Origin of the sequence: Vibrio sp. MMG023 (assembly GCF_021654215.1) — a bacterium.
Lineage (GTDB): Bacteria > Pseudomonadota > Gammaproteobacteria > Enterobacterales > Vibrionaceae > Vibrio > Vibrio jasicida.
Window position 1 is genome coordinate 1 of record NZ_JAKFZP010000002.1, and the last position, 57,671, is coordinate 57,671.

Sequence of the window (57,671 nt, forward strand, 5' to 3'; positions counted from 1 at the left end):
AGTTGAAACGATGCCAATTTTGGATTTTCACCACGCTAGTTAACACTAAAATTGAAAGCCTGTACGCCAACTTAAACTTTGAGCTTTTACCACTAGATCTTGCGATATAGCTGAGTTTTTCCTCTTGCAAACTAACGCCCTGCTAAGGGGTGAGCAACGCAAAACCGAAGCCGCTGCATACCACCTTAATCACTAAATTCAACGCATAGTAAAAATGCCACGCGTTGCGAATCCCTCTTGAGCAGTTTGTTAGTCGCGAGGCACCGAGCGACAATTTTAAGCCAAACTAAACTTTGCGAACAACAAACTTTATGTGCTTTGATGCATTCAAGTCAGGCGTGGTCTCAAAGCGGCTATTCAATGAAACCACTTGGAACAAACAACGCCGCAGAAAGCGGACTGACAACGCCCAAAAGCACTTTTGGAAAACGAATCTCACAGTGCGGACTTTCAACAAAGTCACTGAAACCACGTGGAATTTGCAACACCAGAGAAAAAGTCACTTCAGCGAGTAAATCGGCTTTTGTACCAACAAACTCACCGAGCGGAGTTGCAAGCAAAAATAGACTCTCGATTGCCCTGTTCTGTCAGCACCAAAGAACAAAACAACCGCTAGGACACTTGCCAAACTTTAGGCTTAAAACAGCAGAAACTGAGTTTTGACCATCGACGATGAACTTGTGCGCTAAACAAGCAACTGCCAGATTTTGAGCTTAGAAACATGATTTTGATTACTAGCTTTTTCTGGCGACTAACGCCTTGCTAAGGTGTGAGTAACGCAATACAAAAGCTACCGCACAGCGCCTTAATCACCATAAGCCACCGCAAAGTGAAAATGCCACGCGTTACGAATCACTCTTAAGCAATTTGTTAGTACATGCGCTATTTCTATTTGTGTGCTCCAAGATATTGAAAAGTGGCATAATATGAAAGGCTTTGAACACTGAAGTGAGACGGGCAGCTACAAAACTTTACCCCGATTGAAAGACGAAAGTTGGCTAGAAGAAAAACGCACTGAACTGCCCTACTTTCACTGGCTTCAAATTAGAAAAGGATTCTTTCCTCGTACTTCAATAGCCACACCAAAAGTAATAAAGGTTCTCTCAAAAACCACGACGAAAATGAAGAAGCGCCAAAGAAATAGGCTAAGAGTTAGAATCCGTAAACGATGAAATCAAAGCGGACACTCCACATATAGTGCCACTGGAAAGAACGTGAAAGGTACAAACTGAAAGGTGTAAAGACGAACGCCAAAGCAGATAAACACCGAAGCTTATGACCTTTGATGCTAAACCCGTACTAACGCCGCATTAAGGTGTGAGTAACGCAACCACGAAACCCAACCATACCACCGTAAACATTGAACTCAACGATGGAATGAAAAATGCCAAGCGTTAGGAATCACTCTTAAATGCTTTGTTAGCTGTGTTGTCAATACTTCTTTCGAACCCACTCAACAACTCGTATTACGCCTGCATTCATTTTGATCGAACCAATCGCAAGCAGTTTATTAATAGCATCAGCATAGTCTGACTCACTAATAGCTAGCTCCCCTGTTGATTCAATATACTTATTACTAGCAATAAACCCATCTTCTTCGGATATTTTTTTAGATGGGTAAGATTCATCCCATAAAGCAGTGAAGACCATTGCAGTTATAGGGTCAATTTCAATTTGTATTCCTTTCCATACTTTACCCCATATATAAAGACCAATCATAGTCGTTAGGTACTTATTAGAGACGCTAGCCCCAGAAGCAGCAATGAAAATATCAGGCACTATTTCAAACAAATTTTTCCAACTTAAAAAGATATTCCCAAGCTTTCTTGATGAACCTCCACGTCTACCACCAGAATATACAGTTATGCACTCCATAATTTCTGGCTCATTCTTAGGTTCACTAATTTTAACAAATCTAGTTAATATTAGGTTTGCCACTATATTCGCGGATTTCTGATCACCTTTAAATAAAGTGGTAGAACGATCATTTACAATCTCTATAATTTCACTTTTCATACAGTACTAATTGATTCCTATAAACAGCTAACGCCCTGTTAAGGGGTGAGCAACGCAATACCGATGCCGCCGCATACCACCTTAAACACTAAAACCAACGCATAGTGAAAATGCCACGCGTTGCGAATCCCTCTTGAACAGTTTGTTAAATTCGTTCTAACGTATACATGCCCAACTTTCTAATTTCATGGAGTAGAGGCTTTACAGACTCTCGACACTCAAAGTAAAGAGAACATGTATCGTCATAACCTTGTACGAAAACAGCCCGATATTCTGGAATTACGAGCTGCAAAGCATCAGCATCCGCAACTGAAAACCTAGATAAACGACGGACAAACAAAGAGCTGTTTCTTGGCTCCTTAAATATCAACCGACTAACAGATCTATATTTGTACTGGTAACACGAAACATCCTCCGCTAGAAGACGATGAAACAAATGCCAACGTAGGTCGATATCGGCTTGTTGGTCTAACGAACGATTAGTAAAATATTGCTCAAACTCTTCTCGTGTTAACCAATGATCGAACACAGTGATTGCAACACATTGCCAATCCTCAATGCTCTCGTTCGTTTTATTGTCTAGAACGGAATAAAGTGACTTGAGGCTACCCTGCACCCCTTTTGATACATTTCGAAATGCTCTCATAAACCCTCAAGAATTTAACGCCCTGTTAAGGTGTGAGCAACGCATTACCGAAGCCGCCGCATACCACCTTAAACACTAAAACCAACGCATAGTAGAAATGCCACGCGTTGCGAATCACTCTTAAACAGTTTGTTAGTTTTATTGCTGGCGACTCAGTAACAAACTTGCTCCAGACATAGCCAAAAAAGTTGCACAGCCTCTATTGAAGCGCTTTGCCATTTTCGGCTTCGTAAACCACTGCCTTAAGTACATTCCAAATATCGCATAAATCGATATTGCACACATTTCTAAAACTAGGAAAGTAGCTCCTAGAGCGAAGAACTGTTCATTTACACTCGCTGAAACATCGACGAACTGTGGTAGAAAGGCGGTAAAGATTAAGATCGCCTTTGGGTTACCAGCGGCGAGCAAAAATTCTTGTTTAGCTAAACCTAATCGGTTGCGAGTATTTTCTAGTTCAGAAACAGGGCTCGCTTCCGAATGCCAAAGATTAAAGGCAATCCACAACAAATAAGCTGCGCCCACAATTTTAATCGTTAGAAATAGAGTCTCAGAAGCATAGAGAACGACGGCTAAACCAGAAGCAGCCAAGGCAATCATTACAGCGAATGCAACAATACGACCAAGTCCAGCAATAAAAGCGGATTTGAAACCGTAACAACGAGCATTGTTCATGGACAATAGATTGTTTGGACCAGGAGTCATATTGAGTGCAAAACACGCAGGTATAAAGAACAATAACTTCCAGATTTCCACAATATTTCCTCCATAAAACTAACGCCCTGTTAAGGTGTGAGCAACGCAATACTGAAGCCCCTGCATACCACCTTAAACACCAAACGCAACGCATAGTGAAAATGCCAAGGGTTGCGAATCACTCTCAAACAGATTGTTAGGGCTCACTTACTGCATAGTAAGGGCCAACCTGAATGTAACCTCCACAAACCTTCCATAGCCGTAGAAAATGGAAGGTAGTCAAACTGTTTACTAAAGTGAATTTCTGACCACAGCACATAGGAAACTCTCCAACGAGAAAGATCAGACAGCGAACTATCTCTAATAGCTAGAGAACCTGTACCACTACCACCACGGTATTCCTCCAGAATACGCTCTCGTAAACCGCCAAAACCCTTTTTACCAATTCCCCCGATACCGCTGTATACAAGACGAAAACCATCAACTTCCATACCACATAACTGAGTAAGGCCCATATTTTCTGTAGCTATATCCGCGAAATTGATAGACCCCTTCTTTGAGCAAGGTTCCGAGTCAAGAATTTCCTCGACGCTATAATTGGTATAGATCCAATACAAGCCATTCTGTCGAGTATCTGGACCGTTTTGATAGCGGAGTTTTCCATTTTCCAACAAGACTTCAGATAGCCTATTTCGCTGTATATCGTTTATTTCATCTACCAGAGAGTCGAACATATAGAAGTACCTATTGATGAGAGCCCTAACGCCCAATTAAGGTGTGAGGCACGCAATACCGAAGCTCCCGCATACCACCTTAATCACTGAAACAGACGCATAGTAAAAATGCCACGCGTGCCGAATCACTCTTAAATTGTTTGTTAGCTGAATTTAACGTCTTCAACCAACTTATACTCTATAGTGTCCTCTTCAACACTACGAATAGAGATGAGACGTTGTACTGCCACATCTAGATCTGATTGAGTGCATTGCACTTTGCCAACAGACATTAAATAGCCGCTCATTGTGTGGTAGAAACTTTGCTTAGAGTGAGATTTACCATTAGCCCAGAGCATTGTGACAATACATGCTTCCAACTCATTTAAGTGCTCCAAAACTTCATTATACAAGCCACTAGCTAACTCATAGACAGAGCATACTAGTCGCTCTTCGGAGCCAAACAACCCAATAAAACGATCGCCCTTAGACATAAGAAAAGTAATAAACTTATGTATATCGAGGTTACCCGCTTTTCGTGAAACCCCTCCAGTAACTTGTGTATACACAGTAATGAGTTCCATTGAATCTTCAGGCGCATCGTCAACGGTGCTATTTTCAAAACTTTTTTTGAGCAATTCGACAAACGCTGCTTTATCTTCATTCGTCCATTCTTGTCCAGAAAGAAAAGCTTCAAGAATCTGTGATTTTTCTATCATTGGTCATTCCTATTGGAAAATTTTCAATTATATCAAGCTACAAAAGAGGTGAGGACTCCCCTTTTAGTGGTTCAGCTAACGCCCTGTTAAGGGGTGAGCAACGCAATACCGAAGTTGCCGCATACCACCTTAACCACTAAAACCAACGCATAGTGAAAATGCCACGCGTTGCGAATCCCTCTTAAACAGATTGTTAGCACTTTAACTTGCGGCGAGCAAATATAACAAACTGCTGGTGTAAATCATGACACTCTGTTGCCTTTTCGTTGAGCTCTTGCAGTTGTTCATGAACATGTGGCGGATAATCCCATGCCCCTCTATAAGCATCCGGTACACATGAAAACACTGGTCCACTGTGCAAGTTGTATGAACGCGAAGCGAGTAGATAAACAAATGAGTGGCACTTTTGCCATAGTTCTGAACGCTTTGCTTCAATTTCTTCATTCAAAAAGTGATGCTCTACATTGTCCCAATGGTTAACAAACTTGTTAATATCTTTCAGGCTATTATCATGATAAGAGTTACCTAAATCATGGTCTTTCAAAAATGGGACTGAGTACCCATCCGAAGGAAAATCAATTAAAAAACGATTGAATAAATCAATATCGACTTGCCTAAGTTGCTTATTGTCCTCAAGGGCAAATTCTGATGATTTGTATGTGAAATACTTATTTGCCAAATTATGGATAAGTGCGAATGCAATCAGAGCAAATCCAACAAGCGGTTCGACAGAGCTTGACTGTAAATCTGCAAGAGTAAAATACTCCCCACCATTTAAATTAAATGTGTCTACTAAAAAGTTGTAGAAAATCTCTTTAAACGCTGTTGGTGTTACCAATATAGTACCGCCAAGTGATGCAACGAACCACGTTAATTTATTAGTAAAATCTGGAAACAACCAATGATTTGTAGCTTTTTCAACAAAGCTTTTTATATCTTTTTTTGTGAACACTTAACTTATATCTCCTCTTGAGTGCTAACGCCCAATTAAGGGGTGAACAACGCATCCACCCAAACCTACAGCATTGTGCCATAGCCACTAAATTTGAAGTAGAAGCAAAAGTGCCAAGCGTTGAGAATCCCTCTTAAATTGCTTGTTATGCCTGTAGTTGCAAGAAGTAATGATACGTCCCTGACTCCCTTTCATAACCTAAAGACTCATACAGTTTCTGGGCATTCACATTACTCTCAGCAGTCTCTAGAGCTAGACCTTTAACATTATCCTTTTTCCCCATATCTTTCGCTGCATCCATTAGCTTCTTTGCCACCCCTCGCCTCCTTGCTGTGTCTAGAACGAATAAGTCGTTTAGAACCCAAGTTCTAGCAGCCGAAACAGAAGAGAAGCTTGGATACAATTGAATAAAACCTAAACCATTACCTTTATCATCAAGTGCTAGATATATAATGGACTCATCATTATTTAAGCGCGACTCAATAAACTCACGAGCAACAGTGAGGTCGCTTTCTTGACCATAAAACACTCGATACGCATCAAAAAGAGGAGAAACCAAGTCTAATTGTTCAATTGTCGCTTTTACTATTTCCATGTACAAAATCCATTTTATTGTAGAAAGGCATAACGCCGCGTTAAGTAGTGAGCAACGCCACCACGAAACTTAACCATACCACCGTAAACACAAAACCCAACGATAGAATGAAAAATGCCATGCGTTGGGAATCTGTCTTAAACGCTTTGTTAAGCAGCAATTTTGCTACGACTCATCATCTGGCGCATTTTCACGTAACTCTTCTTCAAGCTTTTCTAGTTTAGACTTGTCGATAAGTCCTTTATGGGACTCGACAAGAGACGAGAAAAACTCATACACATCTGGGTCACCAATAATCCAGTTGATTTGACGATTAGACAGTGCAGCTTCACACAGCTCATCAACTTGCGACTTATTAAATTCTGAGAATTTCGATAGACGTTCAATGCGCGTATGAGTTGATGAAAAACTACCACTGGCTACAAAGTCTCGGATTGCCAACTCCTTTTCCAACTCACTAGCCAACTTGATATCTGGATAATGCGACTTAAAGAACTGCGAAAGACGACGATAAAACACAATTTCGCTTTTCTTACTGTCAGTCCATTCATCAGCTAAAAAATCTTTCAACTTATTCTCGTCAAGAACAGAGTAATAATCCTTATCGTCAGCAACAAGATATAAAGTTTCATCTTCAGGAACCTTAGATAGTAAACCTTCCCAGTTAATCGCATCACCCAAAGAGTTATCCTTACCTGGTGGGTTCCCAACAGCCATACGAAACCTAGCTTTCTCTACTAATTCTTGGCTTGTCTGGATTAGCTTAGCTTTTCCAAAAAGTTCAGCGATCTGTTGGTCTGCTTTTAACTTTCTTTCGTCAATATCGTCAGTGACCTTTTTGATAAGCTGAGACAATGACTTATCATAACTTTTAAGCAACTCACTAATTTCGGGATACTCAGGGTAATCCTTACAAATCTGAGGAAACTGGCGTTTTTGCTTTTGTTCCTTGAGTTTCTTTATTGCATCGGAAATTTTGTTTTCACGATTACGATAGAACTCATCTTTGATTTGCTGAGGCAACCATAATGTAATCTCGCCTTTTTCCAATAACACAGTTAATTTATGTAGTTCTTCAAGATCATCATTCGATAGATGATAGAAAGACAAAAACACATTTGTATCTATAAATAAATTCATTTACCACCTGACTATATACACTTCTTGCTGCTTAACGCCCTGTTAAGGTGTGAGCAACGCAATACCGATGTTGCCGCATACCACCTTAACCACTAAACACAACGCATAGTAAAAATGCCACGCGTTGCGAATCACTCTTAAACAGATTGTTATGTTCAAAACGGTATGTCGAAATCCAGATCTAAATCGGACTGTTGTTCTAAGGTTTTTAGCTCTTCTTCGATAAAGACGATAAAGCCCCAACTCTTATCAACTAGCTCACGAATAGATTCAGCACCGATAACTAAGGGGTTCCCATCCTTATCATAACCAGCACGATGAACACAGTGATGCCTTGTACTAACAGCTTGGAATAACCACTTAATTTCACCAAAATCTACGCTCAACACGTCCTTGTACATGGGCTTAACTTTTTTAAGGTCATGGAATATCAGGTCTTTTAAGTACTTTGCTACTGTTTGCTTTAATTGGTTTTGCTTTTGAAATATTTCTTTAAGAGTGAATTTTTGCTGTGAAAACGTAGGATCAGTTTCTACTAGCTTTTGTATAAAGTCACTGTTGTTAGTAACCTTATGTATAAACGTAGACGCAAGATATGCCTCTACTGCAGCAACAACATGACCATGTAGCATTACATGCAAGCTAAAAGCTTGCTCTTCGGAAACTTCCGCTTCAAGAAGACCTTTTACGTTCTCTATTTGGCGTTCGAATACAGAAAACTGTTTTGAGCTTTCAATAAACCAATCGAGATCATCTTCACCTAAATCAGGGTAATAAGGGACTGAATAATTCACATCTATTTCACCATTATCGATGCTACATTCAGCATATGAGAATGAGTTGATTATGTAAGCCTCATACATATCTCCACACTTCTCACACTCAATTTCTTCCCAATGTTCACTGGTACTATCACGAGATTTCTCTGCCATGAAATCGGGATCAGGAACATATACAGTCGCTTCGATATGATGAGAGCATCTACACACAAAGCTAATATCCATCAATAGACTCAAATTCTTCTCCTTTGAACATAACGCCCTGTTAAGGTGTGAGCAACGCAATACCTAAGCTTCCGCATACCACCTTAAACACTAAACGCAACGCATAGCAAAAATGCCAAGCGTTGCGAATCACTCTTAAACAGATTGTTATGTTTTACCACAAGTGACTGACTTACTTGAGGAAGAACTGATATTTTGGACTACTTTTCTGAATCAGCCCACACGGTAAGGACCAACTTGGCCACCAAAGGCGACCAACTCAAAACAAGTATGAACACTTCCCTGCCCAATGAGGCAACACGACAAGCATCCAGCAAGTACCCTAGTCTCTTCTCACAACAGCGCCAAACAATGGTTAGTTGCCGAGACTACTGCCAAGGTAGGATGTTGCTTGGAAAAGAACCTCAAAGCGACTTTAAGCCAGAGAAACTTAAACCTAGCCTGCTCGACCTGACAATGAAGCAACCCACGAACATTGGCATGTTTTACGGCCTATGAGATTCAAGAACTTAGGCAGATAATACTGATTTGCTGAGTCTACTAGGGACGAACTGCCTGAGGGGCAAAGAACTAAAGCCTAATGTATTTAAGCCTTTGAAATACAAGTAAACATAACGCCGCATTAAGGTGTGAGCAACGCTACCACGAAACTTAACCATACCACCGTAAACACAAAACCCAACGATGGAATGAGAAATGCCAAGCGTTGGGAATCACTCTTAAATGCTTTGTTATGTTTAAACTAGCTCTTTTTGTGCAGACAATAAATATGCATAGTTTTTCAAAGAGTCCGGCAACTTATTACAAGTTGGAGTCTCTTTAATTGCTAGCTTTACTGATGCGGCAACCCCTGCCCCTAGTGTCAACATGCTTGGTATGGATGCCGGAATCCCTGTAAACATTGTTGATAAAGCGCCAAGTAACCCTGATAATGCAACAAAATCATCAGTGGCTACCTTTGTGATAGACTTAAATACCACATTCTGATCAAGCTCTTGCACTACTTTACTATAGTTTTCAAGCTCCCTTTCTAAGGTGCTTTTTACTTTTTCAGCCTCTTTGAAAGAGTTCTCAGCTGAGCAAATTCTTGCAGTGAAGCTATCAATAACATCTCTTAAGGCAAGGAGCTCTGGTTGGCGCTTTTCTCTAAAACGTAACACATCATCAAGGGGCACATTTGAAGCAGGGATTGGAAGCAAATTAAATAAACTAAACTCTGTAGTCGCTCTAACAATAGATGCTTCTTTGGGAATATAAACTTCTGGTTGCGTTTGAAAAAGACTCCATTCACAATCATCGGACTTGTTTAGATGGACCAAAGATGCTAGCTGTGAATACAGCGGAATCTCCTGAATATATAGACCTCTACCAGCCAACTCAACATCCAATCCAGCAGGTGGTTTTTCATTAACAGCAAGTCCTTCTAGTTTTAATAAGTCGAGCTCTGGATTAGAGGGACCTAGAAAACTATCACGCATCATAAAATTTTCGAGTGCACTATAATCTATGATGTCCCAAAATAGTAAAGCAAAACGCAAGCTATCTAATTCTAGTTTGTATTTCAAATCGCCATGATAACCTTTCTGAGAACCATCAGAAGGAATAAAAGTTGGACCAACTACTACACCACGTTTCATAAACTTTCCTTTAAACATAACGCCGCATTAAGGTGTGAGCGACGCTTGGCTATACTTGAGCGAAGCGAAAGCGCCAGGCGTTGCGAATCACTCTTAAATGCTTTGTTAAGTTTATTTTATGGTAACCGTTCTTGTACACTTTGTACTGAAATCGCAAGGGTAGAACATCAGTTGATATGGTAGCGCAAACGAATTTTTCTCAAATGAATAAATAAAGACTCCCCGTTCCGCTTCCATTGCTGCATAACCTGCAAAACGCTTTTCGTTATCCATAACAACCAATCCAACAGCAACTGTATCCAAACTATACGGCGAATCTATTAGATCGATTATCTCACTATAATCAAATTCTATTTGATGATTTTTACCTATCTGAGGATTTAGAGTAAACAATACATTTTCGGCAATATCGACTGAGAATTCCTCCGTTACGGTATCTCTGGCTATGCCGGGATTTTTTGCTGATATTTTGTCAATTTGACTACTCAGACTCAACTTAATGGTTACGAACGTAGTATTTTGTTTTTCATAATACTTAGCGCTTTCCAGACAGAATTCTTGTTCGGAGGCATTACAAAGCATATACATCTCTGCAAACTTAGCCGTCAGATCAGTTGATATCTCATGATATTTTTTAGCCGAGCAAATAGTTTCGAAATGCCCATCATCATAGGCAATTACTTTCGTTTCTTCATAGCCTTTACACTCTAGCCATGCTTCTTCCATCGACGAGTATCTAGCTTCATTTTCTGCATACGCCGAAAATGAAGCTACCCATACAAAAAAATACAAGATACTTAACTTGTTCAAACCGATTCCTTTAAACTTAACGCCCTGTTAAGGTGTGAGCAACGCAACACCGAAGCCGCAGCACAACACCTTAAACACTAAACGCAACGCATAGTAAAAATGCCACGCGTTGCGAATCACTCTTAAACAGTTTGTTAGTGCGCTTTTTCAGCGATCCCCTAACCCTTGAGCGCGTTACGCCAATACTCGACAGTTTTATCTGAAACCATGCCGGTTTCTCTAGCTGCAGCCACGAGAAAGTCACACAAGTTAGCTGCTATCTGCTCATTACCAAGTAAATACAAACTACGAATTGCTCGGGTCAGGCGGAGTTGGTTGTGGTCATGACTTTTAAGCCAGACGTGGTTAGCAGGACTTAGTTCCAGTAATGAAGAAACTTCATACCCATCTCGCTGTAATCCCCAAAACTCAAGTAAAAGGTCGAGAGCTTTTAAGTGAGCAACACGCAATTCTTCTGAATTAGCAAAAGCCTCTCGATCTGCTTGAGTTACCAAAGGAGCATGTTGATTGAACTTAGTACCCTCATCAATCGGAAAAAGAACTTGAATATACTTATGATCATGCTCTAGCCAGAAGTGGTTGTAAGCTAACAACTGCTCTACATTACGACCAAATTTATCTGGAGCTTTACCAGATATGAAACGAGCAATTTCACTCATTTTAAATCCTGCTAATTGTAATTTTTATCTTTGCGCACTAACGCCGCATTAAGTGGTGAGCAACGCAGACCACTGAACTAAAAGTATTGTGCCGTAAACACTGAAATTGATGCAAACCAAAAATGCCGAGCGTTGGGAATCCGTCTTAAATGCTTTGTTAGCCCTGTGGTTGACTAGTACATATAACCTAGCCAATCAAAATGTCCAACACCCCACTGCTTATCTCTGAGTGGTTTCACATACAGTTCATCAATATGCTCTACAGCAACTCCAAAGTTGGTGTGCTCGTGAAGCCTTAACCAAGACTGCATACACTGAACCTTGTTAAAGCCATTTGATGAGTAGAAATCATGTAGCTCAGATATGAGGATTATGAAATCAACGTCTTTAGTTTCGGCAAATGCCGATACTTCTGACAACATGAAAGAGCCAATACCTTGCCCTCGATAACGTTCATCAACACAGAAGTCGATTACGCCCAGAACCTTATGTATTTCTCCACCGACGCTAACGACGCGATAGTCCAGCCCAAGATAGCCAACCAACTGTTCACCTTGAAAATGAAGGGCACGCATATGAGGTAACTGCTTAAAGTAAGAACGACTTACTTGGCTGTCTGGAAAAGCTTGATTTCTTAATGCTTCGATTGCCTTATGATGCAATTCTGAAACATCTATTTCTTGTACGATTTCCATATCGTTTCCTCGAAAAGGGCTAACGCCCTGTTAAGGTGTGAGCAACGCAATACCGATGCTTCCGCATACCACCTTAATCACTAAAACCAACGCATAGTAAAAATGCCACGCGTTGCGAATCACTCTTAAACAGTTTGTTAGGTTTGTGCCTGCTCCATTTTCGCTGGGAATTCATAAATAAATTTCATCAGCATTTCCGAAAAAGTGATGAGATCTGTTGCATCTTGATGTGTCATCAGAGCAATTTCATGCGTTGCTTCGTTGCCTTTTTTACGAATTTGATCAACCCATAACCGACCATTTGGTGGAAAATATCCCTTATCCGCAAGATAGTTTACATAAGAAATAAAACGATCTCCCTCAGAAGCACCAACAGATACAGCAATATTCATTAGCAACTTACGGCTTGCTAACACTGAAGATGTATATGCTCCGACAGATACACAATTTCGTGCTTCTGTGTATAGTGCTTCAACCAACTCAGGAAGATGTTCAACCTTATTACCAACAGGAGCTTGTGGAAGTTGCCCTTCATTACTTAAGTATGTTGGTTTTGTACAATGAGGACATATTGCGATTACCTCATATGAGTCCGACGAATAAGACTCATGACTAGCTACTTTATTCTCACAATAAGCGCACAAGTACTCCGCTGAGCCGTCACCCTTATCTGTGTTGTACCAACGTATTTTATTTCTCATTATTTACAAACATCCCAATAAAAACCTAACGCCCAATTAAGGTGTGAAGCACGCGACCACGACACTTAATTTGACCACCGTAAACACTAAACTTAATCCAAACCAAAAATGCCAAGCGTGCTGAATCACTCTTAAATTGATTGTTATGTTTCAATTTTCGGCAATTCGATAAGCTCAAGATCTGACCACCATTCCATGAGACTATTATACTCATTTTTTAACCAGACATACTTGGGATAAACACTTTCATTACCCTCGTATTTCTTAAGATTTTCGATGATTTTGTTTTTGACGATAGTAAGGTAATTTTCATATTGTCCAGCGTATGGAGGATACAAATACCAAGTCCAATACCGTTGGTAATAGTACCCATCGTTATCCAGACCGTAAAAAATAGGAGCCAAAGGCATTTTCCCATCCGACAAGTCAAAGAAGTCTAATATGTCGGGATCAATGATGATTCTTGGAAATTTTGCATGCTTCTCTTCAAGTTTAAATGCTTTTATATATGCAGAGCCAAAAAGCACTTTATCATGATGAAACAACAAACCTTTAGATATAGCACCTCTACAAAATATCCCATCAAAAGCAAGATCAGCTGTAATTTTATGGATTTTTCTCGATAACCCTTTAAAGCCGTCAAGAGTTGGTTCAGCTGAAATTATGATGCAATCGGACACATACGTTAGTTTAGGGTCTCCTAGCTCTTTTTCTACTATCCCATCTTCAGTTTCAACATAGATAGGTAAATCGGCTGAATAGTTTGGCTCATCTGTCTCTTCGCTCATAAAATTCAGAATCGACTTTATACGCATTAAATCTGGATTATCACCATGATTATCTTGTTCAATTTTCTTTATAATATCCGTGAACCCGAGGATGTCGATGAAAGCCACAAAGCGCTCTTCCATCACGTTTTCTTTGCTAAGCATAAGACTCATTATTTGATATTTACCTCTGAAACATAACGCCTTGTTAAGGGGTGAGCAACGCAATACCGAAGTTGCCGCATACCACCCTAATCACTTACACCAACGCATAGTAAAAATGCCACGCGTTGCGAATCCCTCTTGAACAATTTGTTATGTGAACATGCAAACTCAGTATCCAATATCTAGGATCAAAAGCAACGTTAATAAAAAAGGAGACCAGTACCATATGCTCCCTTTCCATTGACGGACTACTAAAGTTTGGTACAGCAAAGCGACAATTAATACTAGCTCTAGGAAAAGCTGGAAAGGAAAGAGCAACAATGAGTAAACCATCCCATACCCAGGAGCTTGACCTGCTTCGCTAGGGTTACTCATTACACCGTCGATAAAGTGCTCGAAATATAAGTAAATGAAATGGTTCAGTGTTAGTACAACTAAAACAAACCTCACAATGCTGACGCTCCAAGTTTATGATTTGAAATAGTATTTGTTCCAGTTCAGAAACTGTCGAGCATCATATTTTCATAAACTCGACATCAATCTCAGTTTTGTTCACATAACGCCCTGTTAAGGGGTGAGCAACGCAATACCAAAGCCGCTGCATACCACCTTAAACACTAAAAACAACGCATAGTAAAAATGCCACGCGTTGCGAATCCCTCTTGAACAGTTTGTTAGTATTCAGACCCAACCTGTTACACCGAACTTAAAAAGAAGTCTTATTTGTCAGTTCTCTATCGTCTTGAAACCACAGTTTTCACAGATCGTATGTCGAGAAAACTCATCCATAGAAGCTAAAAATGGACCAACTGCCCAGCCTTTGATTAACCCAGCAATAAACTCTTTACGCTTTTGATGTTTTACACCAGCAAAAGGACTTGGGTTCCTAATCAATACGGTAATATGTTTGGATTTAATGTTGCAAGCAGAACACTGATATTTGTCTATCTGATGAAGCACTAATTTTCCTCCTGAATACTAACGCCTTGCTAAGGTGTGAGTAACGCAATACAAAAGCTACCGCACAGCGCCTTAATCACATAAGCCACCGCAAAGTAAAAATGCCACGCGTTACGAATCACTCTTAAGCAATTTGTTAGTACATGCACTACTTCTATTTATGCGCTCCAAGATATTGAAAACTGGCATGATATGAAAGGCTTTGAACACTGAAGTGAGACGGGCAGCTACAAAACTTAAACTCGATTAAGAGACGAGAGTTGGCTAGATGAAAAATGCTCTGAACTGCCCTACTTTCACAGGCTTCAAATTAGAAAAGGATTCAATCCTCGTACTCCGACAGCAGCTCTAAAGGAAAACAAGATTCGCTTGGAAAGCCCAGCGAAAGTGAAGAAGCGCCAAAGGAATAGACTAAGAGTTAGAAACCGTAAACGGTGAAATCAAAGCGAACACTCCGCATATAGTGCCACCGGAAAGAACGTGAAAGGCATTAACTGAAAGGTGTAAATACGAGTGCCAAAACAGATAAACACCAAAACTTATGATCTTTGATGCCAAACCCGTACTAACGCCCAATTAAGGTGTGAAGCACGCTACCACGACACTTAATGTAACCGCCATAATCACTAAGCTCGACCTAAACCAAAAATGCCAAGCGTGCTGAATCACTCTTAAATTGTTTGTTATGTACGTCTTAAACTGTTCTCTCTATTATGCTCTTTTCCTTGAGCTGGAAACCAAATCATTTCATTTCGTACCAATCTATGACCAGAAATGACTGATAATAAATTATGGATAAAGTACCCAAAAGCCATGTCTTCGAGTCTATACAAGTGCCAATGATCATAGCCAATTGCCCTATCAAGCGGGCATTGTTCCCAAAACTTAATAAATTTATGTTGCCCAAGACAAACATGATCAATTGTTTTGTGTATATGCTCGTCAGTTAGCTCTTTCAATAGCTCGAGATCTATTCTTGGTTGCCTAGTTCGCATTTCATATATAAAAACACCAACAAAGATATCTAAATCTGGTTCAGAATCCCGAACTAACTTTGCAGCATCAGAAATGCTTTCACAAGCATTACGATAAACAGGAGAGCTATATGTCGATTTTACTTCGATAATCCCACGACATGACGATGGCTGAATAAATACCAAATCACCATCACTATAAATTACAGGCTGTGTATTATCATAGAGTAATATATCTATTTGACTTGAGTTTCCTGCCTCTGTGATTATAAACCCTCGGCCTACGGATATATTCTTAGGGCAACTTCTCTGAATTACTTGCCTTAATATAGATTCTTTCCATTCACCGTCTGTAGGCCAATGTGTATCGTTAATCAAATATCGGATACGATTTTCTAAAGCTTTTAGCTCCATTGATATTGATTTAAAATATTGTTCTGTATCCATTTATCCACCTAAGTACATAACGCCCTGTTAAGGGGTGAGCAACGCAATACCAAAGCCTCCGCATACCACCTTAAACACAAAAACCAACGCATAGTGAAAATGCCACGCGTTGCGAATCCCTCTTGAACAGTTTGTTATGCTTGTTCTATCAGTAGGCACAGTGACGTTCCAACGCTTCATCCAGTTAGACTATGCCTATAAAGAGGTCTTATTTATTATGTTCTTTGCCACTTGAATGCTCGGCATACTTTTTGGAAATGAGTTGATGGATATGAAGTCCTGTTTTACGAACAAGATACCAATCTAACGCAGCTAAAATGACCAAGCCTATTATAGTTCCCATCTAAATCCCTCCTTGCATATCGAATCATAACTCTATCAAAACACTGACAAGTTAGATAAGACAGAACGCAATTTTTTGGTGAGCTGCAATGGTTTTCAGAGAAGTTAGAGTCTATTAAGAGATAAGAACCTAATTTTTCTGGAATAGATGCTAGGGCAGATACCGGTGATATTTGTTAAATACGTAAAGTGTTTATACTTACAAGTTTAAGAAAAAGCATAACGCCGCATTAAGGTGTGAACAACGCGACCACGAAACTCGACCATACCACCGTAAACACTAAACCCGACGATAGAATGAAAAATGCCAAGCGTTGCGAATCACTCTTAAATGCTTTGTTATAAGCCAATCACCTCTAGTGTAGCTTGCCAAAGATTTTTACCAATCTCCACTATGTACTCTGGAATTGACTGATAAAAATCTAGAAATTGAGTGTGAAAAGTTAATAAAAGAATTGCAATAATAATCAGTAAAACCCCTTCTATCATGTCACCCACTTTCCCTAAAAAATACTTGCCTATTATAAATCTCTCGCTCACAACCTGCCTGCTTAAGTAGATAGTAAATGAAAAAAGGTAAGGTATTATGCAGAACATGGAAAATGCAACGGCATATTTCATACTACCGTTAAGAAATATTGCCTCGAAAGTGGCAACAAGCGCAAAACCAGCAAACAGCCCGAGCAGTGCTCCATTCAAACTTAAAAGAAAATCTGCCAAAGGGTGTAATATCGTTCGATACATTGTTGTATTATTGTTACAACCTGCAATAGCTCTATGCAAAGAACTCAATATCATTAGGAAAACGACAATGTAAGAAATACTCCCGACCGCCACGTGCTCATTGGTTATTGAACTTGCCTGCTCAGATAGATCAATAGTAATTTGAGCATATTTCAAGTAGGAATATACGATACCATCACTGGATAAATACGGGTCAATAACAATCGCAATCCCGCAAATAATTCCAATCACTAAAAAAGGAAGTGATTTTCCATGTAACTCAGGTATAAATTTTAGTTCCACTATTCATTCCTTGTCGTGGCTTATAACGCCCTGTTAAGGTGTGAGCAACGCAATAGCGAAGCCACCGCATACCACCTTAACCACTAAACCTAACGCATAGTAAAAATGCCACGCGTTGCGAATCACTCTTAAACAGTTTGTTATGCCGTTTGATTGTCATTGATGGCTCGTTGCAGTGCTCCTGTAAACTCTTTGATATCGCTAATTGCTTGGGTAAAATCTTGGGCACCTACACTAATCGTACTGCCATCAACATTTCTGCCATTTCGATGAACAATATCGTGTCTTAACTTTGTAATTTTAACTACTTTAGATATATCAATTTCAAGTTTAACACCTAAGAGTTGCTCATACATTTCTACGACATTTGGGATATTGTGGTATAAGACGTCACTGACATATCTTAAAACTAGGGATTTAACGTCTAAATCTGTTTCAACTACATCAGTTAGTTTAACGCTTTTAAGCACTTTGAATTTGCGTAAGGCATTTTTTAAAAACTGTTCATCTTGAGAAATGAGAGCTCGTAAGGTGTCACCTAAGTATGACTCAAGCAGTGTAACCGCATATGCATATGACATTTTTACAGCAATGTTTGTATGGAGTATAAAAGCCATCTTTTGAGGGTTATTGACGTTACTATCAAACATGATTCTCAAAGCATCAAGTTCGCTAACAAATATGTTGTGAATGTTTGATGACCCATTATCTTTCAACCATCGCAACTCCGCCTGCCATTCAGCTTCTTCACGTAAATGTTCTTGGTAATTCGAATACTCTTCTGCTAACTCCTGATATTCCTCTGAGTCTTCTTCAAGCGAGTCATCGCTCAATCTTTCTCTGATCCACTCATCAGCGTGTAGCTCTTGCATCTCGAATAAGTAATCTTTTGTCGAACTCAATTCACTTACCTCTATCACAATATCTCTAACGGCATAACGCCCTGTTAAGGGGTGAGCAACGCAATACCGAAGCCACCGCACACCACCTTAATCACTAAAATCAACGCATGGTAAAAATGCCACGCGTTGCGAATCCCTCTTGAACAGTTTGTTAGTTGCGTTTAACAGCTTTCCACTTTTGATAATTCGTCAACCACGAAAAGCTATGTAGATTAGCCCTAAAACGAGGCATTTTAGAGAAGCTAACTACTCCGTCAGAGCTAATATCAGTTACTAGAAAAGTATCTTTAACCACAAGCTTAGATGTGTCTGGCATATAAAGATCAAAGCTCATCTCGTAGCATTCATCTTTCTGAAAATAAACAGAGACAATATCAACACTGACCAAACAGGTTGTTCGACACGGTATGTAAGTTTTAACAGGAAAGTACTTTGCCGAGTCAACCCTATCTGTACTTTTTCGAACAAAGAGCGCATCAATGTAAACCGCTTGGTTACCTAAACTCGATGCGACTAACTCGACTATACGTTCACGTTTTATTGAACCTGAAGTAACAGTTTTCCTATGGTGTATATTTGCCAACCTAGCCGCAAACTTAAACGATCGCCAATAGCTTGTTACGTACAATGAAAATAATGAAAACATAAATGCAGCAAGTGCAATAACTTCTGCGAGCCCCAACTTCAACTCATTCTCTCCTTTAACTCCAAAGCAACTAACGCCCTGTTAAGGTGTGAGCAACGCAATACCGATGCCACCGCATACCACCTTAAACACTAAACGCAACGCATAGTAAAAATGCCACGCGTTGCGAATCACTCTTAAACAGTTTGTTATATACCGCTATCGATTAAAATTTTAGTCAGTGTTTCTTGGATATTGTTATCAAGACTATCTTTTACATGTGCTTGTTCATCTTGAGATAAAAGTGAGAACTGCGCGGGAAGCTCTTCGATGTCGAGAACCTTAACCCCTTTTAAGTAACACGTACTGCATTTGCTGTCGCCATCAATATATGGAACAACATTTAACGATACATATGTTATTGCACCCATTCGTTTACCAAAGATTGATTGTTGATGGACACCATAGCCGAAAGTATTCGATACACCATAAATATCTCTAGGTACAAGCTTTATAGCCATATCAACATCACCGATTTCTGACTCCGAGATAAGCTTAACCGCCATCCCTTTTGCCTCGACATAGTCTTTGACCGTTTTAACAAGTAAATCAGAGAAAGAACCATCTTTAACTGCATCATAATCGTTGTTAAATATCGTTGTACCAGTCGTTACAAAGTTAGGATATTCAGGAAACTCGTTAACTACCCCTACGGTTTCAACTTCCTTAAGATCTTGCGGTTTCAACGTAGATGCACAGCCTGTAAGAACTACTAACAATAACAATGAGTAAACTAACTTTATTTTATTTTTCACCTTTATTCTCCCTAGGTATATAACGCCCAATTAAGTTGTGAGCAACGCTGCCACGACACTCAAGCACTTCGCCGTAATCACTAAACCAGTTGAAACCGAAAGCGCCGAGCGTTGCGAATCAACTTGAATTGTTTGTTATGAGTTTTTCACAGCACCTACATGCTTAACTATCTGATAGTAAAGTACACCTTGCCAAACGATAAAAGGTAAAGTGTCTAATGCTGTACTTTCCAGTGCAGGATTTTCAGGAATAACCAACATATAGTAAGCGAACAACAAAGCAGACATCGGTATTAATAGAACGAAGAACCTGACTGCAACCACAAAGCTAATACTAAAATATCTCCCTAGGAAGTCAGTTCCATTGTCAGCCCCATTTGCTTTATAAGCTAAAAATGTACCTAGCATAGGGATTAAGACAGAAGATACAGAACTGATTGTGTCCCACACGTTTCCAGACTCGATTGGGAATCTTAGCGCAAGCTCAATGCCTAATGCAGTAAAGATGAGAGTTAAGAAAATATATATAAATCTATCTTTTTCAGTCAGTCGTCCAGACCTAATCTGTTCTTTTAAGCTTTTGATATTCCAGATATACATTTTTCCTCCTAAACTCATAACGCCCAATTAAGTTGTGAGCAACGCTGCCACCTAACTAAAACACTGCACCATAACCACCAAACAAGTTGAAACCGAAAGCGCCGAGCGTTGCGAATCAGCTTGAATTGCTTGTTATGTGCGTGCTAAACGATAGCGCCTTACTGTGCCTTCATTGTCATCTGTATAGTTACCCAGATATTCGCCACCGCAGTTTTCTATAACCTTTTGAGATGCGGGATTATCAATTGAACAGGTAACAATAACCGTGTCATTTACAACATTGTCGCGCACCCAAGCGAGAAGAAACGAAGCAACACCTTTGCCACGAGCTGATGGCTTAGTCTCGTAACCAACATGCCCTATTACATTCTCTACGTTCGCATTAGTCCCAGTACGAACTCGGATGGCGCCTAAGATTTCAGAGTTCGAAACACAGTAGTACGTTGTACTTGGCAAATACCCGTTTGGTAATTCGGAGGTTACCTTAGACCGCTCAACCAAACCAGACAAATAGACTTCAGGGTTTAGCTCAACATTTTCGTATTTGGGTATCCCCGAATCGAAGCATTCTTTCGCATAGCTACCTAGAATTGGAGCCAAATCAGGACTAGCTTCTACTACTTCCATGTCTATTTTCCTCTAAAGCACATAACGCCCTGTTAAGGGGTGAGCAACGCAATACCGAAGTCGCCGCATACCGCCTTAAACACTAAAACCAACGCATGTTGAAAATGCCACGCGTTGCGAATCCCTCTTGAACAGTTTGTTATACGTTTTGGTAGATGTCATGCAGGCACTCTGATTCAGTGTCATTTATCAGTGAGTCTCCGATGGTCAACTGGATATTCATCGAGCTATCTTCGCTACTAGCTATTGGTCTAACACCATCAAGCACACAAAGCATACCGAAAACCGACTCTTTGACAGCATCCTCGATAAGACCCTGAACCAACGCCTGCTCACTTGGGGGTAATGACTTAAACCAATTCGATTGTTCGAGTAAACGCTTATCGGGAGATTTACCAGGTGGTTCCGATAAGTTTTCAATCGTATTTTCTACCGAAGAAGACTCAACAACTTCTTTGATGGCTTTAACAAATTCAACTTTATCCATAATTCCTCAGAAACGTATAACGCCCTGTTAAGGTGTGAGCAACGCAATACCAAAGCCGCCGCATACCACCTTAAATACTAAAACCAACGCATAGTAAAAATGCCACGCGTTGCGAATCACTCTTAAACAGTTTGTTAACTGCCTACTCCAAGCTTAAGCGATGTTGATATTGATAGATCTGTTCTCGTTCTACTCCTAGTTTTGATAACAGATGAGAAATAACAACAAGCCTTAAGATATAACCGATGTCAGCATAGTCATTAACACTCAACTTTTTCATCATAACTTTTGGACGACCAACATGAGCTAGTTCGTTACGAACAGTAGATATGGCTTTCCCAAGATTATCTTCGCCGACTTTTTCAAATAACTTTCTTAACTGGGAGACTAGTTCAGGTGAAGCATATGTTTCAATTGGGTTTATATATTTCATTGCAGACTGCCCACCTAGATCAATGTTGATAGCCTCTAACTGCGTAGAATACAAAAGGATATCACTGTGAGCGTGATGAAGTGTTACAAATCCAGTATCATACTGATGAGCAACAGATAAAACATGAAAGTCATCGTATACTTTAAACCAATTTGAAAGCACTATACTCATATCAAGTTGTTTCCAATTAAGCGGCATAAAATTATGACTAATATCTGCCTGCGCTAGTTCAACTGTGCGTGCTTCCAGAACCATACTATTCAGTATTTTGACCGTTTCGTCTTTACCATTAATTGTCAGTTCGATTTCCTCAGGAAATACAGGTCGAGACATCAGTATTGAAAATAAAGATGCAATTCTGGTTATACTACCAATAATGTCACTAGCACCTTTAAATTCTTTGGCAGAATAACGCACATAATATTTAAGAGATTTTCTTAAATTAAAAAATGCCTTAGGGTGAGATTCCAAAATTTCATCGAATGCAATATCAAACTTTTCTTTCGCTTCTTTATCTCTGGAACCTATTAGGTTCTTCAAGCGCTTACCTACCATAGAATAAGTCGCTACATTAATGACTTCAATATCCCAATCATCACCACTAACTTTAACAATAGGGCTATCTTGATATTTTAACTGTGTTAGCCATCCTTGAGGATGGATAAACTCTTGCATCCCATTGAACGTAAAGTGCGTACATTCAAACAGCTGCTCTTCACATACAAAATCACCGATAATCAAGTAATAAAAACCATGCACACCTGATCTAACGTGGACTTGCCCCATAAAGTGTGTACCACTATCAAAGTCAAAATCCCCAACTAATGTACATTTTTTACCGTTGCTCAAAATACCAAACAAACGCTCACAATTATTTGGAATGCTACTATTAGCCAAGGAGTACTCAAGTTGGAGTCCGTCTTGGGGAGAGTATTTAATTTTTGCAGCAAACCTAGCCGCACTGCTACTTTCAGTTTCAAAAAACTCACCAAAGAATTCATAACTTTCAAAACAATTAAATACTTCTTGAGCCAAATTGACCTCCTTTGGCAGTTAACGCCTTGTTAAGGTGTGAGGCACGCAATACATAAGCATCCGCATACCACCTTAACCACTAAACCTAACGCATGGTAAAAATGCCACGCGTGCCGAATCACTCTTGAACAATTTGTTATGTTGTGGACTCAAGGCAGAGGCATCCATTCTTTTACGCCTACATACTGGTCATATTTGTCTTGTTCGTCTTTTGTTTTTTGGTCTCTGATGTAACGCATTGAAAATCCACCATACATTGAACCACTGTTATTCAGAGACCAATCTACGATATCTTCATCTGAAACTGAGTATGCTTCACCGACGACAATATGATCTAACTGAGGGAGTGTTTCAAAAGCTTGAACCACGAAAGACTTTGAATCTACATCTACCACCATGAACCATAAGTAAGCACCTTGTTCTGGGAAGTATACTTTTACAAGAGCAAAACTAGATGCAAGCTCAGGTTTAGACAAGAGCTCACGAAAAGTTCCTATGCTCGCTTTAGCTTCGGTAATTGTCCTCTGCCATAAAAGATCAGTGGATAAAACTGGATTACTCTTCACTTCGTCACCCGAAAAACTTAAACCTGAATGTAGAATTGATACCAATAGTAGTAACCAATATTTCATTGTTAGCCTCAAACAACATAACGCCTTGCTAAGGTGTGAGCAACACAATACCTTAGCCCCCGCATAATACCTTAAACACATAAACCGCCGCATAGTAAAAATGCCGCGCGTTGCGAATCACTCTTAAGCAACTTGTTATACCGCTTGATTGAGGCTAAAATGACCAATATAAAGACCACTTAAGAGACTGATTATATGACCACTAGAATTTTAGCCGATGTTGCTGCAAGCATTACCGAGTTGAAAGCTAACCCTATGAAAGTTGCAACTAGTGCTTACGGCGAACCTGTTGCTGTATTAAACCGAAATGAGCCCGCATTTTATTGTGTACCTGCCGAAGCGTACGAAATGATGATGGACAGACTCGAAGATCTTGAACTACTAGCTATCGCTAAAGAGCGTGAATCTGAAGAGAGCATTTCGGTAAATATTGATGACCTATAAACTCGACTTTAAAAAGAGCGCACTCAAAGAGTGGAAAAAACTTGGCTCTACTCTGCAACAACAATTTAAGAAAAAGCTGATAGAACGCTTAGATAACCCACATGTTCCGGCTTCAAAGCTTTCTGGAGCTGACAACATGTATAAAATTAAGTTGCGTCAATTTGGCTACCGTCTCGTCTACAAAGTTGAAGACGATGTCATCATTGTAACCGTCTTAGCAGTCGGAAAACGCGAACGTAGCGATGTTTACCGTAAAGCCATGAAAAGGTTAGATGATTGATTGCGGTATAACGCCGCGTTAAGGTGTGAGTAACGCAATACCAAAGCCTTTGCATTGCACCTTAAACACAGCACTCAACGCATAGTAGAAATGCCACGCGTTACGAATCACTCTTAAACGCTTTGTTAGTTTTGAAGTTTAACTCGAAACGCTTATCGCTGACTTCAGCCTGAAATATTTTAATATGACTGAGTTCTTTATTATTATAAATACGATCAACAATATACTGTTTATCTTGCTGATCTACTTTGCAACCAAAATACACTGACTTTATGGCTTTTGGCTCTAAGCGGTAGAGAAAAATAGTGCGAGGGTCTTCCGAGATTCTTCTGAGGTACTCGTTAATTATATGGTCCACAAATGCTAGAACCAAATCCTCTCTGTCAATGTAGTCGTCATCGTATCGGATTAATCGATACGCCTCTTCAAGTAAAGGCTCTTTTAGATTAATCATGTACATACCGTTACCAAGAAATTCTTGTTCGAGCACTTCTGGTGACTCTGCGTAAAACTCAATATCAGGCAAGTGAGTTTCGTGAACAATTATTCTGTCAGCTGTAACCAACGGTAAAATTATTCGATGCTCTTTTTCGTATATCCATTCGTCACTTTTAACGAGAAAGTGCTCCAAAATACTTTCGAACTTTGTCAGGCTCGGTCTATGTGAGTTGTAGCGAACGCGCTGCAACGTACCAGCCTTTATCGCCAACCTTTTCTTATTCTCTTCGTGGTCAAGGACATCCGCATCTAAATCTGCATCAAACTTTGTTACTGGAAAAGGAGTATAGCTTTCAAAAAGCTCATGATTCATATCGAACTCCACAACAATACCTCGGTGCTGATCCGCGTAATGTGACCACATTAGAAGGTTGTTGTTAGTTTCAGATAATGAAACAACAGCAAAATCAAAGTAAGAGTTCTCTGCAAGTATTTTTTGTGCATTGCCACTACTCGGACGTAACTCAAATGGATCGTTTAATGCGTACTTTTGACTTCCACGAATCAAAAAATTATCAAAGAACTCTTTACGTAGAGGCATGTACTTATAAATTTTTTCTAACATTTTCCGCTCTAATCATGACAACAAGACTCGACATGTGCGAGTAAAAACTAACGCCTTGTTAAGGTGTGAGGCGCGCAATACAACAACCTCTGCATAGCACCTTAACCACTAGAACTGACGCATAATAAAAATGCCACGCGTGCCGAATCACTCTTGAACAATTTGTTATGCATATTTTTCCGACTAACTCGAAACTACATTAGGATCACTTGCCTTACTGACGGTCAGGTGCAAAACAGGGAAAGGTAACTCACCACTTATGCCACCGACCATTTTCTGTATTTCTACTGCAGTAAAAGCGAATAGGTTACAATCACGAAGAGCTGCTAGCTCCAAGCCGATATCTTTACTGGCGTTAATTTTTTGAATTGGTTCTAATTCTTGCGCGATTTCAGACCAATCCTTTACATTCTGTAGAAAGTTACCAACGAGCTCAAGTTCATCGTCTGAAAGGTTATCTGTGTAATCCATATAAAATGCTTGGCAACCAGTGATGATTTCAAACATTTCTTTGCCAGTATGGACAACATTTAACTTACTTGGAATCTGAGACTTATCACGAACGACTCTGACATTTCGAATGCTAGGAGCGTCTTTTAATTTTTCTTCTACCCACGTTTCGTGGTTCGTTTTGATAATTCGCAATAACTCTGCGGTATATGTCTCAACCTGATCATCTATTTGTTTGTGATGGAGCCTACAAAGCAAGATTAAGTTTGATACATCATCTATTTTGTCTCTTGGGAAGTCTACGTCACTTCTAGGGCCATTTTTTGCGCCAGAAATAATATGGCATTCTTCCCCGACAACCGACTCAGAATCATGATCATGATCAGTTTTTTCGAAAACCAAGATGTGCCTGCACATTGCACATTTGTTTCCAGATTTACCCCAAAGAATTTTCCGATTCTTATCCGAAATAGCCATGATTTCCTCTTATATGCATAACGCCAAATTAAGGTGTGAACAACGCTGACACCTTACCTAACGCATTGTGCCATAAACACTAAACTGACTTGAAGTGAGGGCGCCAAGCGTTGTGAATCACTCTTAAATTTATTGTTATGTGCGTAGTCAAATATTTCGCTTAATCTGGGACTATTATCAGCCCTAATTGTTCTAGCAACTGCTCTTGTTGCCAAGAGCATATTTTCACGCCTGTTAAGTCTACTTTTCGTGGGTCTAGGCCATACAATTCAGAATGACTTAGGTCACAACCTTGTACTCTAAACTGATCCCAACAATCTTCAGAGAAGACACCGCGACTGAGATCTGATCCTTTAAATGAAGCGCCTCTCAAGTTAGCACCAATCCACCTATTCTCAAATAAGTCACACTTTTCTAGAAGTTGGTTCTCAAAGTTCACATAGGATAGATTACAGCTTGTAATGTACGCAGAACAAAAGTACATCTTATGAGATACTTGATTCACGAAGCTAGCTTGAGAAAAGTTAGCACCTTTTAGATCACAGTCCCTCAATTCAAGGCCGAAACAGTTTGCCCCAATGAAGTATGACATTGAAAGCTTACACCCCTTCAATGAAGCGTCTCGCAGATCAGAGTAAGAGAAATCACAACCTTCCAAATCGCCTTGCTCAATAAAGTTACAATTAATAAATTGCGTATCTCTTAGGTTAGCGCGCTTAAAGCTGCAGCAGTAGAATTTGCAGTTAGAAAAAATGTATCCGCTAAGATCTTGGTTGGAAAAATCCCTTTGGGAATAAGATTGATCAGTTTTATTCATTTTATAGTCTCTTCAACACGTTGAATTGAAGACTACCATTTACGAAAAACTTCTCAAGAAAAACAAAACCATTAAAAACAACAACTTAAAACCATGCAAAATAGCCAAAATAAGATGCTAAATGAGCATTTTAAAGGTATTATTTTTAAATTACCGAACGCGGACAGCAAGAAAAAACTTTTGACCCAGTGAGGGCCTCCTAGGGAAAGCACATAACGCCCTGTTAAGGGGTGAGCAACGCAATATCGAAGCCACCGCACACCACCTTAATCATTTAAACCAACGCATAGTGAAAGTGCCACGCGTTGCGAATCCCTCTTGAACAGTTTGTTAGCTGTTCTTTCCACAGATTTCAACAATACTTTTTTCCCACTTAATAACAGCCATACGATAGCGAGATGGGTGGGTTTCACGAGAAGGACGGTCTGTAAGCCACACCTCCGGAGGTTCTGCTAGCAAAACTTTAATGCTGAACACTTTACTTTTAGGTATGACTAAAGACTCCTCGTTTATCAAATCCCAATAAAATAAGTTTGTCGTTGTACTACCGATACTAATAGCACAATTAATTTTAGACTCCCCCTCGTTCAGAGAAACTTTATATACTGGTGACATTCCATTTTTTACCTCCCTAACTTTGGATTCAATAAAAAAATATGGACTGACAATAAGAAGAAAGACAACACTCCAGGCTACTAACTTGTATGAGGTAGATTTAATTTTTATAAAGTCCCCCTGCCACTTCCTACTCTTATCGCTAGCCTCATTTTTTATAATCACATCATACGCAACTGGCAGAGAAAGCCCCAAAGCACAAATGACTATACTTACTAAAAACTGAGGGTGAACTAAAATAACAGTTATAAGATCAGCAGGGGTTGCATGCTCTAAATAATTAATACCAAACTTACCGAAGTATGACCAAGAATAGAGAAAGCCAACGGATGACAGTATTGCGACGAACAATGTTGTTACTATCGCCCAGTTATCTTGAATTTGTTTGATGATTTTAATACTCCATCTTATAGGAACAGCTAACGCCCTGTTAAGGTGTGAGCAACGCAATACAAAAGCTCCTGCATACCACCTTAAACACTAAACGCAACGCATAGTAAAAATGCCAAGCGTTGCGAATCACTCTTGAACAGTTTGTTAGTTTTATTGCTGGCGACTCAGTAACAAGCTTACTCCAGACATAGCCAAGAAAGTTGCACAACCTCTATTGAAGCGCTTTGCCATTTTCGGCTTCGTAAACCACTGCCTTAGGTATATTCCAAATATCGCATAAATCGATATTGCACCCATTTCTAAAATTAGGAACGTAGCCCCTAGAGCGAAGAACTGTTCATTTACACTAGATGAAACATCGACGAACTGTGGTAGAAAAGCAGTAAAGATTAAGATCGCCTTTGGATTACCGGCAGCTAACAAGAATTCTTGTTTGGCTAAGCCTAGTCGGTTGCGAGTGTTCTCTAGCTCAGAAACAGGACTTGCTTCCGAACGCCAAAGATTAAAGGCAATCCACAACAAATAAGCCGCACCCACAATTTTAATCGTTAGAAATAGAGTCTCAGAAGCATAGAGAACCACTGCTAAACCAGAAGCAGCCAAGGCAATCATTACAGCGAATGCGGCAATACGACCAAGTCCAGCAATAAAAGCGGACTTGAAGCCGTAACAACGAGCATTGTTCATGGACAATAGATTATTTGGACCAGGAGTCATATTGAGCGCAAAACACGCAGGTATAAAGAACAATAACTTCCAGATTTCCACAATATTTCCTCCATAAAACTAACGCCCTGCTAAGAGGTGAGCAACGCAATACAAAAGCCGCCGCAAACCACCTTAATCACAAAAACCAACGCATAGTAAAAATGCCACGCGTTGCGAATCCCTCTTGAGCAGTTTGTTAGTCGCGAGGCACCGAGCGACAATTTTAAGCCGAACTAAACTTTGCGAACAACAAACTTTATGTGCTTTGATGCATTTGAGTCAGGCGTAGTCTCAAAGCGGCTACTCAATGAAACCACTTGGAACAAACAACGCCGTAGAAAACAGACTGACAACACCAAATAGCGCTTTTGGAAAACCAATCTCACAGTGCGGACTTTCAACAACGTCACTGAAACCACGTGGAATTTACAACACCAAAGAAAACGTCATTTCAGCGAGTAAATCAGCTTTTGTACCAACAAACTCACCGAGCGCAGTTGCAACCAAAAACAGACTCTCGATTGCCCTGCTCTGTCAGCACCAAAGAACAAAACAACCGCTAGGACAGTTACAAAGCTTTGGACTTGAAACAGTTGAAACTGAGTTTTGACCATCGACGATGAACCTGGGTGAACCTGTTAACCGAACAATCAGCAGTCAAATCTTGAGCTCATAAGCATGATTTTGACTACTAGCTTTTTCTGGCGACTAACGCCCTGCTAAGGGGTGAGCAACGCAATACAAAAGCCGCCGCATACCACCTTAATCACTTAAACCAACGCATAGTAAAAATGCCACGCGTTGCGAATCCCTCTTAAGCAGTTTGTTAGTTTGCAAACCCAAAGCGTTGATTTTAAGTCATTTTAAACTTTGCAAACAATAAACTCTATGTGTTTTGATGCACTTAAGTAAGGCGTAGTCTCAAAGCGGCTACTCAATGAAACCACGTGGAACAAACAACGCCGCAGAAAACGAACTCACAACACCAAAAAGCGCTTTTGGAAAACCAATTTCACAATGCGGACTTTCAACAAAGCCACTGAAACCACATGAACTTACCACACCAGAGAAAACGCTATTTCAGCGAGTAGTACGACTTTTGTACCGACAAACTCAACGAGCAGAGTTTCAGCAAAAAAGTTCGACTCAGGTAAACCAAAACCGCACCAAAAAACAAATCAACCGTTGAAACGATGCCAATTTTGAATTTTCACCACGCTAGTTAACACTGAAATTGAACGCCGATACGACAATTTCAACTTTGAGCTTTTACCACTAGATCTTGGGATATAGCTGCGTTTTTCCTCTTGCAAACTAACGCTTTCTATACGGCTCTATGCTGCCTTTCAGGCACGCTACCGCCTTCTTTCATTCCAAAAGAAAACTGCATGCTAGCACTTATCTTTATGAAACAAACAGAAAATCAGTATGAATCTGTGTGCTCAACCACGCAATTAGACGGCGTGGTGAAGCCTAATTAGATGTGAGACGCTAAGTTTATCGAACTGTATAAATACCCATTTGAATTTAGTTATGAAAAGTCAGTTTTTGCTTAGCATAAAAGAACATATGATCGCTCGTCACTATGCGAAGAAAACCATTGAGAGTTACATCTTTTGGATCAAACGATTCATCGTATTCCACCAGCTCGCTCATCCGTCTAAATTAGCTGAAAACGATGTTGAACGCTTTCTCAGCCATTTAGCGATAGATGAAAAAGTCGCCGTAAAAACACAGGCGCTCGCCCTAAATGCCATATCTTTCTTGTACCGTGAGTATTTTAGAACGCCACTTTCGCTTGATATGCGTTTTCAAAAGTCTCTGACAGAAAAGAAACTGCCAGTAGTGTTAACGAAAGCTGAAGTAAGGCGCTTCGTTCAGCATATCGATCCAAAATACAAACTACATATACAGTTACTCTATGGGTCAGGTCTAAGAGTCATGGAATGTCTACGGCTAAGAATACAGGATATCGATTACGACTACGGAGCAATTCGTGTTTGGCAAGGGAAAGGGGGTAAAAACCGAACCGTCACACTCGCAAAGGAGCTCCACGCCCCCTTAAAAGCACAAATGAACTTAGCTCGCGACTACTATCAAAAAGATCGTCATGTTGCGGGCTATGCTGGTGTGTATATTTCAGATGGGCTGAGAAGAAAGTACCCTGATGCGGAGCTAGATTTCAACTGGCACTTTCTATTTCCATCAACAAAATTAAGCCCAGACAAAGATACTAGGGAATTAAGGCGTCATCACATCAATGAAAGTGCTATCCAACGAGCAGTAAAGCGTTCAGCCAAAGATGCAAGTATCGAGAAGACCGTTACTTGCCATACTTTACGCCATAGTTTTGCGACTCATTTGTTAGAGTCAGGCGCTGATATTCGAACGGTTCAAGAACAACTCGGACACACAGATGTGAAAACAACCCAGATCTACACACACGTCATTGAGCGCGGTGCAGGTGGAGTGTTGAGTCCGTTATCAAACTTATAGAAAAACGAAAGCCACCGTACTGGTGGCTTCATAATTAGATTTGTGTTTAGCTGCGCTCACCCAGTTTGACATTACCTTTCGAGTCAAACCACAGCGCTTCAGAACGACGCCGTCCAAGTAACATTGGACCATCATCGTAGAACAAAAAGTTCTTCCAGTACTTTTTAAAAATCGACCATTTGGTTTCAATCACGTTGTACTTCTCGTAGCAAAAATAAACCGTGACGTCGTCTTGCCAATCAATAAAAGTAATCACTTCTTCAGGAAGCCCTTGTTCGTCGTCTTCCCATGCAGCCATCCAATCAACCTCTTGTGACCAGTTCTGCTCTTTCATTGGCCAATCAGACGAGCTCAAGCGGTCCATATCAGGACTTTGTGCACTGACGTTCTCTTTCCAAAACTGCGCTGCACGCGCCTGACTCATCGGCTTGATAAAAGCGAGGTCTTCTTCTGGCACAGGCATCGACTGGTGAGTAAAAATCCATTTTCTTTGGTATTCGTCCAAAGGCAAATAAGACATTCAGTCTCCTTTTTTACGACTTCAGCCAACCTTTCTCGGTGGCACCTTCAATCAGTTCTTTGGCTTTGTCCCATAACGTGACAGAGCCAAGTTCAATTCTTTTGTTAACGGTTAACGCTTGTTCTCGCGTTACCCCATTTTCTATCCAGCTTTGACCATCATTATGATAGTTCAGTAGCATAGGAATAAGGCGATCCAGCGCTTTAGCATATTTGGCATCGTCAGTTTGTGCGGCTTCAAACTCATTCCACAAAGCAAGTAATTCGCTACTTTGGTCACTTGGCAGCATGCCAAACAACCGCTCTGCGGCTTTCAATTCTTTTTCTTCTTGCTCTTTCGAGGCTGCAACATCATAAACAAAGGTGTCGCCCGCGTCGATCTCTACAACATCATGGATAAGCAGCATTTTCATCACTCGACCAATATCGACAGGTGCATTCGCGTGCTCTTGCATCAACACAGCCATTAAAGCAACATGCCAACTATGTTCACCACTATTTTCTAAGCGACCCTCTGCACTTTTAACACGGGTTCTACGCAGCACGCTTTTCAGTTGATCGAGTTCAATCAATAACGCTAATTGCTTTTCCAGTCTTTCCATTTATCAAGCCTCTGCCTTCCAATTCGGGTTGGTCAAGGACGTCAGCACGTGATCTTGCCACTCACCATTGATCAACAAATATTCCTTTGCATAGCCTTCTTTCTCAAAGCCAACATGCTGTAGCACCGCTTCGCTGCGTGTGTTGTGCGGCATGTAACCCGCTTGAATGCGATGCATTTTTTGCACATCAAACATATAATCGCATGCCATTTTCAACGCGCGGCGCATATAGCCGTTTCCTTGAGCCTCTTCTGCGAGCGAGTAACCCACGTTACATGCATGAAAAGGAAAGCGAGTCAGGTTGCTGAAAGAAAGTGTTCCGAGCATTTTACCAGAATCGACATGAACAAGCAGACAATAGTAGCCTAAGCCCATACGGTGAAGCTCTTTCAACTTGATCAGCTTTTGCAGCCAGCCATTAACCGAATAGAAAGCTTCCTCGCGTTTAGGCTCATAGGGTTTTAAATATTCTCTGTTCGCTTGAAAATACGCTGCGATCATATCGGCATCACCAATATCTGCAGTGCGTAGAAGCAAGTCGCCGTCCAACTTGTGAACGGCGATTGAGGAGCTTTTATCTTCCATTGTTATTGACAACTTCCATTTGATTCCAGATAAGTTCTTGCTGGTACTCCAGCTTTTGCTGAAGCCACAATTTTGCCATCGCCTTAGGCTTTTCGAATACCATAATCACGCAGTTTGTTCGCAATCGAGGTATGCGAAACATTCAATCGCTTCGCAAGCTTACGGCTTGAAGGGAAAGACTGATACAAACGCTCTAAGATTTGCGATTCGTAATCTCGCATAATTTCGTCCAACGAACCATCTAAGTTCAACGTTGCTGAGCCACCGCCCATTGCTTGAGGTTGCGGTAGATTGAAGTTATCCGCTTTCAACAAGCTACCCTCCATTTCCGTCAACGCTCGAAGCACCATGTTATCTAGCTGACGCATATTACCAGGCCATTGATAGTTCGCTAACGCATCAACCAATTCATCATCAAATTCTGGCTTATCAATGCCCAATTGTTGCGCGTGTTTCGTGACGAATAAATCCAGCAACGGAGCGACGTCGTTTGAACGCTTGCGCAGAGGAGGAATATTCAAGGTGAGTACATTGAGACGATAGTATAAATCTTCGCGGAACTGCCCTGCCTCGGCTAACTCGGCAAGGTTATGTTTTGTTGATGCGATAATACGAACATCGACATGCATTTCATCTTCAGCACCAACACGACGGAAATTACCGTCTTGTAAGAAGCGCAACAGTTTAATTTGCAGATGCGAACTCATTTCACCGATTTCATCGAGGAACACCGTACCACCGTTTGCTTGTTCGAATATGCCTTTGTGGCCAAGTTCATGATTGAATGAACCTGGGGCATGACCAAACAGTTCCGTCTCTGCTACATCATCAGGCATAGAAGCACAGCTAAGTACTAGGAATGGTTTGTTCGCACGACCAGAACGGCTATGGCACGCTTTTGCTAGCATTTCCTTACCAGTACCAGTCTCACCTTCAATTAACAACGGTTGGTCAAGCACAGAAAGTTTCTTTGCTTGATTGATCAATGCTTTGTGGCGATTGGATAAACCGACAAAATGCTCGAAACCCAATTGGTTTTGTAACGGCAATGTCTCTTCGATTTGCACGCCATGCTGGCTTGAACGAATGGTCATTAGTGTACTGGCGAGCGTGGAGTTTTGAGCTTCATCTTTGATATAAACCGGCATCAACTCAAGGATATAATCCAAACCATCGATGACAAGGCTTTCTCTGGTACGGGCATTCACTCCTTCTGTCCAACGATTAAAGCGCACACTTGGCAATAGCATACCAATTTGTGTGCCAATCACATCTTGCTTATGTTGCCCAAGCAGAGAAAGTGCAGACATGTTTGCCATGTCTACCGCGCCTTTCAGATCGATGGCAAAGACCGGATCAGGTAAGTTATCCACCAATGAAAGCAGCTCCGTATTGTGGCGCTCCATTGGCATAAATTGGATTTTACGTACGTCTTTAACCCCCGGAATACGGCGGATTTCGGCCATCAACTCACTGAAAGTATCAAAATCGATATCTGGGCAGTTCAGGTAGATGATGCCACTGATATCAATTTCGATACCACGTAAGTCGATGCTTTTAGACGCTAAAATATCGAGCAATTCTCGGGTTAAACCGAGTCTATCTTCACAAAAGACTTCAAGACGCACTTAAAATATCCCAATTCACAACTGTCAGGAAAAGTTGACAGTAGTTTCTACCAAGCTTGGAATGGCGTCAAGCAATCCTCACCGTCAAAGGTGATATTGATTACGGTTTCATCGTGATTGATGCAACTTTCGCCACCACTTCTTTACGAATAGCGCCGAGTTTCACCTGTCTCTCAGGGTACCAAGGCAGTGGGCGAAGCAATGACATGGATTTCAAACCTAAGCGTGCGGTGAGAATACCCACTCCCAAGCCTTGCCCTGCTCGAGCAGACACCTTTCCTGCGAGATCCATCGACATCAAATCCATGCTCGCATCGATCGCCAGTTCACTTGCACCAGCCGCCGCCATATTCACAAAAACCGCACGAAGTAGCTTGATTCGAGATGCGTACCCAAGTTCAACGCCATAGACTTTCGAGAGATTATCGATCATTTTGAAATTACGCCACGCCACTAACAGCATGTCAGCCGCAGCTAGTGGACTAACGGCAACTAACGCGGCTGACTCTGTCGCGTGCTGTGAAACAATTTTGGTCGCGAGTTTATCTTGCTGACTGACAACCATTGAGTCGTACATTTCAAGGATTTCGGCATCGCTGTGTGCTGGGTTCACGCTATTCTTCCAACGATCAAAACCCGGATTTTCAGCAAGTACACCACTTTGCTCAGCCACTTTTTCACAAAATACTTTGCCTTTGCCAACACTTTGACTGTCGATAAGTGCCTCACTTTCTTCCTGCACGCTAAAGTGGTTGCGAAGTTTGCGTAGCTTCCATAGTTCTTTGCCTAACGCTCCTAAACCAAAAGAGGCAATAGTGGAGATAAAGCCAGCCCAGCCCAATGCAAGCCAATCTGCAGTTTGCACAGCCGTGACAATCGAATCCACCGCCTGCCACCCGACCAGACCAGCAAAGGTGGCAAATAACCCTGTTGTAAGCCATTTACGCCCAGGTTTTGGACGAATCACATGTTCAAGCTGTAATTCTTGCTCGGTGTCTTCCGGTTGCTCTTCTATTTCAACAGCAACGAAAGTCTCGTTTTCCGAGAATGTCTTTTGCGCCGTAAACTCTGGCGAGACATCCTCTTCTTCACCGTGCATGACCTTTTCAGAGAAGACTTGTTTTTGTTTTAGCTCGCTCATTTCAATTTGTCTCCCAGTAGGTATTCAAGTGCTTTGTCTAGACGAATATGCTTCATCGGCTCGTCGATTTCTGATGACATAGGTCGGAAAGACGTAAAATCAAAGCCACTGTTTTGCCAATAAACAGCATTCGGAAGTTTCTTTGGTACTTCCCCAGGGAACATCGTTATCGCCTCCCCATCAAGCGTTGTACCTTGCAAAGCTGGCACGGTCTTATCTCCCGAAGCAATGAAACCTGAAGTCGTCGCTTGAATCGACGCGATACTCATACAGCTCATTTCTATGTTCTCGTACGCTGCGGTCTGCCATGCAGGATGCACCATTTGTTGCAGCAAAGAGACAAGTTGAGGATGCTGATCTGGCGTCACATGGTCAGCCTTCGTCGCAGCGAACAGTACTTTATCGATTTTTGGCGAGAACAAGCGGCGTAAGAAGCTACTCCGACCATAACGAAAACTGTGCATGATCTGCTCAAGTGCTTGGCGCATATCATAAAAAGCTTCATCACCCGCATTTAATGGTTGCAGGCAATCCACCAGCACAATTTGGCGATCAAATGTCGCAAAGTGGTGTTTATAGAATGCTTTCACGACCTTTTGTTGATATTCGTGAAAACGCGCTTCTAGCATCGCTAAATTGCTGCCTTTTACCGTTTTTCCTTCGGCCTCTAATCGACAGGGGAAAAATTGCAGAACAGGTGCGCCTGCAAGCTCTCCAGGCAAAACAAATCGTCCCGGCTGAACCCAGTGCAAACCAGACGCTTTACACGCATGCAAATAATCGGTGTATGCCTGTGAGACTCTCTCTAGCTTTTTCTCATTGACGTCCGCATTGAGGTCGACTTGGTCTAGCTCTTCTAGCCAAGCTTGAGCAAGCTCGCTACGTTGCCCTTTTAACGCTTCAAATTGCGTCTGCGACCATGTCGCAAAATCCATATCAAGTAGTGGTAAGTCCAATAACCACTCGCCCGGATAGTCGATGATGTCAACGTTCAGTACCGCCGTTTTACTCAGCAGTTTTTTGGTGGTTTTATTTGGCTTGTATTTTAGAGCCAGACGAATCTCACTGACGTCACGAGTCGGTACTGGCCATTGAGGCGGCGTTGCGTGAATTTGGTTCATCGCATCATCGTAAGCAAAACGCGGTACCATCATATTGGCTTGAGGCTCACGCTTCGCACCAATCAAGCGCTTATCACGCGCCGCTGTCAGCAGCGGCAAGTTGTCGTGTGTTGCTGTATGCAGTAATTGATTAACCAGAGAAGTAATAAAGGCGGTTTTACCCGCACGAGACAAGCCAGTCACTGCGATTCGCACGTTAGAATCCATTCCTCGGCTGATAAAGTCATTCACTTCTTGCGTTATTCTTTTCATACTTTTTATTTATCTCATCAATTCTTGCTACGCAGTGTAATTTTATCAACCTTAATCAAAGATGAACAAAGTATTCACGACAAAATTTACCTACATCAAAAACACAAAAGCCTCTGAGAATATCAGAGGCTTAGTGATTCTATCTGCGCTAGGGCAATCTAATCGTCTTCTATCAACTTGTAGATAACGAATAGGCAGACTTCTAGAATCAGCCACAACACACAAGTGATGGTGACGTATTTTTCATCGAAGATACTGATGCCGTGAAGAATCAAGTCGTAGCCAACAAAGCTACCGATCACAACAGCAAGAACTATTTGTAGAATTTGAATAAAACGAGGCATGCCGTCTCCTAATCATGGTCAGCATAACAGCGAGATTTGCTATGCCTATAAGTTTATATTTGATTATATAGACAAAAAGTGCAGCTTTCGCTGCACTTTTGTCAAATGTTTGCTAGGTAAATCAGCACTTTGTCACATTCTCCCAATTGAGACGTTCGAATGATGACCAAGTCTCTTACGCTTCCATCTCTTGGATTTTCACTTTCCAAGTGTCAGGACCGATCTGGTGAGCGTTCGTACCATTAGAATCGACGGCAACCGTTACAGGCATATCTTCGACTTCAAACTCGTAAATCGCTTCCATACCTAGGTCTTCGAATGCTACCACGCGAGCTTTCTTGATTGCTTTCGCGACAAGGTATGCTGCGCCGCCAACGGCCATGAGGTATACCGCTTTGTGGTTCTTGATCGACTCAACCGTCGCAGGGCCACGTTCCGCTTTACCAATCATCCCCATGATGCCGGTTTCTTCTAACATCATGTCGGTGAACTTATCCATACGCGTTGAGGTTGTTGGGCCTGCAGGACCTACTGCCTCATCACCGACGGCATCGACCGGACCAACGTAGTAAATGAACTTGCCTTTGAAATCAACACCAGCAGGTAGACCTTCGCCACTTTCTAGCATGCCTTGAATACGTTTATGCGCAGCATCACGACCGGTCAAGATCTTGCCTGACAGAAGAACCGTTTCACCAGTCTTCCACTCTTGGACCTCTTCTTTGTTTACTGTATCTAGGTTAACACGACGTGTATTTGCGCCCGCTTCCCAAGTAATGTCTGGCCAATCTTCTAGCTTCGGTGGCGTTAGCTCTGCTGGGCCATTGCCATCAAGCGTGAAGTGAACGTGGCGTGTTGCTGCACAGTTCGGGATCAAACACACTGGTTTTGAAGCCGCGTGCGTTGGCGCCGTTTTGATTTTTACATCAACAACAGTAGTTAGACCACCAAGGCCTTGTGCACCAATACCCAATTTGTTTACGCGATTGAAGATATCGAGGCGAAGCTCTTCTTCTGCGTTTTGAGGGCCACGATCAATCAAGTCTTGAATATCGACGTGCCCCATCAGAGATTCTTTTGCTAATACCGCAGCTTTTTCAGCGGTACCGCCGATACCAATGCCAAGCATGCCCGGTGGACACCAACCTGCGCCCATTGCTGGTAGGGTTTTCTCTACCCATTCTGCAATGTCGTCAGATGGGTTTAACATCACCATCTTGGTTTTGTTTTCAGAGCCGCCGCCTTTCGCCGCGATTTGAATTTCGACTTTATCGCCTGGCACCATGTTGATATGCACAACGGCTGGCGTGTTGTCTTTGGTATTGATTCGCTTCCCTGCTGGGTCCATCAGAACCGAAGCACGCAATGGGTTATCCGGATTTGTGTACCCCTGTCGAACGCCCTCATCCACCATTTGCTGTACTGTCATGTCGGTTGAGTCCCATTGGACGCCCATACCGATGTTCACAAAACAGGTGACGATGCCGGTGTCTTGACAGATCGGTCGGTGACCTTCAGCAGACATACGGGAGTTAATTAAGATTTGCGCAATCGCGTCTTTCGCGGCTTGGCTCTCTTCTCGATGGTAGGCTTTTTCAAGGGCTTGAACAAAGTCTAGCGGGTGGTAGTAAGAAATATACTGTAGCGCATCAGCAACACTGCTGATGACATCCTGCGTGCGTATTACCGTCATTGCATGCCTCATTATTGTTATGCTTTGCTTCCATTATTGGCTGGCTTCTTTCGTGTTTGTTGAGCTTATTGCTCTAAATGAGCTTCGTTTTATGTGAACAAATTGTCGAACGGCTGATATCGACACACGATTAAATGAAGTCGCCTTCCATATAGTAAAACCACCTCAAACCCTTGTATAGAGGTAGTTTGGCTATACAGGCGTTTATGATACTCTTGCAGCCCATGACATGCCATGCAGTGAACGAACTCTTTGTCACAATTTAAACAAATGAACAACATGGATACGCAATTGCTTGATTTTAAGGCATTGGATTACGCCGACGACCTCACCATTTCCCTATTTTCTCGTATCGAACACCAACCTTGGGCGATGCTTTTACGCTCCGCTTCTGAGACCCATATCGACAGCCGATTTGATGTGTTGGTGGCCAACCCAATCGCAACGCTAGAGACAGTCGCTGGCGATACGCAAATCAAAACAGACACGCAAGAGTACGCCTCTCAAGATGACCCATTTTCGCTGTTAGACGAGCTTCAAAAACAGCTTTTGCCAAACCTTGAGTTGGGTGCAGAGTGGGATCTGCCGTTTGTAGGCGGTGCACTTGGCTACTTCAGTTACGATTTAGGCCGTAGAGTCGAATCTATGCCGGAGTTCGCCGCCAAAGATCTACAAACACCAGATATGGCAGTTGGTCTGTATGAATGGGCTTTGGTTGTCGATCATAAGTTGAAGACCGCGATCCTTGTTGGCCAAAACACGCAAGCCGCATGGCAATGGCTGAACGAACAAGTACCTGGCACGGCAGAAGGCTTTCAGCTAGAAGGTGACTGGCAATCCAACATGACTCAAGCGTCTTACGCGACACGCTTTGATCGTGTTCAAGAATACTTGTTGAGTGGCGACTGTTACCAAATCAACTTGGCGCAGCGCTTTAATGCTCCTTATCAAGGAAGCGAGTGGCAAGCGTATTTAAAGCTGGAAGCGGCAAACCAGTCGCCCTTCTCAGCATTTATTCGTATGCCAAAATCTACGCTGTTGAGTATTTCTCCTGAACGATTCTTGGAACTGAAAGACAACGTTATCGAGACCAAACCAATCAAAGGCACTCGACCACGCGGTGCGGATACCCTTCAAGACCAAGCCAATGCGCAAGATTTACAAACCGCAGAGAAAGATCAGGCAGAAAACTTGATGATTGTGGACTTGCTGCGTAATGACATTGGGCGTGTTGCTTCTCCAGGTAGTGTCCATGTGCCAAAGTTGTTTGATATTGAGAGCTTCCCTGCCGTTCACCATTTGGTGAGTACCATTCGAGCCAATCTAGATCCGCAATATTCCGCGGCGGATTTGCTTCGAGCTTGCTTCCCAGGCGGTTCAATCACCGGAGCACCTAAAGTCCGTGCGATGCAAATCATTGAAGAACTAGAACCGCATCGTCGCAGCGCTTACTGTGGCAGTATTGGTTATATCTCACGCCATGGTCGTATGGATACCAGCATCACTATTCGAACGCTCGTTGCAGAAAACAACAAACTGTATGCATGGGCTGGCGGCGGTGTGGTGGCTGACAGTGATTGTGCCTCGGAATATCAAGAAACCTTAGACAAGCTTTCGAAAATTCTACCAGCACTAAAGTAAAAGTTAACGTGGAAGAAACTAAACTAAAAACGGCTCTGTTGTTCTTACAGAGCCGTTTGTTTTTATTCTACTAGCGCTATTCTTTGAGCCACTTACACATCACTTGTTCGATATCTGCCGCGGTGTAGGGCTTGGTAAGGATGTCATCCATACCAGATTCGATGCACTTTTTCCTTTCTTCTAACGTCGTCCCCGCTGTGAGTGCAATAATGGGATTGTTAAAGCCATCCTCTCTAAGGTGAACCGTGGCTTCATACCCATCCATCTCTGGCATTCGACAATCCATGAATATCAATTCGTAGTCTTTGTTTTTAACAGCCTCCAATGCCTCCAAGCCGTTATTTTTTAGATCGGGTGTGATATCGAGTTTTTTAAGCATTTGAGTGACGATGACCTGATTCATCCGAATATCATCTACAACTAAAATGTTTCTTCCTGCCAACTCAATTTGTCGACCGGTTGCCTCCGACCCGGCTAAATTTGCGGGCGCTTCTCCTCGTTTAAGCGGTACCACGACTTGGAACGTTGTCCCTTTGCGTGGCTCGCTGACATAGCTGATCTGTCCTTTCATCAGATCGACAAGGTTCTTACAAATCGCCAAACCTAAACCTGACCCTTCAAAACTGCGCTTTGTAGAGCGGTCTGCTTGAACAAAAGGGTCAAACAACGCTTGTTGTGCTTCTAGCGGAATACCAATACCGGTGTCTTCTATTTCAAAATGTGCAAAGCCATTGTTCCATTCGACACGCAGCACCACACCTCCTAGTTGAGTAAACTTAATCGCATTACCGATTAGGTTAACCAAGATCTGGGTAATCCGCTCAAAATCTCCGACCAAAAACTCAGGTATCCCGAGTTTCTTATCAATAGAGAAATGAATGCGCTTCTCGGCAGCTTTAGCCGCAAATACGCCAGTTAATGCATCCTCTAGCGCTTTCCAAGCAAAAACTTTATCGATGATTTCCATCATCCCAGCGTTCATCTTACTGAAGTCGAGCAAGTCGTTGATGATGACTCTAAGCAGGTCCCCAGAATGCGTAAGATTACTCAGATACTGTTGTTGCTCATCCCCAAGGGCGGTCTTACTCAGCAGATCGGCACTGCCGAGCACACCATTTAGCGGCGTTCTCAGCTCATGGTTGATCATGGCAACGAACTCTTTGGTCGCCTTCTCGGAAGCTTCGGCACGCTTACGCAGCTCAACCTCTCGTTCTAAGCTCAAGTGACGGCTGATAACGCCATGAACCAAGTCTGAAACCAACACCATTTGCTTAGAAATAAACTCCTGATCGACTTGATCAAGCGCAACAGAAAAGATCAACTCACCAAGAATGTTGGCGTCTATTGTAATTGGGAGATAGAGAGCATTTCCGTTCCAACGCGGTTTATTGGCGATAGGCGCATCATGCGCTAACGCCAAATGTCCAAATTGATGCCGACGTAATGAGCTTAAACGCTCAGCTTCTAAATACAGGTAAGCCCCCGACACAACAGAGTTTGATGTCAGCTGTTCCAAGAAACTGGCAATCATGGTTTCATCGAAGGTGCTAGAAAGGAAAGTACGTCCGAACCTAATCAAGGTGGCATCGATTTGCTCTTCGAACTCGAATTTGAGCAGATCTTTCTCTGACTTCATCTCGAGCTTTTTTAGCGCCACACTTAACTGTTGGTTAGATTCATACAGTTCTAAACTCTTTTGCTCTAACAGTAATTCAGCCGCTTTACGCGATGCGATCTCTCGTTTGAGTTTCCTTTCTAATAAGGAGTTTCCCGTCATATTTGGTTATTGAGCCTCCAGCCAAAAACGCACTTGGCTTCCATCTTCCGATTGATTCTGATGTTTAATTTTTATCGTTTCATTAAAGTGGTTCGCGCAGCCTTGAATCAAGCCCACACATACATGAGCCATGCAACGTGCGCTTCTATAATCAAACACCATTTCAGATTCAGCCTCACTAATAAAGTCAAACTGCGGGGGATTTGCATCGGGATATAGCTTTTTCACTTCCACGTGAATGAAATCCTCTACATGACGTACGAATTGAAACGTCGTACTGCACTGCTGCAAACTGGCATAATTCGGAATTGATTTGAGTAAGCTCTGGAAAACACATTCACCAAACACTTCTTGAAGCGTTTCTGGGGGGATATCAGACACTTTACTGAGATTAACGATCAACTTAACAAGGTCTCGATGGTCATAACTGCCTACCGAGGTGTAAATACCTTCGTCGTTAGATAAGTCCAAAACCTGATCGAGAACCTCAAGACCAAACTTATCTTCCACTAACTCCATGAACTCCGTGAAAATGATTCCTTTCATCGTATTCAGCTAACCTTATAGTGACGTCTTAAAATAAAGAATGGTGTATAACGCTATAAGTTTCAAATTAATATAATACGAATCCATTCGTCAGCTGACTTCTTAAGGACTCCGATTTGGTCATTGATAAAACGACATTGTTGCAAAACTTCCAATTCCATTTACCGACAGGCTATCACCAAGAGTCTTTGGGGCGATTAGCACATTTGAAAGACACCTCACTTCGTGATGCCGCGGTGTTAATTGGCTTTGTTGAGAGAAAAGAAGGGATGCAAGTGATTTTGACCAAGCGAGCCGAACATTTACGACACCATCCTGGCCAAATTAGCTTCCCAGGGGGAAAATATGAGACGGAGGATCACACTCTTGTGAATACGGCACTGCGAGAAGCCGAAGAAGAAATTGGTATTCATGAAAAGCATATAAAGGTATTTGGTCAGCTGCCAAAGCTGCCAACGATTAGCCAATTTAATGTGACACCGTTTTTGGCCTTCATTTCTCCAGACTACACAACGCAAATTGACCCCAACGAAGTTGCCTCAGTTTTTGAAGTCCCAGCCAATCATATTTTAAACCCTGAAAAGCTGTACAGTTCAAAATTCAACCTAAGAAACACTAGCCATCGCGTCTTTGCCATCCCATATCAACAGCATTTTATTTGGGGAATGACCGCACAGATCATCGAATCCATGCAAAAACACATCATTTCTAAGTAACTGCTTTATCAATATTAAGTTGACTTTAAAACCAAACATCATGTGCATCTATATTAATAAAAAGTTATTTTTCAAACATCAATTCACATTAGTTTAATTTGATTTTTATAAGGCAAACGCTTGCGGTGAGAAAAATTTATACAACAACCGCTTCAGATAAGTTTTTCTAATTTCACTCATTAGCAATTATCACGTGTAGCACGCCATTTTCGTGATAAAAAGCAGGTTTTTGACATATCATTCAATAAGCTCGAGCAATACATGATTTAGATCTAATTTTCCTAGTGCAAAATCTTGCAAAATTGCTCCCGACTTATTTCCTGTTCCCAAAATGAGTAACTCAAAAATGAATACAACTACTACTGCGGCTTCAACCGCACAATCGTCTAGTAAGTTTTCTTACAAAGACTTCACCTGGTGTTTGTCCCTATTTGGTACAGCAGTAGGTGCAGGTGTACTTTTCCTTCCAATTAAAGCAGGTGCTGGCGGTTTCTGGCCATTGGTTATCCTTGCTCTAATCGCGGCACCAATGACTTGGTTCGCACACAAATCTCTCGCCCGTTTCGTACTTTCTGCGAAAAACCCTGAAGCTGATATCACTGACACAGTAGAAGAGCACTTCGGTAAGACAGGCGCAAACCTTATTACTTTTGCATACTTCTTCGCTATCTACCCTATCGTACTTATCTACGGTGTTGGTATCACAAACACGGTTGACTCTTTCCTAGTTAACCAAATGGGTATGGAATCTATTCCTCGCTGGCTACTTTCTGGCGCGTTAATCGCTGCGATGACTGCGGGTGTAGTATTCGGTAAAGAGCTAATGCTGAAAGCAACATCAGCAATGGTTTACCCTCTAGTATTCATCCTACTAGCACTTTCTTTCTACCTAATTCCTGATTGGAATACATCAATGATGGAAGTGTCTCCAAACTGGGGCGAAATGCCTTCAATCGTTTGGCTAGCAATTCCAATCATCGTATTCTCATTCAACCACAGCCCAATCATCTCTCAGTTCTCTAAAGAACAACGTCGTGTGTACGGTGATGACGCAGTTAAGAAGACTGACTCTATCACTGGCGGCGCAGCGATGATGCTGATGGGCTTTGTAATGTTCTTCGTATTCTCTGTAGTGCTTTCTCTATCTCCAGAGCAACTAGCAACTGCGCAAGAGCAAAACATCTCAGTTCTTTCTTACCTAGCGAACGTTCACGAATCACCACTGATCTCTTACATGGGCCCATTGGTTGCATTCGCAGCAATCACTTCTAGCTACTTCGGTCACTTCTTAGGTGCTCACGAAGGTCTAGTAGGTCTAATCAAGTCTCGCTCTGAATCTCCTAAGAGCAAGATTGAAAAAGCGTCTCTTATCTTCATCGTTGTGACGACTTGGATTGTTGCTATCGTTAACCCAAGCATCCTAGGCATGATTGAAACGATGGGTGCACCAATGATTGCAGCTATCCTATTCTTGATGCCTGTATTCGCGATGCAGAAAGTGCCAGCAATGGCGAAGTACAAAACTTCAGCACCTGTACAGATTTTCACAGCAATCTGTGGTCTTGCGGCAATTAGTTCTGTAATCTACGGCGCTCTTTAATCACTGCTCTTTTATAAAGCGTGATTAATCCAAGAATATAACGATAATAAAAAGCCTCCCAACTCCCCTTGGGAGGCTTTGTTCTGAGGTAATCGATATGATTAGTGTTTTTGATATCTATAAGATCGGTGTTGGTCCTTCAAGCTCACATACTGTAGGTCCAATGAAAGCGGGTAAAGAGTTTATTGATGACCTTCGTGCGATGGGAAAACTGCGCGACATCACTAAAATCACCGTTGACGTTTATGGTTCACTATCACTGACAGGGAAAGGTCACCACACGGATATCGCCATAATCATGGGTCTTGCAGGCAACTCCCCTGAGAAAGTTGATATCGACTCTATTCCGGGCTTCATCGCTCGAGTAGAAGAAACTGAACGCCTTCCTGTTGGCATGCACTGTCACACAGTATCGTTCCCGAAAGACGGTGGTATGAACTTCCATACTACTAACCTTGAGCTACATGAAAACGGCATGCAGATCCACGCGTGGATCGAAGACGAAAAAGTGTACTCAAAGACGTACTACTCTATCGGTGGCGGCTTCATCGTTGATGAAGAAAACTTCGGTAAAGAGATTGAGAACCCAATCAAGGTTCCTTACGAATACACAACAGCAGAAGAGCTCGTTAACCAGTGTAAAGAAAGTGGTCTTTCTATTAGTGCACTTGTGATGAAAAACGAACACTCTCTTCACTCTGATGAAGAAACTCGTACATACTTCGCGAACATCTGGCGCACCATGCGCGAATGTATGGATCGTGGTATGAACGAAGAAGGTATTCTGCCTGGTCCACTACGCGTACCTCGTCGTGCAGCAGCACTTCGTCAGCAACTGCTTACTTCTGAAAAAACAACAAACGATCCAATGTCGGTTGTTGACTGGGTAAACATGTTCGCTTTCGCAGTAAACGAAGAGAACGCAGCAGGTGGTCGTGTTGTGACAGCACCAACAAACGGCGCATGTGGCATCATCCCTGCGGTACTGGCTTACTACGACAAGTTCATCCAAACCGTGACTGAAAAAGATTACATCCGTTACTTCGCCGCTTCTGGCGCGATCGGTGGTCTTTACAAACGCAACGCGTCTATCTCTGGCGCAGAAGTTGGCTGTCAGGGTGAAGTTGGTGTGGCATGTTCTATGGCGGCAGCTGGTCTTGCTGAACTTATGGGTGGTAGCCCAGAGCAAGTATGTATGGCAGCAGAGATCGCAATGGAGCACAACCTAGGCCTAACGTGTGACCCAGTTGCTGGTCAGGTACAGGTTCCGTGTATCGAGCGTAACGGTATCGCGGCAGTAAAAGCGATCAACTCAACTCGTATGGCACTGCGTCGCTCATCTGCACCGACAGTTTCTCTAGATAAGGTTATCGAAACTATGCTAGAGACAGGTAAAGACATGAACGCAAAATACCGAGAGACATCTCAAGGCGGCCTAGCAGTAAAAGTTATCTGCTAATCTCCCAACCTCTCCCATCAGAAGCCCGAGCAACTCGCTCGGGCTTTTTTTCGCCTAAAGATCTTTCCCCATGTAAAATCTCTCTGGATTGAGCTTTATAAAAAAATCTAAAATTGTCACTATATCCAGAAGTTTAGGATATGCCCGTAGAAGGTCACATACCTGCAATCTCAATATTGATAACGTATTCAAAAATTAATCCTGGAGCGCTTTAACACATGATTAGGTTTGAACTTGGAAACCAAATCTGCGTTTGCTTGTCCGAAAAAGAACTTTCATTACAGCTCAATAACTCCATCCACTCTTCTATTCCCGTAAGCAGAATCGAATACTTAATCCTTAGCACCATTGCCGCTTTTGGGAGCTTAAACGCGCCCATTAGCCAGAGGAAAATCGAAAAGAAGTTGTCAGCGCAACATCACTTGATGTTGCCGGAAAATGGATTTAAGAACGCTGTTGCGTCCATAAGGAAAAAGTTCAGGCAACTAACAAAGAATCATATAGAGACCCAAAAGTCTCTCATCGAAAACATTCACCGAAAGGGATATTTTGTGCCATACGATAGCCAACACGCACAAAAAGATGGGCTTCTTCAACAAGCGAGAATCCACCAGCAAGCCGTTCATAGCGTAAGAATGGCCGCTGCTATTTGCTTACGTAGTAGAGCGCTATACCTTAATTTGTTGTGCTTTATTGGCTTTACCATCGCGCTGTATATCGCCATTTGTTTTTACAGCATCGGGACGATTGTTAAGCAAAACTATTTTGATGATGCAATGAACTTCGCACAAGATCTCGCTCAACAGAGTTGTTTTGGGCATGAAGACCAATTAAAAGGCTTATTTGATAATGTTCAATTAGTCGAGTCAGCATTGATGATCGACAAGCACAACATTCGCTGTCTAGTCACGCCAGAAGCAGTGGTCCCAGTGAACCAAAAAGACAGAGAAAGCTGGTTAAACAACGAAAGCTACACAACCCATTCGTTTTTATTTAACGGTGCACAAGTCCTCGTCAGAGTAAAAAACGTGAATGTATCAAATAGCTTTGAGAGCCATATGTCTCGCATGTTTTTGTCTGGCATGAAAGTGTGTACCAATACTGGCACAGCGCTAGAAATTGGCGATACCAACGGGCAATCGTTCTTGTATAACGTCAACGAAAACGGTTACAAAGAGGTGTATTACGTAAAAGGGCCTATTAGTAGCATCCTTGTTTTGAGCTTTATTCTAATGCTTGCCTTTAGACATAAGAAACTCCGCTCGTTAGCCACTTACCTTTGGGCTATCCGTCAGTTCAATCTCAAACTTGAACCTATCCACAACACATCAAATCGACAGAATATCCACTATGAAGTCCTGTCGCGCTTTAAGGTTAAAAACACTCAAAAGTTTATTGAGTCATTAATCGCCAATGGATTTCTAATCAATCATACCTTATTGGTCATCAGGCTTGTCTATGGCAAATCAAAATCCTTACTCGCTCCTCTGAGTATCAACGTGTGCCCTTCTCTACTGGAAAAGCGTAATTTCACACGCTTGTATCGCTTATTGGCTCAATTGGACTGTTCACTTCTGACGATTGAAATCACAGAAAATGCGTCGATGTACTACACGCAGGAGATCTTCAATAACATCAACAAGCTCAAAGCCATCGGGTGCAAAATCAGCATTGATGATTTCGGGACTGGTAACAACAATGTCGAGCTCATCAGTCAAATTACGCCAAGTTATCTCAAGATTGACCGTTTGTTTGTTATCAACCTGAAGCAAGACGACAAAAAAGTAGAAACGTTACGTCAGCTTATTGCGATGGGACACACATACCACTGTGCAGTCATCGTGGAAGGTGTGGAGACCGCAGAGTGTGCCCATTTACTAACCACACTTGGTGCGCACATTCATCAAGGCTTTTATTATCCGCTTTGCCGCTAGCGACCTCTATTTAATAGTAAAATCCACACAGAACCAGATTGCGTCCTTTTAATGTCCACAACTATAATGGCGGTATTGTGTTTACCGCCTCTGAACAGATTCAGACCATGATCGCCATTAAACCTGCCAAGCTGAAAGATTTTGCCAGCTTGATGCAACTGGAAGTGCAAGAAGATCAAAAAGGATTTTTTAAGCCATTTGAACAGGCTTACCAGCAACGTAGTAAGTCAGAAGTGTTTTATACCATCTTTCATGACTATCTTATTGTCGGATATTTAGTGATAGACAAAGCCTTCGCCCAACACGCTCCCTTTGCCAAACGCCATGAATTGGGTTTAAGCTATCTTATGGTCGATAAGCGCTTTCAACAGCAAGGAATTGGAAAAGCAACGCTACAAAAACTGATGATCTATGGCTACGCGATTGACACTGAAAGCAGCTCTGTGTGTGCGACAGTATCTAGTAGTAATGACATTGGAATTAGATTGTTTGAATCGGCAGGGTTCGATAACACCCAAAAGACAATTTATGAAGAGAGTGGAAAAGCGCTGATCTTGCGTCATTCTCTGAACTGATAGATTAGGCATCGATGTTATTTATGTTGTAAAGGCAGGGTAATTAGCACACCTGCCTTCCTCCCAAAATCATACCGTTACGACTTCAGCTTGCCAGCCGTAACCGGTGTACTCCTTTGCTAACTCTTCTGCAACAAACGCAGACACCACTACTTCAACCCATTTACCATACGCCCCTGCACGGTAGCGAAGCTTCATCATTTTCATTGTTACCCCTCCGGATGGCGATAAAATTAGCCAAATTTGAAACAGCTGCTCGCCAAAAACCTATACTTAAAGTCTGTGTATCTGCCTATAAAGGTGTAATATTTAGGTTTAGAATAGATCTTCCCCCACCCATTCACCAAATAGGAAGCATGTGCGTTATTCCAAGAAGTTCGAAATAAAGCACCGACATTTTGCAAAATCTGATAGTCAGAATGTAGAGTAAAATTACTGCATTTATAAAATTCATTCCGTACGAGTCGTTTTAATGGACAGTGAGATAGGTAAGACAATAGAAGCTGAAACTTTTGAAGCGCTTATGATGAGGCAAGCAACATCACTTACCTCCTCTGAAGCAGACAAGTGCGAAGTCAAACTTCGCGAATTCATGACGGAAGCCATGAACTGGTTCGAAATCGATCGAATGACCATGTTTCCCAACTCAATGCTGTTTTTCAACCAAGGGAAAACGCTTGCTGTCGCACGTCCACCACATAAAGTCGTCACAGCAGAGCAAGTCGGCATAGAAGACGCCGAGAGGTACCTTCGTCTTATCGGTAACTCGGAACAAACTCAGATTTTCAACCGAGCTTCGCTTGAAAGTAGTGATGTGGCATTACTAAGAATGCTGGCAGCACAAGGCGCATGTTGCCATTACACCATCCCACTGAGCCAGTTTGGTCAACGCTGGGGTGGCGTTTCATTTACTATTTTTGGCGAAAATCGTTGTGGTTTGAATGAAGCCCAATTGAATCAAGTCACATTTCTTTCGCAAGTTTGGCTTTCTTATTGGCAGCACTCTAAGTTGCATCGCAGCCTACACAAGCCAGACATGAAGACGAGTAATGAGAACAACAAAATGTTAAGACTAAGTCGTCGTCAATGTGATGTCCTCGGGCACATAGCCAACGGCTTGTCTGCAAAACAAATCGCGATAGCGCTTAATTTGAGTCCACGAACGATTGAGTCTCACAAATACCGGTTGATGGACATGCTGGAATTAGAAACTCATTCTGAGTTAGTCCAATTCGCCCTACGAAACGGAATTGGGTACTGACCTCTTTTGTCTCTGATCTCAGGCTAACAAAAGAAAAAGGCAAGCCGATTAGCTTGCCTTTATTATCTGTGTACAGAACGAAATTATTCGCCTTTGTAGATACAACCTGCGGTACAAGTTTCTTTGATCTCAACTTTACTCAGTAGTGGCAAACTCGGCTTAAGCTCTTGCCAAATCCACTTCGCGAGTACTTCACTTGTTGGGTTTTCTAGACCTTCGATATCATTCAAGTAGTAATGATCCAAACGGTCGTAAGTTGGTTTGAATGCCGCTTTGATTTCTGAAAAATCAATCACCCAACCTGTATGTGGGTCAACTTCACCCTCTACATAAAGACGAACTAAGAAAGAGTGTCCGTGCAAACGACCACACTTGTGACCTTCCGGTACGTGCGGCAGGTGATGTGCTGCTTCGAACATAAACTCTTTGTATAATTCTGTTTTCATCTTGATTCTCAGGCTTTAAAAAGACACGCAATACTAAGGAATTCACCCTTTAATGACAACCTTTATCAATAACATGAGAAAGAGGAAAACGATTCACTGATTCAGAATGATTAACTGATAAAAAACGGCAACCTCCAAGCATCTTGAAGATTGCCAAATCTGGAGATTCCAGAAAAATGGTTAGGAAAATGAAGTAGGGTCATACATACCCCAAACTTCCCTACTTTGACGACTCTAAGAGTACAAAAAGAGATTACACGACCTCGGGTTAACAACCGGTTAAACAAGAAAAAATAATTGAAATTTAGGCCCCCCTTCGTCTAAAAATTGGCGCAGCACCAATCCATTGATTACACCCTACTTACATCACATTTACATAACCCTACGTTGTTTAGGGTCACATTCATTCGCCCTATCCATCGCTCATACCACGCTAAGCCCTTAATATTGTGGAATTCGTTCCAATTACATTTATAAAAATATGCGCTCAACGATTACCTTCAAACTGTTACTGGCACTGATAGTTGTCTTCACTTGCGTGTTAGCTGCATCGACTGGCTATCAATACTTTCAACAAAAGACACTTATTAATGACGTGCTGAGTGAACAACTACACGATAAGGCAAGCAACTACTTCGATAGCCTAAATATGATGATGCTCACCGGTACGATGTCGCAAAAAGAAACCCTACGACAAAAAGCGCTCGCTCAAGAAGGCATAGAGCAAGTGCGCGTACTTCGTGCTGATGCAGTCTCTAAATTTTACGGCGCTGGCGATGCGAATCAAAAACCGATAGATGACATTGACCAGAGAGCATTAAACGGTGAGTTGGTGATTGAGCCTTTCAGTGCGGATTGGGGGAAAGGCTTGGTGGTTGCACTGCCTATGAAATCAAGCGAAAACTATCGTGGTACGAATTGTGTGTCTTGCCATATTGCCCCAGAAGGCGAAGTGTTAGGTGCAATCCGCTTGGAATACAACATGAGCCATGTGAATTCTCTTATCAATAAACAAGCCATGTTTGCGATGGGTATCATGTCAGTTATCGCGTTTGTGGGCTTTTTAATTACCATGGGATTGATTCGTAGAATCATCGTTAGACCAATACAAATGACGTCGCGTTTTATGTCGAATGTCAGTGCGAGCAAGGATCTATCCATACGTTTAGAGCATAAGCAAAAAGACGAAGTTGGACAGTTATCGGATTCTATCAATTCCTTTATGGATACGGTCTCACAAAGCTTGGACAAAGTTCAGGAAACATCGCATTCACTGGCGGGGTCAGCCGGACGCTTAACCGACGTTGCTCAATCTACCGATGAAGCGGCAGACAACCAGCAAGTAGAAACCAATGAAGTGCAAACCAATATCACTGACATGCTGCAACAACAAAGTGTCGTAGAACAAGCGACCGTTGATGCAACAACGTTGGTCAACCATACCGTTGATGTCGCAACCGCCAGTGCTGGTCAAGCGCACCATGTAAGTGAAGACATCAAGAACCTAGTGACCGATATCGACAAGGTGCGCGAGAAGATCACAACATTGAATCAACAAACCGCAGAAGTATCATCCATCCTGGGTGTCATCAAAGGTATTGCGGAACAAACCAACCTACTGGCTCTCAATGCCGCAATTGAAGCAGCTCGTGCAGGTGACCAAGGCCGTGGATTTGCCGTTGTCGCAGATGAAGTCCGTAACCTTGCATCTCGGACAGCGCAAGCGACCAGCAATATAGAAAGCATCATCGTGCAATTTCAACAAGGCAGTGAAGAGTCGCTCACTTCGGTCGATAATGTGTGCCAGTTTGCTCATCAGCGTTCCGTCGATGTCGAAGCGCTCTCCGAAACCATGCGCGATGTAGTAGACGAAATGCATCAAGTTTTGAGACATGCTGAAAACATTCAACATCAAACACAAACGACGTCAGAGGTGAGCAAACACATTCAGTTAAAAGTCGACACCATCACAAGACACGCGAATGAAACTTCGCAATCTGCATCTCACACACGTGACATCAGCGTTGATTTGGAGCAGCTTTCGGAACGTCTAGAGCTATTACTTAACCAATTTACGCTGTCTGAGGAACAAAGGGCGAGTAAATAAGAAATTTCTCCCCTCCAAATTGAATATAAAGGTTGAAGCTGACGAATTGACAGGTAATATGTCCCGATGAATCTGTAAAATTCTATCCAATTCAACGCTTCGCTCGTTTTTTAAACAAAGCCGTTTAAAGCAAGCAATGTAGTAAGTGTTGAATTGAATTTTTACCTCAATGGAGAATATTTCAAACATGACTTACGCGCCTGTATCAGACGTTTTGAAAGGTCAGCTAGCAGTAGACAGTGAAGTAACTGTTCGTGGCTGGATCCGTTCACGTCGTGATTCCAAAGCTGGAATCTCTTTCCTTGCCATTTATGACGGCTCTTGTTTCGACCCGATTCAGGCCGTGGTCCCTAATAATCTTAATAATTACGACGACGAAGTACTTAAGCTAACCACTGGCTGCTCTGTTGAAGTAACTGGTAAGATTGTTGCCTCTCCTGCGAAAGGCCAAGACTTCGAACTAGCCGCGACTGACGTTAAAGTAGTTGGTTGGGTTGAAGATGCTGACACTTACCCAATGGCAAAAACTCGTCACTCTATCGAGTACCTACGTGAAGTGGCGCACCTACGTCCGCGCACAAACGTAATCGGTGCGGTAGCACGTGTACGTAACTGCCTATCTCAAGCAATCCACCGCTTCTACCATGAGCAAGGTTACTTTTGGGTATCTGCGCCGTTGATCACAGCTTCAGATGCAGAAGGTGCTGGTGAAATGTTCCGCGTATCTACGCTAGACATGGAAAACCTACCTCGTACTGACGCTGGTAAAGTGGACTACAACGAAGACTTCTTCGGTAAAGAGACGTTCCTAACCGTATCTGGCCAGCTAAACGCAGAAGCTTACGCTTGTGCACTAAGTAAAGTTTACACGTTCGGTCCAACTTTCCGCGCTGAAAACTCAAACACCAGCCGCCACCTAGCGGAATTCTGGATGGTTGAACCTGAAGTTGCGTTCGCAGAACTGGATGACGTAGCGAAACTGGCTGAAGACATGCTGAAATTCGTGTTCAAAGCGGTTCTTGCTGAGTGTCGTGATGACCTTGAGTTCTTTGCTCAACGCATCGACAAAGAAGCAATCACTCGTCTAGAGCAATTCGTATCTTCTGACTTTGCACAAGTAGACTACACTGACGCAATCCAGATCCTTCTTGATTCAGGTCGTGAATTCGAATTCCCAGTTGAATGGGGTATCGATATGTCTTCTGAGCACGAGCGTTTCCTTGCGGAAGAGCACTTCAAAGCGCCAGTAATCGTGAAGAACTACCCGAAAGACATCAAAGCATTCTACATGCGTGCTAACGATGACGGTAAGACGGTAGCTGCAATGGACGTACTAGCACCGGGCATCGGTGAGATCATCGGTGGTTCTCAGCGTGAAGAACGTTTAGACATCCTAGACGAGCGCATGCGTGAAGTGGGTATCGACCCAGAACACATGAGCTGGTACCGTGACCTACGTAAATACGGCACAGTGCCACACGCTGGCTTTGGTCTAGGCTTTGAGCGTTTAGTATCTTACGTGACTGGTATGGGCAACGTACGTGACGTTATCCCGTTCCCACGTACACCTCGCTCTGCGAACTTCTAATCGCTGCTGAGTGATAAAGAATTAAAAAAGACCTCCCTTGTGGAGGTCTTTTATTTTGTCGCGGATCTCACAGATAGGTTCCGTTGCCAACTACTATAAATTCAACTTAACGCTCATCACACTGGCTGATTCTGTCACTGTTGGGTTGTTGTTCTCGTCATTGACCACCGTATGCTGATAAACACCACCAATCAAAATAGGTTTTTCAATCTCTTTTTGTTTGATCAACAATGACGTACTAATTTGATTTGTTGCATGCTGAGTCTTACTAGACTTAATCACCGAGACATCTAACTGGTAGTCAGGGTGAAGTTTCCGTACCAAGCCAGATAAATCGATACGCTCTTTATCATTATCGACATGAGCCTCGAAATGATTATCGGCTTGTATCTCCGCAGTCAATTTTGAGTGATCATAGACTAGGGTAACCGACTTAGGTTCTACATCTTGTTTCGCTGAGCACCCAAAGGCGATCATAGATAACGCAAGCAACCATGCACTCTTCATTCTCTCTTCCTAAATTTTTCATGATTTTACTGCTCTCCATCCCCTTCTCTATCTGCATGTTCTGCGTACTTAACGCCCAACACACATAAGCCAAACATAATGAAAGGGATCACGGCCGCGGTGTACTCTGTCCAAGCCATATGCGAGAAAGACTTCGCCAAAATAAGGTGCGCAAATACCAACAGAAATGCGCTAAAAATAGCAACAGCTATCAATCTTACTTCATGTTTTACCAACTGTTTTTTCATTGTCACTCCAACATTGCAATTACTCTACAATCGATTGAAGCACATGACCGGTAAACCGCTTTAGTACAGTTAGGCCAAAAAAACGTTAAACAGTTCCTTTAGTGAAGTAAGTCACCCAATTTGCATATAGCCTGTTTTAGGTTTTCATCAACAGGCAGCGAGGTGTTCAGCCTTAGATAGTCTTGATACTGGTCATCAACAGAGAAAAGCTTGCCATACGCCACCGTCACGTTATCAGTGATGAGAGCTTGGTAAACGGCCTTACCATTCAAGCTTGGAGGTAATTTAAGCCACATGAAGTACCCGCCTTGAGGAAGACAATAGTCAACGGATTTAGGTAAGTATCTATCTATTAAAGCCACAAACTTTGTTTGGCGTAACTGTAATGCTTTGCGCAGCTTTCTAAGATGATTGTCATAGCTGTCATTTTGCAGATAGTGCGCCACGCCTTGTTGAATAGGAGCACTGCCCGACAAGGTCGACATGAGTTGAAGTTTTTGAATCGGCTCGTTAAAGCGTTTATTTACTACCCAACCTAACCGATAACCAGGGCATAAGCTTTTCGAAAATGAACCGCAATGCAGCACTCGCTCCTGAGTATCAAACGATTTTAAAGGCGCAGGTTTCGTCTCTGAAAAATACAACTCTGAATAAACATCATCCTCTACTACATACACATCGTAACGATTTGCCAACTCAACGATGCCTTGCTTTTGCAAGTCATTAAGGGAAGTTCCGGTCGGATTATGGAAATTGGTCATTAGCCAACAAGCACGCACATCATGATTGGCAAACACAGCCTCTATTTGCTTAAGCGAATGACCATCCTTAGCATCCACACGGACTGTTATCGCGTTTAAGCCCAATCGCTCGATCGCTTGAAGTGCCCCATAGAAAGTCGGAGTTTCAATTACAACCGTATCACCAGGTCGAGTCACTGCTTGAAGGCTCAAATTTAACGCTTCCATCGCGCCAGAGGTAATGACCATATCGTCATGACTCAACACAAGTCCCTGCTGAATATAACGCTGTGCAATTAAACGGCGTAACGATTCACTGCCTGGAGGAAGATTATCAAGTAGTGTCTCTGGCCCCATTTTGCGACCTGAACTGGCTAGATTGCGGTTAAGCGCATCCAGAGGAAACAACGTCGGATCAGGAAATGCCGATCCAAGCTTAATACTCTCTGACGCAGACTGGTGTTTAAGGAACTCATACAACTCATCGTTTACCGAAGTGCGATAGAGACTCTTATCTAGGTCATTCGGTTCTAAACGTTCCAGTTCCGCCGTAACAAAATAACCAGACTGAGGTTTAGCGCTCACCCAACCTTGCGCCTCTAGCAGTTGATACGCCTGTAAGACCGTCCCTGCACTAACATTGTGATTGCGGCTGGTGACACGCACTGAAGGGAGCTTCTCCCCTGCTCTCCATGTATTTTGCTGAATTTGAATTTTGAACAATTCAGCGAGTTGGCGGTATCGGTTCATGTTTCCCTCATTCATCACTACCGGGGCACCTTAGCATACTTCACGCCCGCAATCCGATATCACCACTATCAAAGTCGTAACGTAATTAATCAATCTTAGTGATACCAATTCGCTATACGAAATGAGAATTTATGTTCCATACTTTCAGAGGCATGAAAATCAACACGGGAGGAAATGATGAAAATGTTTACGATGGATGACCTCTCATACCGAGGTATACACCAAGGCGTTCATAGCTGGGATCACCCAGAAGGAAGTAACCCATATTATTGGCATCCAGATTGGCTACATATTGCAGAAGATGCACTCGGAGTCCACCCAAAAGCAG

The 57,671-nt window shown here is 42.1% G+C and carries 60 protein-coding genes and 2 pseudogenes (1 of these 62 running past the window's edge); 15 read left to right on the forward strand and 47 right to left on the reverse strand.

Translation table 11 applies throughout. The features are described from left to right. The first annotated feature begins 360 nt into the window (after nucleotides 1-360). Nucleotides 361-663 carry a hypothetical protein gene (locus L1076_RS04985; protein WP_237303281.1) on the forward strand — a complete coding sequence of 101 codons (303 nt, stop codon included), beginning with the start codon at nucleotides 361-363 and terminating at the stop codon, nucleotides 661-663. A gap of 768 nt (nucleotides 664-1,431) precedes the next feature. Here the strand turns inward: L1076_RS04985 and L1076_RS04995 are convergent. The 27 genes and pseudogenes from L1076_RS04995 to L1076_RS05210 form a co-directional block, all read right to left on the reverse strand. Further along, complete coding sequence (locus L1076_RS04995) at nucleotides 1,432-2,016, reverse strand: hypothetical protein (RefSeq protein ID WP_159356650.1); 585 nt, start codon at nucleotides 2,014-2,016, stop codon at nucleotides 1,432-1,434. A gap of 38 nt (nucleotides 2,017-2,054) precedes the next feature. Continuing rightward, nucleotides 2,055-2,157: pseudogene (locus L1076_RS05000) on the reverse strand (DUF3265 domain-containing protein). Nucleotides 2,158-2,800: 643 nt separating this feature from the next. Then, nucleotides 2,801-3,418, reverse strand: a complete 618-nt coding sequence (locus L1076_RS05010; protein ID WP_045390214.1) for a LysE family translocator — start codon at nucleotides 3,416-3,418, stop codon at nucleotides 2,801-2,803. 143 nt (nucleotides 3,419-3,561) lie between these two features. Beyond that, a complete protein-coding gene (locus tag L1076_RS05020) occupies nucleotides 3,562-4,092 on the reverse strand; it encodes a hypothetical protein (RefSeq protein WP_102778372.1) in 531 nt (176 codons plus the stop codon). 143 nt (nucleotides 4,093-4,235) lie between these two features. Next, nucleotides 4,236-4,790 carry a hypothetical protein gene (locus L1076_RS05030; RefSeq protein WP_237303283.1) on the reverse strand — a complete coding sequence of 185 codons (555 nt, stop codon included), beginning with the start codon at nucleotides 4,788-4,790 and terminating at the stop codon, nucleotides 4,236-4,238. A gap of 193 nt (nucleotides 4,791-4,983) precedes the next feature. Further along, the gene (locus tag L1076_RS05040) at nucleotides 4,984-5,742 is read right to left on the reverse strand and encodes a hypothetical protein (RefSeq protein WP_101961138.1); all 759 of its coding nucleotides are present in this window, start codon (nucleotides 5,740-5,742) and stop codon (nucleotides 4,984-4,986) included. A 145-nt stretch (nucleotides 5,743-5,887) separates the two neighbouring features. Further along, a complete protein-coding gene (locus L1076_RS05045; RefSeq protein ID WP_237303284.1) occupies nucleotides 5,888-6,337 on the reverse strand; it encodes a GNAT family N-acetyltransferase in 450 nt (149 codons plus the stop codon). 165 nt (nucleotides 6,338-6,502) lie between these two features. Continuing rightward, a complete protein-coding gene (locus L1076_RS05050) occupies nucleotides 6,503-7,477 on the reverse strand; it encodes a PIN domain-containing protein (protein WP_237303285.1) in 975 nt (324 codons plus the stop codon). A 155-nt stretch (nucleotides 7,478-7,632) separates the two neighbouring features. Beyond that, entirely contained in the window at nucleotides 7,633-8,493 is an 861-nt protein-coding gene (locus tag L1076_RS05060; protein ID WP_237303286.1) for a hypothetical protein, read from the reverse strand. Nucleotides 8,494-9,218: 725 nt separating this feature from the next. Then, complete coding sequence (locus L1076_RS05070) at nucleotides 9,219-10,118, reverse strand: DUF6236 family protein (RefSeq protein WP_237303287.1); 900 nt, start codon at nucleotides 10,116-10,118, stop codon at nucleotides 9,219-9,221. Nucleotides 10,119-10,229: 111 nt separating this feature from the next. Continuing rightward, nucleotides 10,230-10,928 (reverse strand): hypothetical protein, encoded by a 699-nt coding sequence (locus tag L1076_RS05075; protein ID WP_237303288.1) that lies wholly within the window; start codon nucleotides 10,926-10,928, stop codon nucleotides 10,230-10,232. Nucleotides 10,929-11,086: 158 nt separating this feature from the next. After that, nucleotides 11,087-11,587: an opioid growth factor receptor-related protein gene (locus L1076_RS05085; protein WP_237303289.1), complete on the reverse strand. Its 501-nt coding sequence runs from the start codon at nucleotides 11,585-11,587 to the stop codon at nucleotides 11,087-11,089. Between the two features lie 173 nt (nucleotides 11,588-11,760). Further along, nucleotides 11,761-12,282 (reverse strand): GNAT family N-acetyltransferase, encoded by a 522-nt coding sequence (locus L1076_RS05090; RefSeq protein WP_050910326.1) that lies wholly within the window; start codon nucleotides 12,280-12,282, stop codon nucleotides 11,761-11,763. A 137-nt stretch (nucleotides 12,283-12,419) separates the two neighbouring features. Beyond that, entirely contained in the window at nucleotides 12,420-12,983 is a 564-nt protein-coding gene (locus L1076_RS05100) for a DUF4145 domain-containing protein (RefSeq protein WP_237303290.1), read from the reverse strand. A 143-nt stretch (nucleotides 12,984-13,126) separates the two neighbouring features. Beyond that, the gene (locus tag L1076_RS05110; protein WP_237303291.1) at nucleotides 13,127-13,915 is read right to left on the reverse strand and encodes a hypothetical protein; all 789 of its coding nucleotides are present in this window, start codon (nucleotides 13,913-13,915) and stop codon (nucleotides 13,127-13,129) included. A gap of 726 nt (nucleotides 13,916-14,641) precedes the next feature. Then, nucleotides 14,642-14,875, reverse strand: a complete 234-nt coding sequence (locus L1076_RS05125; RefSeq protein WP_237303292.1) for a hypothetical protein — start codon at nucleotides 14,873-14,875, stop codon at nucleotides 14,642-14,644. Between the two features lie 683 nt (nucleotides 14,876-15,558). Beyond that, nucleotides 15,559-16,296, reverse strand: a complete 738-nt coding sequence (locus tag L1076_RS05135; protein WP_237303293.1) for a DUF6602 domain-containing protein — start codon at nucleotides 16,294-16,296, stop codon at nucleotides 15,559-15,561. A gap of 208 nt (nucleotides 16,297-16,504) precedes the next feature. Continuing rightward, the gene (locus tag L1076_RS26965) at nucleotides 16,505-16,639 is read right to left on the reverse strand and encodes a hypothetical protein (RefSeq protein WP_259556213.1); all 135 of its coding nucleotides are present in this window, start codon (nucleotides 16,637-16,639) and stop codon (nucleotides 16,505-16,507) included. A 338-nt stretch (nucleotides 16,640-16,977) separates the two neighbouring features. Beyond that, complete coding sequence (locus L1076_RS05145; protein WP_237303294.1) at nucleotides 16,978-17,664, reverse strand: hypothetical protein; 687 nt, start codon at nucleotides 17,662-17,664, stop codon at nucleotides 16,978-16,980. A 140-nt stretch (nucleotides 17,665-17,804) separates the two neighbouring features. Next, nucleotides 17,805-18,566, reverse strand: coding sequence for a hypothetical protein (locus L1076_RS05155; protein WP_237303296.1), 762 nt, complete (start codon nucleotides 18,564-18,566; stop codon nucleotides 17,805-17,807). Between the two features lie 834 nt (nucleotides 18,567-19,400). Then, the gene (locus tag L1076_RS05170) at nucleotides 19,401-20,006 is read right to left on the reverse strand and encodes a hypothetical protein (protein WP_237303297.1); all 606 of its coding nucleotides are present in this window, start codon (nucleotides 20,004-20,006) and stop codon (nucleotides 19,401-19,403) included. A gap of 135 nt (nucleotides 20,007-20,141) precedes the next feature. Then, a complete protein-coding gene (locus L1076_RS05175; protein WP_237303298.1) occupies nucleotides 20,142-20,606 on the reverse strand; it encodes a hypothetical protein in 465 nt (154 codons plus the stop codon). Between the two features lie 132 nt (nucleotides 20,607-20,738). Then, entirely contained in the window at nucleotides 20,739-21,233 is a 495-nt protein-coding gene (locus L1076_RS05180; RefSeq protein ID WP_237303299.1) for a GNAT family N-acetyltransferase, read from the reverse strand. Between the two features lie 32 nt (nucleotides 21,234-21,265). Beyond that, a pseudogene (locus L1076_RS05185) lies at nucleotides 21,266-21,395 on the reverse strand (DUF3265 domain-containing protein). Then, entirely contained in the window at nucleotides 21,373-21,720 is a 348-nt protein-coding gene (locus tag L1076_RS05190; protein WP_063345187.1) for a hypothetical protein, read from the reverse strand. Before L1076_RS05190 ends, L1076_RS05185 begins: the two are co-directional and overlap by 23 nt. A 142-nt stretch (nucleotides 21,721-21,862) precedes the next feature. Next, nucleotides 21,863-23,188 carry a HEPN domain-containing protein gene (locus tag L1076_RS05200; RefSeq protein WP_237303300.1) on the reverse strand — a complete coding sequence of 442 codons (1,326 nt, stop codon included), beginning with the start codon at nucleotides 23,186-23,188 and terminating at the stop codon, nucleotides 21,863-21,865. Nucleotides 23,189-23,337: 149 nt separating this feature from the next. Further along, nucleotides 23,338-23,820 carry a DUF2314 domain-containing protein gene (locus L1076_RS05210; RefSeq protein ID WP_237303302.1) on the reverse strand — a complete coding sequence of 161 codons (483 nt, stop codon included), beginning with the start codon at nucleotides 23,818-23,820 and terminating at the stop codon, nucleotides 23,338-23,340. A 195-nt stretch (nucleotides 23,821-24,015) separates the two neighbouring features. Between L1076_RS05210 and L1076_RS05220 the strand changes: the two genes are divergently transcribed. Next, complete coding sequence (locus L1076_RS05220; RefSeq protein ID WP_005377003.1) at nucleotides 24,016-24,264, forward strand: type II toxin-antitoxin system Phd/YefM family antitoxin; 249 nt, start codon at nucleotides 24,016-24,018, stop codon at nucleotides 24,262-24,264. After that, nucleotides 24,254-24,544: a type II toxin-antitoxin system RelE/ParE family toxin gene (locus tag L1076_RS05225; RefSeq protein ID WP_237303303.1), complete on the forward strand. Its 291-nt coding sequence runs from the start codon at nucleotides 24,254-24,256 to the stop codon at nucleotides 24,542-24,544. The genes L1076_RS05220 and L1076_RS05225 overlap by 11 nt, the downstream gene beginning before the upstream one ends. Before the next feature lie 100 nt (nucleotides 24,545-24,644). Here L1076_RS05225 and L1076_RS05235 read toward each other — a convergent pair whose 3' ends face one another. The 5 genes from L1076_RS05235 to L1076_RS05270 all read right to left on the reverse strand — a co-directional run bounded on the left by L1076_RS05235 (nucleotide 24,645) and on the right by L1076_RS05270 (nucleotide 29,127). Continuing rightward, entirely contained in the window at nucleotides 24,645-25,607 is a 963-nt protein-coding gene (locus L1076_RS05235; protein ID WP_070225665.1) for a DUF2971 domain-containing protein, read from the reverse strand. A gap of 183 nt (nucleotides 25,608-25,790) precedes the next feature. Next, nucleotides 25,791-26,534, reverse strand: coding sequence for an HNH endonuclease signature motif containing protein (locus L1076_RS05245; protein WP_237303304.1), 744 nt, complete (start codon nucleotides 26,532-26,534; stop codon nucleotides 25,791-25,793). 160 nt (nucleotides 26,535-26,694) lie between these two features. Beyond that, nucleotides 26,695-27,351: a Qnr family pentapeptide repeat protein gene (locus L1076_RS05250; RefSeq protein WP_237303305.1), complete on the reverse strand. Its 657-nt coding sequence runs from the start codon at nucleotides 27,349-27,351 to the stop codon at nucleotides 26,695-26,697. Nucleotides 27,352-27,681: 330 nt separating this feature from the next. Further along, nucleotides 27,682-28,416, reverse strand: coding sequence for a hypothetical protein (locus L1076_RS05260; RefSeq protein ID WP_237303306.1), 735 nt, complete (start codon nucleotides 28,414-28,416; stop codon nucleotides 27,682-27,684). 93 nt (nucleotides 28,417-28,509) lie between these two features. Continuing rightward, on the reverse strand, nucleotides 28,510-29,127 hold the full coding sequence (locus tag L1076_RS05270; protein WP_237303307.1) for a LysE family transporter: 618 nt from the start codon (nucleotides 29,125-29,127) through the stop codon (nucleotides 28,510-28,512). Between the two features lie 247 nt (nucleotides 29,128-29,374). Between L1076_RS05270 and L1076_RS05280 the strand changes: the two genes are divergently transcribed. Both L1076_RS05280 and L1076_RS05285 read left to right on the forward strand, forming a co-directional pair. After that, a complete protein-coding gene (locus L1076_RS05280) occupies nucleotides 29,375-29,677 on the forward strand; it encodes a hypothetical protein (RefSeq protein ID WP_237303308.1) in 303 nt (100 codons plus the stop codon). 923 nt (nucleotides 29,678-30,600) lie between these two features. Next, nucleotides 30,601-31,563, forward strand: coding sequence for an integron integrase (locus L1076_RS05285; protein ID WP_237303309.1), 963 nt, complete (start codon nucleotides 30,601-30,603; stop codon nucleotides 31,561-31,563). 46 nt (nucleotides 31,564-31,609) lie between these two features. Here L1076_RS05285 and L1076_RS05290 read toward each other — a convergent pair whose 3' ends face one another. The 8 genes from L1076_RS05290 to L1076_RS05325 form a co-directional block, all read right to left on the reverse strand. Further along, nucleotides 31,610-32,083, reverse strand: a complete 474-nt coding sequence (locus L1076_RS05290) for a DUF2947 domain-containing protein (protein WP_038866471.1) — start codon at nucleotides 32,081-32,083, stop codon at nucleotides 31,610-31,612. A 13-nt stretch (nucleotides 32,084-32,096) separates the two neighbouring features. After that, nucleotides 32,097-32,684 carry an HD domain-containing protein gene (locus L1076_RS05295; RefSeq protein WP_038866468.1) on the reverse strand — a complete coding sequence of 196 codons (588 nt, stop codon included), beginning with the start codon at nucleotides 32,682-32,684 and terminating at the stop codon, nucleotides 32,097-32,099. Between the two features lie 3 nt (nucleotides 32,685-32,687). After that, entirely contained in the window at nucleotides 32,688-33,269 is a 582-nt protein-coding gene (gene rimJ / locus L1076_RS05300) for a ribosomal protein S5-alanine N-acetyltransferase (RefSeq protein ID WP_038866466.1), read from the reverse strand. Between the two features lie 83 nt (nucleotides 33,270-33,352). After that, nucleotides 33,353-34,897 carry a transcriptional regulator TyrR gene (gene tyrR / locus L1076_RS05305; protein WP_038866464.1) on the reverse strand — a complete coding sequence of 515 codons (1,545 nt, stop codon included), beginning with the start codon at nucleotides 34,895-34,897 and terminating at the stop codon, nucleotides 33,353-33,355. Between the two features lie 100 nt (nucleotides 34,898-34,997). Beyond that, nucleotides 34,998-36,038, reverse strand: coding sequence for a TIGR01620 family protein (locus L1076_RS05310; RefSeq protein ID WP_102386856.1), 1,041 nt, complete (start codon nucleotides 36,036-36,038; stop codon nucleotides 34,998-35,000). Continuing rightward, complete coding sequence (locus L1076_RS05315) at nucleotides 36,035-37,411, reverse strand: YcjX family protein (RefSeq protein ID WP_237303310.1); 1,377 nt, start codon at nucleotides 37,409-37,411, stop codon at nucleotides 36,035-36,037. Before L1076_RS05315 ends, L1076_RS05310 begins: the two co-directional genes overlap by 4 nt. Nucleotides 37,412-37,569: 158 nt before the next feature. Further along, complete coding sequence (locus L1076_RS05320) at nucleotides 37,570-37,755, reverse strand: hypothetical protein (protein ID WP_009706856.1); 186 nt, start codon at nucleotides 37,753-37,755, stop codon at nucleotides 37,570-37,572. A gap of 175 nt (nucleotides 37,756-37,930) precedes the next feature. After that, entirely contained in the window at nucleotides 37,931-39,448 is a 1,518-nt protein-coding gene (locus tag L1076_RS05325) for a fumarate hydratase (protein ID WP_237303311.1), read from the reverse strand. Between the two features lie 279 nt (nucleotides 39,449-39,727). Here L1076_RS05325 and pabB point away from each other — a divergent pair, with 279 nt between their 5' ends. Beyond that, nucleotides 39,728-41,089: an aminodeoxychorismate synthase component I gene (gene pabB / locus L1076_RS05330; protein ID WP_237303312.1), complete on the forward strand. Its 1,362-nt coding sequence runs from the start codon at nucleotides 39,728-39,730 to the stop codon at nucleotides 41,087-41,089. Between the two features lie 76 nt (nucleotides 41,090-41,165). Here the strand turns inward: pabB and L1076_RS05335 are convergent, their stop codons facing one another. Beyond that, nucleotides 41,166-42,866 (reverse strand): ATP-binding protein, encoded by a 1,701-nt coding sequence (locus tag L1076_RS05335; protein ID WP_045407197.1) that lies wholly within the window; start codon nucleotides 42,864-42,866, stop codon nucleotides 41,166-41,168. A 6-nt stretch (nucleotides 42,867-42,872) separates the two neighbouring features. Continuing rightward, nucleotides 42,873-43,412 carry a heme NO-binding domain-containing protein gene (locus L1076_RS05340; protein WP_237303313.1) on the reverse strand — a complete coding sequence of 180 codons (540 nt, stop codon included), beginning with the start codon at nucleotides 43,410-43,412 and terminating at the stop codon, nucleotides 42,873-42,875. Nucleotides 43,413-43,528: 116 nt separating this feature from the next. On the opposite strand from L1076_RS05340, the gene L1076_RS05345 reads away from it, so the two are divergent. From L1076_RS05345 to L1076_RS05365, 5 genes are all read left to right on the forward strand, one after another. Then, nucleotides 43,529-44,128, forward strand: a complete 600-nt coding sequence (locus L1076_RS05345) for a CoA pyrophosphatase (protein ID WP_038866455.1) — start codon at nucleotides 43,529-43,531, stop codon at nucleotides 44,126-44,128. Between the two features lie 346 nt (nucleotides 44,129-44,474). Next, nucleotides 44,475-45,728 carry an aromatic amino acid transport family protein gene (locus L1076_RS05350; protein ID WP_045407198.1) on the forward strand — a complete coding sequence of 418 codons (1,254 nt, stop codon included), beginning with the start codon at nucleotides 44,475-44,477 and terminating at the stop codon, nucleotides 45,726-45,728. A gap of 97 nt (nucleotides 45,729-45,825) precedes the next feature. Then, nucleotides 45,826-47,187 carry an L-serine ammonia-lyase gene (locus L1076_RS05355; RefSeq protein ID WP_038866452.1) on the forward strand — a complete coding sequence of 454 codons (1,362 nt, stop codon included), beginning with the start codon at nucleotides 45,826-45,828 and terminating at the stop codon, nucleotides 47,185-47,187. Between the two features lie 218 nt (nucleotides 47,188-47,405). After that, entirely contained in the window at nucleotides 47,406-49,121 is a 1,716-nt protein-coding gene (locus tag L1076_RS05360; protein WP_045407199.1) for an EAL domain-containing protein, read from the forward strand. 107 nt (nucleotides 49,122-49,228) lie between these two features. Next, nucleotides 49,229-49,696 (forward strand): GNAT family N-acetyltransferase, encoded by a 468-nt coding sequence (locus L1076_RS05365; protein WP_038873543.1) that lies wholly within the window; start codon nucleotides 49,229-49,231, stop codon nucleotides 49,694-49,696. 69 nt (nucleotides 49,697-49,765) lie between these two features. Here the strand turns inward: L1076_RS05365 and L1076_RS05370 are convergent, their stop codons facing one another. Further along, entirely contained in the window at nucleotides 49,766-49,903 is a 138-nt protein-coding gene (locus tag L1076_RS05370) for a hypothetical protein (RefSeq protein WP_164492046.1), read from the reverse strand. Nucleotides 49,904-50,168: 265 nt separating this feature from the next. Between L1076_RS05370 and L1076_RS05375 the strand changes: the two genes are divergently transcribed. After that, the gene (locus tag L1076_RS05375; protein WP_038882453.1) at nucleotides 50,169-50,957 is read left to right on the forward strand and encodes a LuxR C-terminal-related transcriptional regulator; all 789 of its coding nucleotides are present in this window, start codon (nucleotides 50,169-50,171) and stop codon (nucleotides 50,955-50,957) included. An 83-nt stretch (nucleotides 50,958-51,040) separates the two neighbouring features. Here L1076_RS05375 and queD read toward each other — a convergent pair whose 3' ends face one another. Further along, nucleotides 51,041-51,403, reverse strand: coding sequence for a 6-carboxytetrahydropterin synthase QueD (gene queD, locus L1076_RS05380; RefSeq protein ID WP_038873519.1), 363 nt, complete (start codon nucleotides 51,401-51,403; stop codon nucleotides 51,041-51,043). 481 nt (nucleotides 51,404-51,884) lie between these two features. Here queD and L1076_RS05385 point away from each other — a divergent pair, with 481 nt between their 5' ends. Both L1076_RS05385 and asnS read left to right on the forward strand, forming a co-directional pair. After that, a complete protein-coding gene (locus L1076_RS05385; RefSeq protein WP_038882454.1) occupies nucleotides 51,885-53,510 on the forward strand; it encodes a methyl-accepting chemotaxis protein in 1,626 nt (541 codons plus the stop codon). A 187-nt stretch (nucleotides 53,511-53,697) separates the two neighbouring features. Next, complete coding sequence (gene asnS, locus L1076_RS05390; RefSeq protein WP_038882455.1) at nucleotides 53,698-55,098, forward strand: asparagine--tRNA ligase; 1,401 nt, start codon at nucleotides 53,698-53,700, stop codon at nucleotides 55,096-55,098. Nucleotides 55,099-55,191: 93 nt separating this feature from the next. On the opposite strand, the gene L1076_RS05395 is transcribed toward asnS, so the two are convergent. The 3 genes from L1076_RS05395 to L1076_RS05405 form a co-directional block, all read right to left on the reverse strand. After that, entirely contained in the window at nucleotides 55,192-55,605 is a 414-nt protein-coding gene (locus tag L1076_RS05395; RefSeq protein WP_045398146.1) for a hypothetical protein, read from the reverse strand. Between the two features lie 26 nt (nucleotides 55,606-55,631). Beyond that, a complete protein-coding gene (locus tag L1076_RS05400) occupies nucleotides 55,632-55,853 on the reverse strand; it encodes a hypothetical protein (RefSeq protein WP_038873530.1) in 222 nt (73 codons plus the stop codon). Nucleotides 55,854-55,951: 98 nt separating this feature from the next. Next, nucleotides 55,952-57,343, reverse strand: a complete 1,392-nt coding sequence (locus tag L1076_RS05405) for a PLP-dependent aminotransferase family protein (protein WP_237303314.1) — start codon at nucleotides 57,341-57,343, stop codon at nucleotides 55,952-55,954. A gap of 177 nt (nucleotides 57,344-57,520) precedes the next feature. Between L1076_RS05405 and L1076_RS05410 the strand changes: the two genes are divergently transcribed. After that, a protein-coding gene (locus L1076_RS05410) for a hypothetical protein (RefSeq protein ID WP_104037840.1) crosses the window boundary here: on the forward strand, nucleotides 57,521-57,671 show its 5' portion. 80 nt of this gene lie beyond the right edge of the window; 151 of the gene's 231 nt are visible here — the first part of the coding sequence; its start codon is at nucleotides 57,521-57,523; the stop codon falls past the right edge of the window.

Bases quoted from the DNA above. Each gene is read 5' to 3' on its own strand.
- L1076_RS26965 (WP_259556213.1), bottom strand. From the start codon at position 16,639: ATGGGAACTATAATAGGCTTGGTCATTTTAGCTGCGTTAGATTGGTAT.
- L1076_RS05250 (WP_237303305.1), bottom strand. From the start codon at position 27,351: ATGAATAAAACTGATCAATCTTATTCCCAAAGGGATTTTTCCAACCAA.
- queD (WP_038873519.1), bottom strand. From the start codon at position 51,403: ATGAAAACAGAATTATACAAAGAGTTTATGTTCGAAGCAGCACATCAC.
- L1076_RS05210 (WP_237303302.1), bottom strand. From the start codon at position 23,820: ATGAAATATTGGTTACTACTATTGGTATCAATTCTACATTCAGGTTTA.
- L1076_RS05310 (WP_102386856.1), bottom strand. From the start codon at position 36,038: ATGAGCGAGCTAAAACAAAAACAAGTCTTCTCTGAAAAGGTCATGCAC.
- L1076_RS05375 (WP_038882453.1), top strand. From the start codon at position 50,169: ATGGACAGTGAGATAGGTAAGACAATAGAAGCTGAAACTTTTGAAGCG.
- L1076_RS05235 (WP_070225665.1), bottom strand. From the start codon at position 25,607: ATGTTAGAAAAAATTTATAAGTACATGCCTCTACGTAAAGAGTTCTTT.
- L1076_RS05285 (WP_237303309.1), top strand. From the start codon at position 30,601: ATGAAAAGTCAGTTTTTGCTTAGCATAAAAGAACATATGATCGCTCGT.
- L1076_RS05340 (WP_237303313.1), bottom strand. From the start codon at position 43,412: ATGAAAGGAATCATTTTCACGGAGTTCATGGAGTTAGTGGAAGATAAG.
- L1076_RS05050 (WP_237303285.1), bottom strand. From the start codon at position 7,477: ATGAATTTATTTATAGATACAAATGTGTTTTTGTCTTTCTATCATCTA.
- L1076_RS05085 (WP_237303289.1), bottom strand. From the start codon at position 11,587: ATGAGTGAAATTGCTCGTTTCATATCTGGTAAAGCTCCAGATAAATTT.
- rimJ (WP_038866466.1), bottom strand. From the start codon at position 33,269: ATGGAAGATAAAAGCTCCTCAATCGCCGTTCACAAGTTGGACGGCGAC.
- L1076_RS05360 (WP_045407199.1), top strand. From the start codon at position 47,406: ATGATTAGGTTTGAACTTGGAAACCAAATCTGCGTTTGCTTGTCCGAA.
- L1076_RS04995 (WP_159356650.1), bottom strand. From the start codon at position 2,016: ATGAAAAGTGAAATTATAGAGATTGTAAATGATCGTTCTACCACTTTA.
- L1076_RS05400 (WP_038873530.1), bottom strand. From the start codon at position 55,853: ATGAAAAAACAGTTGGTAAAACATGAAGTAAGATTGATAGCTGTTGCT.
- L1076_RS05135 (WP_237303293.1), bottom strand. From the start codon at position 16,296: ATGGATACAGAACAATATTTTAAATCAATATCAATGGAGCTAAAAGCT.
- L1076_RS05315 (WP_237303310.1), bottom strand. From the start codon at position 37,411: ATGAAAAGAATAACGCAAGAAGTGAATGACTTTATCAGCCGAGGAATG.
- L1076_RS05355 (WP_038866452.1), top strand. From the start codon at position 45,826: ATGATTAGTGTTTTTGATATCTATAAGATCGGTGTTGGTCCTTCAAGC.
- L1076_RS05090 (WP_050910326.1), bottom strand. From the start codon at position 12,282: ATGGAAATCGTACAAGAAATAGATGTTTCAGAATTGCATCATAAGGCA.
- L1076_RS05295 (WP_038866468.1), bottom strand. From the start codon at position 32,684: ATGGAAAGACTGGAAAAGCAATTAGCGTTATTGATTGAACTCGATCAA.
- L1076_RS05070 (WP_237303287.1), bottom strand. From the start codon at position 10,118: ATGAAACGTGGTGTAGTAGTTGGTCCAACTTTTATTCCTTCTGATGGT.
- L1076_RS05045 (WP_237303284.1), bottom strand. From the start codon at position 6,337: ATGGAAATAGTAAAAGCGACAATTGAACAATTAGACTTGGTTTCTCCT.
- L1076_RS05385 (WP_038882454.1), top strand. From the start codon at position 51,885: ATGCGCTCAACGATTACCTTCAAACTGTTACTGGCACTGATAGTTGTC.
- L1076_RS05365 (WP_038873543.1), top strand. From the start codon at position 49,229: ATGATCGCCATTAAACCTGCCAAGCTGAAAGATTTTGCCAGCTTGATG.
- L1076_RS04985 (WP_237303281.1), top strand. From the start codon at position 361: ATGAAACCACTTGGAACAAACAACGCCGCAGAAAGCGGACTGACAACG.
- L1076_RS05190 (WP_063345187.1), bottom strand. From the start codon at position 21,720: ATGGATAAAGTTGAATTTGTTAAAGCCATCAAAGAAGTTGTTGAGTCT.
- L1076_RS05175 (WP_237303298.1), bottom strand. From the start codon at position 20,606: ATGTATATCTGGAATATCAAAAGCTTAAAAGAACAGATTAGGTCTGGA.
- L1076_RS05335 (WP_045407197.1), bottom strand. From the start codon at position 42,866: ATGACGGGAAACTCCTTATTAGAAAGGAAACTCAAACGAGAGATCGCA.
- L1076_RS05290 (WP_038866471.1), bottom strand. From the start codon at position 32,083: ATGTCTTATTTGCCTTTGGACGAATACCAAAGAAAATGGATTTTTACT.
- L1076_RS05405 (WP_237303314.1), bottom strand. From the start codon at position 57,343: ATGAACCGATACCGCCAACTCGCTGAATTGTTCAAAATTCAAATTCAG.
- L1076_RS05320 (WP_009706856.1), bottom strand. From the start codon at position 37,755: ATGCCTCGTTTTATTCAAATTCTACAAATAGTTCTTGCTGTTGTGATC.
- L1076_RS05020 (WP_102778372.1), bottom strand. From the start codon at position 4,092: ATGTTCGACTCTCTGGTAGATGAAATAAACGATATACAGCGAAATAGG.
- L1076_RS05110 (WP_237303291.1), bottom strand. From the start codon at position 13,915: ATGCTTAGCAAAGAAAACGTGATGGAAGAGCGCTTTGTGGCTTTCATC.
- L1076_RS05225 (WP_237303303.1), top strand. From the start codon at position 24,254: ATGACCTATAAACTCGACTTTAAAAAGAGCGCACTCAAAGAGTGGAAA.
- L1076_RS05370 (WP_164492046.1), bottom strand. From the start codon at position 49,903: ATGAAAATGATGAAGCTTCGCTACCGTGCAGGGGCGTATGGTAAATGG.
- L1076_RS05395 (WP_045398146.1), bottom strand. From the start codon at position 55,605: ATGAAGAGTGCATGGTTGCTTGCGTTATCTATGATCGCCTTTGGGTGC.
- asnS (WP_038882455.1), top strand. From the start codon at position 53,698: ATGACTTACGCGCCTGTATCAGACGTTTTGAAAGGTCAGCTAGCAGTA.
- L1076_RS05280 (WP_237303308.1), top strand. From the start codon at position 29,375: ATGAAACCACTTGGAACAAACAACGCCGTAGAAAACAGACTGACAACA.
- L1076_RS05245 (WP_237303304.1), bottom strand. From the start codon at position 26,534: ATGGCTATTTCGGATAAGAATCGGAAAATTCTTTGGGGTAAATCTGGA.
- L1076_RS05220 (WP_005377003.1), top strand. From the start codon at position 24,016: ATGACCACTAGAATTTTAGCCGATGTTGCTGCAAGCATTACCGAGTTG.
- L1076_RS05350 (WP_045407198.1), top strand. From the start codon at position 44,475: ATGAATACAACTACTACTGCGGCTTCAACCGCACAATCGTCTAGTAAG.
- L1076_RS05100 (WP_237303290.1), bottom strand. From the start codon at position 12,983: ATGAGAAATAAAATACGTTGGTACAACACAGATAAGGGTGACGGCTCA.
- L1076_RS05180 (WP_237303299.1), bottom strand. From the start codon at position 21,233: ATGGAAGTAGTAGAAGCTAGTCCTGATTTGGCTCCAATTCTAGGTAGC.
- pabB (WP_237303312.1), top strand. From the start codon at position 39,728: ATGGATACGCAATTGCTTGATTTTAAGGCATTGGATTACGCCGACGAC.
- L1076_RS05030 (WP_237303283.1), bottom strand. From the start codon at position 4,790: ATGATAGAAAAATCACAGATTCTTGAAGCTTTTCTTTCTGGACAAGAA.
- L1076_RS05325 (WP_237303311.1), bottom strand. From the start codon at position 39,448: ATGACGGTAATACGCACGCAGGATGTCATCAGCAGTGTTGCTGATGCG.